General features: G+C 62.8%; 50 protein-coding genes and 1 pseudogene (2 of these 51 only partly in view). 28 read left to right on the plus strand and 23 right to left on the minus strand.

The window, feature by feature from the left end:
• The 6 genes from map to ACOSV0_RS04260 all read left to right on the plus strand — a co-directional run.
• Positions 1-219 carry the final stretch of a type I methionyl aminopeptidase gene (gene map, locus ACOSV0_RS04235; RefSeq protein WP_434108941.1) on the plus strand. 567 nt of this gene lie to the left of the window's left edge, so only the last 219 of its 786 coding nucleotides appear in the window; its start codon lies beyond the left edge, outside the window; it ends in the stop codon at positions 217-219.
• A 186-nt stretch (positions 220-405) separates the two neighbouring features.
• Positions 406-939 (plus strand): GNAT family N-acetyltransferase, encoded by a 534-nt coding sequence (locus ACOSV0_RS04240; protein ID WP_434108942.1) that lies wholly within the window; start codon positions 406-408, stop codon positions 937-939.
• Between the two features lie 220 nt (positions 940-1,159).
• Positions 1,160-2,023 carry a septum site-determining protein MinC gene (minC, locus tag ACOSV0_RS04245; RefSeq protein WP_434108944.1) on the plus strand — a complete coding sequence of 288 codons (864 nt, stop codon included), beginning with the start codon at positions 1,160-1,162 and terminating at the stop codon, positions 2,021-2,023.
• 104 nt (positions 2,024-2,127) lie between these two features.
• The gene (gene minD, locus ACOSV0_RS04250) at positions 2,128-2,943 is read left to right on the plus strand and encodes a septum site-determining protein MinD (RefSeq protein WP_006048490.1); all 816 of its coding nucleotides are present in this window, start codon (positions 2,128-2,130) and stop codon (positions 2,941-2,943) included.
• 14 nt (positions 2,944-2,957) lie between these two features.
• Positions 2,958-3,221, plus strand: coding sequence for a cell division topological specificity factor MinE (gene minE, locus ACOSV0_RS04255; RefSeq protein ID WP_028196771.1), 264 nt, complete (start codon positions 2,958-2,960; stop codon positions 3,219-3,221).
• Between the two features lie 347 nt (positions 3,222-3,568).
• Positions 3,569-3,880 (plus strand): YXWGXW repeat-containing protein, encoded by a 312-nt coding sequence (locus ACOSV0_RS04260; RefSeq protein WP_434108945.1) that lies wholly within the window; start codon positions 3,569-3,571, stop codon positions 3,878-3,880.
• 232 nt (positions 3,881-4,112) lie between these two features.
• On the opposite strand, the gene ACOSV0_RS04265 is transcribed toward ACOSV0_RS04260, so the two are convergent.
• Positions 4,113-5,537, minus strand: a complete 1,425-nt coding sequence (locus ACOSV0_RS04265; RefSeq protein WP_434108947.1) for a chloride channel protein — start codon at positions 5,535-5,537, stop codon at positions 4,113-4,115.
• A gap of 213 nt (positions 5,538-5,750) precedes the next feature.
• Between ACOSV0_RS04265 and waaC the strand changes: the two genes are divergently transcribed.
• Entirely contained in the window at positions 5,751-6,755 is a 1,005-nt protein-coding gene (gene waaC, locus ACOSV0_RS04270) for a lipopolysaccharide heptosyltransferase I (protein WP_434108949.1), read from the plus strand.
• A 732-nt stretch (positions 6,756-7,487) separates the two neighbouring features.
• Positions 7,488-7,622, plus strand: coding sequence for a hypothetical protein (locus tag ACOSV0_RS04275; RefSeq protein ID WP_256390474.1), 135 nt, complete (start codon positions 7,488-7,490; stop codon positions 7,620-7,622).
• A 164-nt stretch (positions 7,623-7,786) separates the two neighbouring features.
• Here the strand turns inward: ACOSV0_RS04275 and ACOSV0_RS04280 are convergent, their stop codons facing one another.
• The 5 genes from ACOSV0_RS04280 to ACOSV0_RS04300 all read right to left on the minus strand — a co-directional run bounded on the left by ACOSV0_RS04280 (position 7,787) and on the right by ACOSV0_RS04300 (position 13,075).
• Entirely contained in the window at positions 7,787-7,966 is a 180-nt protein-coding gene (locus tag ACOSV0_RS04280; RefSeq protein WP_434108951.1) for a hypothetical protein, read from the minus strand.
• A 98-nt stretch (positions 7,967-8,064) separates the two neighbouring features.
• Positions 8,065-9,372, minus strand: a complete 1,308-nt coding sequence (locus ACOSV0_RS04285) for an MFS transporter (protein ID WP_434108953.1) — start codon at positions 9,370-9,372, stop codon at positions 8,065-8,067.
• 361 nt (positions 9,373-9,733) lie between these two features.
• A complete protein-coding gene (locus tag ACOSV0_RS04290; protein WP_434108954.1) occupies positions 9,734-10,156 on the minus strand; it encodes an energy transducer TonB family protein in 423 nt (140 codons plus the stop codon).
• Between the two features lie 554 nt (positions 10,157-10,710).
• Entirely contained in the window at positions 10,711-12,117 is a 1,407-nt protein-coding gene (argH, locus tag ACOSV0_RS04295) for an argininosuccinate lyase (protein ID WP_434108956.1), read from the minus strand.
• A gap of 145 nt (positions 12,118-12,262) precedes the next feature.
• The gene (locus tag ACOSV0_RS04300; protein WP_434108958.1) at positions 12,263-13,075 is read right to left on the minus strand and encodes a helix-turn-helix transcriptional regulator; all 813 of its coding nucleotides are present in this window, start codon (positions 13,073-13,075) and stop codon (positions 12,263-12,265) included.
• A gap of 201 nt (positions 13,076-13,276) precedes the next feature.
• Between ACOSV0_RS04300 and ACOSV0_RS04305 the strand changes: the two genes are divergently transcribed.
• Both ACOSV0_RS04305 and ACOSV0_RS04310 read left to right on the plus strand, forming a co-directional pair.
• Entirely contained in the window at positions 13,277-14,029 is a 753-nt protein-coding gene (locus tag ACOSV0_RS04305; RefSeq protein ID WP_434108959.1) for a class I SAM-dependent methyltransferase, read from the plus strand.
• Between the two features lie 131 nt (positions 14,030-14,160).
• Complete coding sequence (locus ACOSV0_RS04310; protein WP_434108961.1) at positions 14,161-14,490, plus strand: hypothetical protein; 330 nt, start codon at positions 14,161-14,163, stop codon at positions 14,488-14,490.
• A gap of 95 nt (positions 14,491-14,585) precedes the next feature.
• Here ACOSV0_RS04310 and ppc read toward each other — a convergent pair whose 3' ends face one another.
• Positions 14,586-17,810, minus strand: coding sequence for a phosphoenolpyruvate carboxylase (gene ppc, locus ACOSV0_RS04315; protein ID WP_434108962.1), 3,225 nt, complete (start codon positions 17,808-17,810; stop codon positions 14,586-14,588).
• Positions 17,811-18,227: 417 nt separating this feature from the next.
• Between ppc and hemC the strand changes: the two genes are divergently transcribed.
• The 3 genes from hemC to ACOSV0_RS04330 are packed head-to-tail and all read left to right on the plus strand — an operon-like array spanning position 18,228 to position 22,443.
• On the plus strand, positions 18,228-19,232 hold the full coding sequence (gene hemC, locus ACOSV0_RS04320) for a hydroxymethylbilane synthase (RefSeq protein ID WP_434108964.1): 1,005 nt from the start codon (positions 18,228-18,230) through the stop codon (positions 19,230-19,232).
• Entirely contained in the window at positions 19,232-21,250 is a 2,019-nt protein-coding gene (gene hemDX / locus ACOSV0_RS04325) for a fused uroporphyrinogen-III synthase HemD/membrane protein HemX (RefSeq protein ID WP_434108965.1), read from the plus strand. The genes hemC and hemDX overlap by 1 nt, the downstream gene beginning before the upstream one ends.
• 2 nt (positions 21,251-21,252) lie before the next feature.
• The gene (locus tag ACOSV0_RS04330) at positions 21,253-22,443 is read left to right on the plus strand and encodes a heme biosynthesis protein HemY (protein WP_434108967.1); all 1,191 of its coding nucleotides are present in this window, start codon (positions 21,253-21,255) and stop codon (positions 22,441-22,443) included.
• A gap of 276 nt (positions 22,444-22,719) precedes the next feature.
• Here the strand turns inward: ACOSV0_RS04330 and ACOSV0_RS04335 are convergent, their stop codons facing one another.
• From ACOSV0_RS04335 to ACOSV0_RS04345, 3 genes are all read right to left on the minus strand, one after another.
• On the minus strand, positions 22,720-24,039 hold the full coding sequence (locus ACOSV0_RS04335; protein WP_434108969.1) for an MFS transporter: 1,320 nt from the start codon (positions 24,037-24,039) through the stop codon (positions 22,720-22,722).
• Positions 24,040-24,123: 84 nt separating this feature from the next.
• Complete coding sequence (locus ACOSV0_RS04340; RefSeq protein ID WP_434108971.1) at positions 24,124-24,882, minus strand: SDR family oxidoreductase; 759 nt, start codon at positions 24,880-24,882, stop codon at positions 24,124-24,126.
• A 98-nt stretch (positions 24,883-24,980) separates the two neighbouring features.
• Positions 24,981-26,420, minus strand: coding sequence for an aldehyde dehydrogenase family protein (locus ACOSV0_RS04345; RefSeq protein ID WP_434108972.1), 1,440 nt, complete (start codon positions 26,418-26,420; stop codon positions 24,981-24,983).
• Positions 26,421-26,693: 273 nt separating this feature from the next.
• Here ACOSV0_RS04345 and ppa point away from each other — a divergent pair, with 273 nt between their 5' ends.
• Together ppa and ACOSV0_RS04355 are read left to right on the plus strand one after the other, a co-directional pair.
• Complete coding sequence (ppa, locus tag ACOSV0_RS04350; protein WP_434108973.1) at positions 26,694-27,221, plus strand: inorganic diphosphatase; 528 nt, start codon at positions 26,694-26,696, stop codon at positions 27,219-27,221.
• Positions 27,222-27,531: 310 nt separating this feature from the next.
• Positions 27,532-29,637 (plus strand): FUSC family protein, encoded by a 2,106-nt coding sequence (locus ACOSV0_RS04355; RefSeq protein WP_434108974.1) that lies wholly within the window; start codon positions 27,532-27,534, stop codon positions 29,635-29,637.
• A 33-nt stretch (positions 29,638-29,670) separates the two neighbouring features.
• Here ACOSV0_RS04355 and ACOSV0_RS04360 read toward each other — a convergent pair whose 3' ends face one another.
• Complete coding sequence (locus ACOSV0_RS04360) at positions 29,671-30,009, minus strand: GIY-YIG nuclease family protein (RefSeq protein ID WP_434108975.1); 339 nt, start codon at positions 30,007-30,009, stop codon at positions 29,671-29,673.
• A gap of 10 nt (positions 30,010-30,019) precedes the next feature.
• The gene (locus tag ACOSV0_RS04365) at positions 30,020-31,189 is read right to left on the minus strand and encodes a GNAT family N-acetyltransferase (RefSeq protein WP_434108976.1); all 1,170 of its coding nucleotides are present in this window, start codon (positions 31,187-31,189) and stop codon (positions 30,020-30,022) included.
• Positions 31,190-31,322: 133 nt separating this feature from the next.
• Here ACOSV0_RS04365 and ACOSV0_RS04370 point away from each other — a divergent pair, with 133 nt between their 5' ends.
• Positions 31,323-33,035: an NAD+ synthase gene (locus ACOSV0_RS04370; RefSeq protein WP_434108978.1), complete on the plus strand. Its 1,713-nt coding sequence runs from the start codon at positions 31,323-31,325 to the stop codon at positions 33,033-33,035.
• A 138-nt stretch (positions 33,036-33,173) separates the two neighbouring features.
• Positions 33,174-33,512 (plus strand): P-II family nitrogen regulator, encoded by a 339-nt coding sequence (gene glnK / locus ACOSV0_RS04375; protein ID WP_006048444.1) that lies wholly within the window; start codon positions 33,174-33,176, stop codon positions 33,510-33,512.
• Positions 33,513-33,751: 239 nt separating this feature from the next.
• Here glnK and ACOSV0_RS04380 read toward each other — a convergent pair whose 3' ends face one another.
• From ACOSV0_RS04380 to ACOSV0_RS04400, 5 genes are all read right to left on the minus strand, one after another.
• A complete protein-coding gene (locus ACOSV0_RS04380) occupies positions 33,752-34,906 on the minus strand; it encodes a porin (RefSeq protein WP_434108979.1) in 1,155 nt (384 codons plus the stop codon).
• A 592-nt stretch (positions 34,907-35,498) separates the two neighbouring features.
• Complete coding sequence (locus ACOSV0_RS04385; RefSeq protein WP_434108980.1) at positions 35,499-36,278, minus strand: ABC transporter ATP-binding protein; 780 nt, start codon at positions 36,276-36,278, stop codon at positions 35,499-35,501.
• A 49-nt stretch (positions 36,279-36,327) separates the two neighbouring features.
• The gene (locus ACOSV0_RS04390; RefSeq protein WP_434108981.1) at positions 36,328-37,041 is read right to left on the minus strand and encodes an ABC transporter permease; all 714 of its coding nucleotides are present in this window, start codon (positions 37,039-37,041) and stop codon (positions 36,328-36,330) included.
• Positions 37,038-37,727 carry an ABC transporter permease gene (locus ACOSV0_RS04395; RefSeq protein WP_434108982.1) on the minus strand — a complete coding sequence of 230 codons (690 nt, stop codon included), beginning with the start codon at positions 37,725-37,727 and terminating at the stop codon, positions 37,038-37,040. Before ACOSV0_RS04395 ends, ACOSV0_RS04390 begins: the two co-directional genes overlap by 4 nt.
• Before the next feature lie 290 nt (positions 37,728-38,017).
• Positions 38,018-38,794 carry an ABC transporter substrate-binding protein gene (locus tag ACOSV0_RS04400; protein WP_434108983.1) on the minus strand — a complete coding sequence of 259 codons (777 nt, stop codon included), beginning with the start codon at positions 38,792-38,794 and terminating at the stop codon, positions 38,018-38,020.
• Between the two features lie 592 nt (positions 38,795-39,386).
• On the opposite strand from ACOSV0_RS04400, the gene ACOSV0_RS04405 reads away from it, so the two are divergent.
• Entirely contained in the window at positions 39,387-40,097 is a 711-nt protein-coding gene (locus ACOSV0_RS04405; protein ID WP_434108984.1) for a pirin family protein, read from the plus strand.
• A 236-nt stretch (positions 40,098-40,333) separates the two neighbouring features.
• Here the strand turns inward: ACOSV0_RS04405 and ACOSV0_RS04410 are convergent, their stop codons facing one another.
• A complete protein-coding gene (locus ACOSV0_RS04410; RefSeq protein ID WP_434108986.1) occupies positions 40,334-40,861 on the minus strand; it encodes a periplasmic heavy metal sensor in 528 nt (175 codons plus the stop codon).
• A gap of 219 nt (positions 40,862-41,080) precedes the next feature.
• Here ACOSV0_RS04410 and ACOSV0_RS04415 point away from each other — a divergent pair, with 219 nt between their 5' ends.
• Both ACOSV0_RS04415 and ACOSV0_RS04420 read left to right on the plus strand, forming a co-directional pair.
• Entirely contained in the window at positions 41,081-41,806 is a 726-nt protein-coding gene (locus ACOSV0_RS04415) for a response regulator (RefSeq protein WP_054035058.1), read from the plus strand.
• Entirely contained in the window at positions 41,790-43,106 is a 1,317-nt protein-coding gene (locus tag ACOSV0_RS04420; protein ID WP_434108987.1) for an ATP-binding protein, read from the plus strand. Before ACOSV0_RS04415 ends, ACOSV0_RS04420 begins: the two co-directional genes overlap by 17 nt.
• 102 nt (positions 43,107-43,208) lie before the next feature.
• Here ACOSV0_RS04420 and ACOSV0_RS04425 read toward each other — a convergent pair whose 3' ends face one another.
• Together ACOSV0_RS04425 and ACOSV0_RS04430 are read right to left on the minus strand one after the other, a co-directional pair.
• Entirely contained in the window at positions 43,209-43,475 is a 267-nt protein-coding gene (locus ACOSV0_RS04425) for a hypothetical protein (protein ID WP_434108989.1), read from the minus strand.
• Between the two features lie 176 nt (positions 43,476-43,651).
• Positions 43,652-45,343 carry a sensor domain-containing diguanylate cyclase gene (locus ACOSV0_RS04430; RefSeq protein WP_434108990.1) on the minus strand — a complete coding sequence of 564 codons (1,692 nt, stop codon included), beginning with the start codon at positions 45,341-45,343 and terminating at the stop codon, positions 43,652-43,654.
• A gap of 726 nt (positions 45,344-46,069) precedes the next feature.
• Between ACOSV0_RS04430 and ACOSV0_RS04435 the strand changes: the two genes are divergently transcribed.
• Both ACOSV0_RS04435 and ACOSV0_RS04440 read left to right on the plus strand, forming a co-directional pair.
• Positions 46,070-47,821: an ABC transporter permease gene (locus ACOSV0_RS04435; protein ID WP_434108991.1), complete on the plus strand. Its 1,752-nt coding sequence runs from the start codon at positions 46,070-46,072 to the stop codon at positions 47,819-47,821.
• Between the two features lie 18 nt (positions 47,822-47,839).
• Positions 47,840-49,186, plus strand: a complete 1,347-nt coding sequence (locus ACOSV0_RS04440) for an ABC transporter ATP-binding protein (RefSeq protein ID WP_434108992.1) — start codon at positions 47,840-47,842, stop codon at positions 49,184-49,186.
• Between the two features lie 62 nt (positions 49,187-49,248).
• Here ACOSV0_RS04440 and ACOSV0_RS04445 read toward each other — a convergent pair whose 3' ends face one another.
• The 3 genes from ACOSV0_RS04445 to ACOSV0_RS04455 form a co-directional block, all read right to left on the minus strand.
• The gene (locus tag ACOSV0_RS04445) at positions 49,249-49,776 is read right to left on the minus strand and encodes a hypothetical protein (protein ID WP_434108993.1); all 528 of its coding nucleotides are present in this window, start codon (positions 49,774-49,776) and stop codon (positions 49,249-49,251) included.
• 89 nt (positions 49,777-49,865) lie between these two features.
• Positions 49,866-50,453 carry a hypothetical protein gene (locus tag ACOSV0_RS04450; protein ID WP_434108994.1) on the minus strand — a complete coding sequence of 196 codons (588 nt, stop codon included), beginning with the start codon at positions 50,451-50,453 and terminating at the stop codon, positions 49,866-49,868.
• Between the two features lie 372 nt (positions 50,454-50,825).
• Entirely contained in the window at positions 50,826-51,884 is a 1,059-nt protein-coding gene (locus ACOSV0_RS04455) for a sigma-54 interaction domain-containing protein (protein ID WP_434108995.1), read from the minus strand.
• A gap of 374 nt (positions 51,885-52,258) precedes the next feature.
• On the opposite strand from ACOSV0_RS04455, the gene ACOSV0_RS04460 reads away from it, so the two are divergent.
• From ACOSV0_RS04460 to otsA, 6 genes and pseudogenes are all read left to right on the plus strand, one after another.
• Positions 52,259-52,576, plus strand: a complete 318-nt coding sequence (locus tag ACOSV0_RS04460; RefSeq protein WP_434108997.1) for a DUF883 family protein — start codon at positions 52,259-52,261, stop codon at positions 52,574-52,576.
• A gap of 48 nt (positions 52,577-52,624) precedes the next feature.
• Positions 52,625-52,903, plus strand: a complete 279-nt coding sequence (locus ACOSV0_RS04465) for a hypothetical protein (protein WP_434108998.1) — start codon at positions 52,625-52,627, stop codon at positions 52,901-52,903.
• Positions 52,904-53,229: 326 nt separating this feature from the next.
• Positions 53,230-54,630, plus strand: a complete 1,401-nt coding sequence (locus tag ACOSV0_RS04470) for a sigma-54-dependent transcriptional regulator (RefSeq protein WP_434109000.1) — start codon at positions 53,230-53,232, stop codon at positions 54,628-54,630.
• A gap of 1,489 nt (positions 54,631-56,119) precedes the next feature.
• A pseudogene (locus tag ACOSV0_RS04475) lies at positions 56,120-56,326 on the plus strand (hypothetical protein); the annotation flags it as partial.
• Positions 56,327-56,549: 223 nt separating this feature from the next.
• The gene (locus ACOSV0_RS04480) at positions 56,550-56,762 is read left to right on the plus strand and encodes a hypothetical protein (protein ID WP_434109001.1); all 213 of its coding nucleotides are present in this window, start codon (positions 56,550-56,552) and stop codon (positions 56,760-56,762) included.
• 211 nt (positions 56,763-56,973) lie between these two features.
• On the plus strand, positions 56,974-57,384 hold the start of the coding sequence (gene otsA / locus ACOSV0_RS04485) for an alpha,alpha-trehalose-phosphate synthase (UDP-forming) (RefSeq protein ID WP_434109003.1). The gene runs 1,017 nt beyond the window's last position; only the first 411 of its 1,428 coding nucleotides appear in the window; it begins with the start codon at positions 56,974-56,976; the stop codon falls past the right edge of the window.

Here is a 57,384-nt window from a genome sequence, read left to right on the forward strand (position 1 = left end):
GGGCAGGGCGTGCGCCTGAAGCCGGGCATGGTCTTCACGATCGAACCCATGATCAACGCGGGCCGCGCCGGCACCGCGGTGCAGCGCGACGGCTGGACGGTGGTCACCAAAGACCGTTCGCTGTCGGCGCAATGGGAGCATATGATCGCCGTGACCGAAGAGGGCTACGAGCTGCTCACGCCGTGGCCGGACGGTACCGGCAATTACGAAGCGCCTTGAAGGCGGTGGTCCGCGCGTCTCACAAACCGGCTTTTCAAGGCGGTGGCCGCGCGAAATGCTGTGCCGTTGGTGCGCAGCTCCGGTAGCTTGGGCTTGAGCCGCAGGCCGATCCAGTAAATAAGGATTTGACTCGCGCGCCGGTTCGGTTAAAGCTACGCCTTAGGGTTTCAAGGGGTTTTCGTCTGCATGAGTCCGTCATTGACCGTTCGCCGTATCGCCGCTGATCAGGGCGCCGTTTTCCGCGAACTCCGTACTGCGTCGCTGCGGGAGGCGCCCTATGCCTTCGGCGAGACGCTAGAGGACGCGTTGTCTGCGGATGCCGCCAGTTTCGACATCACCGCTGCTGAACACGCTGTTTCGTTTACCGCCACCAGTTTCATTCTCTACACCGAGGGCCATCCCGCAGGATTAGTCGAAGCCTATTTCGACGACGCCGCGGCGCCCCGCGGGTTCGTCTGCGAGTTATGGGTGGCGCCCGCCGTGCGTCATCTGCGAGGCGGCGAGTTGTTGGTCGATACCGCCAGTGGCTGGCTTGCCGGCGAAGGCGCCACGGAAATCTACGCCTGGGTCGCCGACGCCAACCGCAATGCGATGCGCTTTTACGAGGCGCTCGGCTTCGGACCGACCGGCGAACATCGGCGCGTCGCGCGTGCGCCCGAGCAGGCCGAAAGCCTGCTGGTGCGCCACGTGCCGACCACGTCGCAGGTATTTCAGCAGTGATCCCGCGAGCGGCGCGTCAGCATGCCGCTCAAGTCCCATCCGCGTCGCTACAGCGTTCATGGCCGAGTGCATGGCCAGATAAGCGGCCTAAGCGTGGCCCGAATGGCCGAGGCGTGGCCACATCATGGGTATTCAGGCCGCGGTGGCGCGCTCTCTCGGCAAAAAAGCTCGCCGCTCGCCTGGACGCCTGTAAAATACGCAAAATTTTTTGCCGAACGCTATGTCGCCCAAGAAATCGCCCTTTTTCGAACTCCGCAGCGGCTCTGTCGACACGCTTCTGTTTGTGGTCAAGACAACCGACCTCGACGCAATGCGTGCCGAACTGACCCGGCGCTTCGAGGCGACCCCCGAATTTTTCGCTAACGACGTCGTCGCGATCGACGTGCGCCGTCTCGCCGAGAACGAACGCGTGCCGCTCGCCGACATCGCGCAACTGCTCGACAGCGTGCGCATGCGCCCGGTCGGCGTGGTGGCCAATGCGCAGCAGACGTGGGCGGCTGAATCCGCGTTGCCGCTGCTCGAAGCGCGCGACCGTCGTGGCGCTGCCGCGAAGCCGGCCGACGAGGAGAGCGCCAATGCCGCCGCCGCAGTACCGGCGGTCACCGCCGCGACGGCCACGCCTCCGTCCGATCTGTTCGAGGCCGCAGCGCTCACCCCGGCCGGTGCGCCGCCGGAAAACGGCACGCCGGCCACGGCCGCCGCGGTCGAACCGGCACCCGCCGTCGAGCCCGTGCGTCTCGCTACGTCGTCGCAGACCATGGTGGTCGACAAGCCGTTGCGCTCGGGCCAGCGCATCTACGCAAAGGGCGATCTGGTCGTGCTCGGTCTGGTGAGCTACGGCGCGGAAGTGATCGCGGAAGGCAACATCCATATTTACGCGCCGCTGCGCGGCCGGGCGTTGGCCGGCGTGCAGGGCAATCACGACGCGCGCATTTTCTGCACGTGTCTCGAACCGGAACTGATCTCGATCGCAGGCATCTATCGTACGACCGAGAACCCGCTGCCGGCCGACGTGCTCGGCAAGCCGGTACAGATCTGGCTCGAAGAAGAAAAGTTGATGATCGAACCACTGCGGCTCACTTGATCGGCGTGAAGCGCGCGTTGTCCTGAACGGTCACGGCACGCGGCGCTCCACGGCTAATATGACCGCACATAATTGACGAATTTGACGAACACAAGGTAAGGGTAATGGCAAAAATCATTGTGGTGACTTCGGGCAAGGGTGGCGTGGGCAAGACGACCACGAGCGCGAGTTTTGCATCGGCCCTCGCATTGCGTGGCAGCAAAACCGCCGTGATCGACTTCGACGTCGGCCTGCGCAATCTCGACCTCATCATGGGCTGTGAGCGACGTGTGGTGTACGACCTGATCAACGTGATCCAGGGCGAAGCCAACCTCAACCAGGCGCTGATCAAAGACAAGAAGTGCGAGAACCTGTTCATCCTGCCGGCCTCGCAAACGCGTGACAAAGACGCGCTGACCATGGAAGGCGTCGAGAAGGTCATCAACGACCTGATCGCGATGGACTTCGAATTCATCGTCTGCGATTCGCCGGCCGGTATCGAATCGGGCGCGCTGCTCGCCATGCACTTCGCCGATGAAGCACTGATCGTAACGAATCCGGAAGTCTCCTCGGTGCGTGACTCGGACCGTATCCTCGGCATCCTGTCGTCGAAGACCAAGCGCGCGATCGAAGGCAAGGAACCGATCAAGGAACACCTGCTGATCACCCGCTACAACCCGAAGCGCGTGAGCGAAGGCGAAATGCTGTCGCTCACCGACATCCAGGAAATTCTGCGCATCGATCTGATCGGCGTGATCCCGGAATCGGAAGCGGTGCTGCATGCGTCGAACCAGGGTCTGCCGGCCGTGCACCTGGACGGTACGGATGTCGCTGAAGCCTATAAAGATGTCGTGTCGCGTTTCCTCGGCGAGCAGAAGTCGCTTCGCTTTACCGATTACCAGAAGCCAGGGCTGCTGCAGCGCCTCTTCGGCACCAAGTAAGGGGAGCGCACGTAATGTCGATTCTTTCGTTTTTGCTGGGCGAGAAGAAAAAGTCCGCGTCGGTAGCGAAGGAACGCCTGCAGTTGATCATCGCGCACGAGCGCGCCGGCGGCCATGCGCCTGCCGATTACCTGCCTGCGTTGCAACGCGAACTGGTGGCCGTGATTTCAAAGTACGTGAAGATATCCAACGACGATATTCGCGTGAGCCTCGAGCGTCAGGACGACCTCGAAGTACTCGAGGTCAAGATCGAAATACCGCAGGCGGGTTCTGCATAATGCGCTGCGCGCTCTGCTTCGTTTCGTCCCTGTGACGTGACGAGGTGGAGCGCGTAAGCGCTGTCTTTCTGCTGTTTATTTTGCTGTCTTCCTGCTGCTCGATTTGACGCGCGGATGTGAGTTTTACGCGCTGTCTGTCCCATCGTTCTTTCCCTTCTGCCTGAACGCGCGGCTTCCCGTGCAGGGCCGCACACGCCCGCACGTTGCTGTGCCACCCGTCGAAGTGCGCGGCGAAATAATCCGTTGCACTTCAGCGTGTGCCGTTACACGGCCGCAGTCAGCGCTTTTGTCCCCTCGAGCATTAAACGGATAACGCCGGATTCGGTGTCCAACTCCAGAGGGAAATCATGAACAAGACCTTTCGCGTGCTGATCGTCAACGCTGTTCTGATCGCGGCCGGCGCATCCGCTATGGCCTCCGCTTCGGCCGAGGAAGTCGTTGTGATCGCGCCGTCCGCACCGCCGGCCGTGCGTTACGAAGCCGTGCCGGCGCCGCGCGTCGGCTATGTGTGGGATCACGGTCATTGGCGTTGGGACCATGGCCGCTATGTGTGGGTCGCGGGCCATTGGCAGGCAGAGCGTGTCGGTTACCACTGGGTGCCGGGTCACTGGGTCGAACACGGCCCGAACTATCGCTGGGTCGAAGGCCACTGGGCCTAAGCCGACAGGCTTCAGCAGTGTGCGGCACGGCGCGGCTAGCCCGCTCGTGCCGCTCTTACCCGTTTGACGGCACAGACGTCGCGCTCATGCCCAGCGTGGCGCTTGCCCGTGTCTCACAGGAACACATGATGAAAAAGAATCTGCTTCTGATCGCCGTACTGGCGGTCATGCTGGCCGGCTGCGTGGTTGTGCCGGCGCGGCCGGTTTATCTGCGCGCGCCGGGGGTTGTCGTTTACTGACGCGGGGCGTCGTCTTGCATGGGCGCATCGCCGTCGATTCCGTCGATTTCGTCGACCACCGCTGGTTCGGGTGCGTCGACTTCGGGAACCTCAGGCACCGGAGCGGGGGCCGGCTGCGGCAGCGGCGCCATATAGCGCTCCGCCAGCGACTCGTACAACGGCGGTGCGAAGAGGCGCGCCACGCGGCTTGCAATCAAGGCGGTGGCCATTAGCGAAATCACCAGTGCGTGACCGTCGATCATCTCCATCACGATCACGAACGACGTAATCGGCGACTGCGTGACGGCCGCCAGATAGCCCACCATGGCGAGGGCGATCAGCATCGGCAATTGCATCGACTCGAACACCATGTGCAGCAGATTGCCGAAGCCCGCGCCGATCGACAGCGACGGCGCGAAGATGCCGCCCGGAATGCCGGGCAGATACGAGCCGACCATCGAGATCATCTTCAGGAACGGATAGAACACGGACAGGTGCTCGTGTCCGTCGAGCAGTCCGCGCGCTTCGGCATAGCCGCTGCCGAAGGTCGTGCCGCCGGAGATGAGGCCGATCACCGCGATCACGAAACCGCACAGCGCGGCGAACGCGACCGGCCGCTCACCATGCAACTGGCGCAGCGGCGCCGGAATCCAGCGCGCGGTGTTCAGCAGCAGCCAGCCGAATACGCCGCCCGCAATACCGGTGACGATTGCGGTGAGCAGGACGGCCACAGCCAGCAGGTCGGGGAAGTGCGCGCCGATCTGGATGGTGCCGAAATAGGTGTAGTTGCCGTTCAGCCCGAGCGCGATCACACCGGCGATGATGATCGCCGTAATGAGCACGCCGCTCGCGCGGGCCTCGAAGCTGCGCGTGAGTTCCTCGATCGCGAATACGATCCCCGCCAGCGGTGTATTGAACGCCGCGGACAAACCCGCTGCGGCGCCCGCGAGCACCAGTTGCCGTTCGATCTGCGCGTTCGAGCGAGGATACAGCCGCCGCAGATTGAACATCAGCGCCGCGCCGACCTGCACGGTCGGCCCTTCGCGGCCGATCGTGAAGCCGCCGAGAATCGCCAGAAACGACACGGCGATCTTGCCGAACAGAATCCGGAACGACAGCAGCCGTGCGCCGAATTCGCCGGGTTTGGAATGCAGGGTGGCGATGACTTGCGGAATGCCGCTGCCTTCGGCGCCACGGAAGAATTTGCGTGTGAGCCAGACGGCGAGCGCCGCTACCGCGGGCGTGACGATCAAGGGCGCCCACACATGCTGTTGCTGCATGGCGCGGAATTCGCCGTAGCCCCAGTCGATCAGCCTTGCATACAGCACCGCCACCAGGCCGACTGCGATCGCACCGAGCCAGAAGACACCATATTGCCGCCACAGGCGTCTGGCGCGCCGCACGATGCTGGAAGAGAGGGGGAGAAATGCCCGGGACATGGCGATGTGCTGGCGCAAAGGGTGAATTATAAAACGTGCCGCATCGATATAACCGTATGAAAGTATTATGAAATATAGTAAAAAGGCTTTTTGTAAGGTGTGCACTGTAACGCGCTGTATTAATGGCGCGCCTCGCGCACTGCGGCGTTCGGCGAAGATTATTCCAATCGTCGGCTAAAATGGTTTGATGTTCGAACAACTAACAGGTCCCCAATGAAGCGAGTCCTTATCGTCAAGGTCACTTCACTCGGTGATATCGTGCAGGCATTGCCAGTCGTCGCCGATATCAAACGCGCATTTCCCGGCGTTGAAGTGGACTGGGCCGCAGACGAGGCATTCGCCGAAGTGGTGCATTGGAGCGAGAGCGTGGACCGGGTGCTTAGCGCGCCGCTACGCCGCTTCAAGAAAGCGCGCCGCTGGGGCGATTTCAGGGCAATCGCGGCGTCGATCGCCGAATTGCGTGCCTACCGCTACGATTTCATCATCGACATTCACGGCGTGTACAAGAGCGCGATCATTGCCTTTCTGGCACGCTCGTCGAAGCGGATTGGCTACCAGTCCCAGGATCTGGGCGAGCGGGGCGCCGCATTTGCCTACACCGGGCGCTTCGGCCCGCGTCCGCAGTGCAATGCATGGCACGGCATGCGCATCAGCGCGGGCGAGGCGCTGGGATACGAGGTTGAAGGCCCGGCCATCTACAATCTGCGCCTGCCTGACCCGGTCACCGCGCCGTTCGCGGCTGACAGCGCGCCGGTCGCGGCGCTATTTCACGCCACCTCCAAAGACGACAAGAAGTGGCCGCTGCCCCATTGGGTGGCGGTCGGTCGCGAGCTGGCGCAGCGCGGTTTTCAGGTGGTTTTGCCATGGGGCTCGGAAGGCGAGCGTGCCGAGGCCGAGCAAATCGCGTCGCAGGTGCCGGGTTCGACCGTCCTGCCGAAGCTGAGCGTGACCGAAATTGCACAGATGATCGACGCGTGCTCACTGGTGGTGGGCACCGACACGGGTTTCGTTCATCTGGCGCATGCATTGCAGAAGCGCACGGTCATGATTTTTGTGGCGACCTCCCCGTCGCATTGCGGCATCGAAGCACCGTTCCGCTCGATTTCGATCGGCGACGGCCATTCAGTGCCGCCGATCGCCGAGGCACTCGAGGCGATCGATTACGTGCATGGCGAGCCGCACGCCGTCGCCATGCAGCACGGATCGGCCGCAGCCTGAGCGCAGCTTCCTCGCGCTTTCGCGCAATCGTTTGGCTAAAAGAAAAGAGGCGCGACGCACAGTCACCCAATCAAACGGGCGCTGCTGCGGAACGCCTCGAAAAACGCCCGCGTCGGGGAACTGCGGGCGAAGAGGAATCGCTGCAATGAACAAACCGGCTCATGAACCGTTCGATGCACGGAACGGCCCCATCGAGTGAGCGGCTCGGTTCTAAAGAGATCGCCTATGGGCGGTCGAGTTCAATCGTGCATTGATCGAGGTATGCCGCGCGAGTGCCGGCAAATTCGTGTGCCGCTCACCCTCGTCCCGCCGCCGCTCGTTATGGCCGCTTTCTGGGTTCGGATAAGCGTCGCGCATTACACGCCTGTTAAATCTGTCGCTTTTCGTTGAGTGCCTAATTGGGTACACGCGCTTTCTTTTGCGTGGCCACGGACTTATTCATGACGCATGCAAGTGCCGGCCCCATGCCCATCAACCATGTCTTGATCCGCGCGTCCGCCATGGACAGGGCTTGCACGGAATCCACATGTCTAGAGCAGTATAGGCGGTGTTTTCGTCGGACGTGAATCCGTCGTCGCCATGTCATGGGGGGAGGGGCCTGCGAAGCGCCGACGTGTAACACCTCAGAGATGTTCCCTTACAAATGGCAACGTTCGCGCGAGGCAGGGTCGTGTTCAATCGAGTCATTCGGGGTTTCGGCTCGAATGAATCTGACTCGAAGAGGAGAACAATATGAAACGCTTGATCCTGACCCTGATCGCAGGCACGTTGCTCGCAACGGCGCTCGGAGGCTGCATCGTCGCACCGGCGCCTGGCTATTACTACGGCGGCGGTTACTACCATCACGGCGGCTACTACTACCGGTAACGGCTTGCGGCGGCCGCTGCCTGGCCCAGGCATCGCGCCGGGCCTTCTGACGGCTGCCGTGTGCCTGCAACAGGCATAGGCAGCCGCTCAACCGTTTCAGATGACGTCATACCGCTTTCCGCCGCTGTGCCCAACCCGGGCGTCGCAGCGTCTCGTTCGACCGCTCAGGCGAGCAGCATTTCGAACGCGACCACTGCGGCGATGGCAGCCGCGTTTGCGGCCAGCGCTTCCACGACGATGCCTTTCCACGTCGCGGGACGAAAGCGCAAAGCCAGCAGCAGCGAACACAGCAATGCCAGTGCGATGATCATCACGATGTCCGCGTTGTGAAGATGAATGCTCATCGGAGCCTCCCTGCTTGCCATAGGGTTATTTGAGTCGAGTATAGGCAAGTCAAAAAGACGCGCAAGGCAGGGGATTTACCAGCGCGCCTGTCGCTCCGTCACATCAAACGTGCGTCGCGCGTTTCACGCATGCACAGCACGCCGATCATGCTGACGGCCGCCGCGATCGACACATAAGCGCCCACCCACGGCAACCCGCCATGCGCGGCCAGCACCTGCGCGATATACGGTGCGACCGACGCACCGAGAATCCCGCCGAGGTTGTACGACACGCCTGCACCGGTATAGCGCACGTTGGTCGGGAACAGTTCCGGCAGCAGCGCGCCCATCGGGGCGAAGGTCACGCCCATCAGGAACAGTTCGATCACGAGGAACAGCAGCACGAGCGGCGTCTGTCCGCTGCCGAGCAATGGCGCCATCGTGAAACCCGACAGGATCGCCGCGATGATGCCGACGATCAGCACCGGCTTGCGGCCATAACGGTCGCTGGCCCAGGCCGACAGCGGCGTGGCGAGCGCCATGAACACAACCGCGATGCACAGCATGCCGAGGAAAGTGGGCCGGGGAATATGCAGGACCGACACGCCATATGACAGCGAAAACGTCGTGGCGTTGTAGAACAGCGTGTAGCAGACCACCATCGCCAGCGCGCCGAGGAGGGTCGGCAGCCCGTGCTGCGAGAGCAGCGTGGCGATCGGCACCTTCACGCGTTCCTCGCGTTCGATGGCCGCCTTGAACGCCGGCGTCTCGGCGATTTTCAGGCGCACGTACAGGCCGAGCGCGACCAGCACCGCGCTGACGAGGAACGGCACGCGCCAGCCCCAGCTGCGAAATTGCTCGTCGCTCAACGACAAGGCCAACGCGAAGAACAGACCGTTGGACGCCAGAAAGCCGATCGACGGCCCCAGTTGCGGGAACATCCCGAACCAGCCGCGCTTGCCGGCCGGCGCATTCTCGGTGGCGAGCAGCGCGGCGCCGCCCCATTCGCCGCCGAGGCCGATCCCCTGGCCGAAGCGCAGCACGCACAGCAGGATCGGCGCGAGGCTGCCGATCGAGTCGTAGCCCGGTACGAAGCCGATCAGCGTGGTCGACACCCCCATCACCAGCAGCGACGCCACCAGCGTCGACTTACGGCCGATCCGGTCGCCGAAATGACCGAAGATGAATGAGCCGATCGGCCGCGCGACGAACGCGATGCCGAACGTGACGAAAGCCGACAAAGCCTGGGCGGTTGCCGAGCCGTGCGGGAAAAACACCGGCCCGATGACGAGCGCCGCGGCGGTCGCATAGACGTAGAAATCGTAGAACTCGATCGCGGTGCCGATGAAGCTCGCGAAGATGATCCGCGCGTTGCTGTTCTGCCCGGACGCATTGGGCTGGGCCGCGGAAATCGGCGAAGTGGACATGCAGGGTCTCCCTATGTCGTGATGCCGTTGGACGCCGTACTTTTTATATACGGGCGGCGCGTGGTCAAGCGGCATCTTTGTTTAAGTTCGTACGCTTCGGCGCGTCTCGCCGGCGTTTGGCGCCATGCGTGGCGCGGGCGACGACGCGACAGCATACAACGGCAGTCGGTCCTGTGCGGATGGCGCGGCGGCGCTGCAATCGGTCTCGCGCCGCGCCAACGGGTGAGTGGGCGGCGTGAGCCGTGCCGGAAAGCTCCGGCTTAGGGGATCGGAAAATTATAACGAGCGCGGCGGCGGCGTAGCAAGGCGGGGCAGGACCCGCCTCGCGTCTTGCCTGATGGACGCTGTTTCGGCGTCGCGTTCAGTCGATGGTCTGCGCTTGCGGCGAGGCGAACTCGCGCAGCTGGAATTTACCGTTGTCGTTGAACAGCCAGTCTTCGAACAGTTCGAGCTGGCCGCGGCCATTCAACAATTTGCCGGGCGGTTGCGGCAGCGGCGAGGCGCGCCGCAAGGAGGCGAGCGCGGTGCTTTCGGCTTCGTCGTCGCCATTGGTGCGGTACACCGACGACGTCAGCACCTGGCCATTGCGATCCACCGTGAACGACACCACGACCAGCGAGCGCAGCATCGCTTGCGGCGTGCCGTGCAACACGTAGGACGGGCTGCGTTCGATGATGCGCTGAGCGACCGCGCTGCGGTACTGATCGAGCGTGGCGCTGTTGAGGGCCGCAGCCGGCGCGATGATGAGCGGGCGATCTGGCGGCGTGAACGTGCAGCCTGCCATGGCGGCGAGCGCCAGAACCGAAGCCGCCGTCAACGCGGCGGCCGTGCCAGGCGCATGCAATAGAGATGCGCTAACGCGAGAAGCGAAGCGTCCAGTCAAGTGGCGAAGGTGACGTGCGCGGGTGGACATCGTCGAGGAAAGCACGGTGACAGGATCTAACTTGATGGTAGTCAAAAAACGCCAGGATGCAATTGTCGTTCACCCGCTCCTTGCGACCTGAACGCTTCTCGAATGCTTGTAATGGGCCGAAATATGGTCAGATTGGTTCGCGGCCAAAACGAGCCTACACTTCGATGGCCTCTTTCGAGAGGCATCGGTGGAAGTCTTTCATTTAGCCCGCTTCGTGCGGGCTTTCTTTTTTGCGCGTTGCTTCACGCAATCAATCCATCCGCGTTTGGAAACAAAAAAGGCGAACCCGTCGATGAGTTCGCCTTTGTGTCCGCGTGCCGCCTGGTGACCGCAGTCTGGTGCGTGCCGCGATGCCGGCGGTAATGCACGCCGCGGTTCCCTGACGCACGCGTTGCCGAACGCACTAACGCGCGCCGGACCTTACCTTACTTCAACGCTTCCCGTGCAGCCTTGACCGCCGCGAGCACCTGCTCGGGCGCGGTGCCGCCCGGATGGTTGCGGCTTGCCACCGAACCTTCGAGCGTCAGATACGAAAACACGTCCTCGCCGATCAGATGCGCGACGTTCGGCAGTTCCTTACGCATTTCGTCCAGCGTCAGGTCGGCCAGATCGCAGCCGCGATCGGCACACACGCGAACCGCCAGCGCCACCGCTTCGTGCGCGTCGCGGAACGGCAGGCCGCGCTTGACCAGGTAGTCGGCGAGATCGGTTGCCGTGGAGAAACCTTGCAACGCGGCGTCGCGCATGGCTTGCGGCTTCACCGAAATACCGGCGACCATTTCAGCGAAGATGCGCAGCGTGTCCGCGACCGTATCGACGGTGTCGAACAGCGGTTCCTTGTCTTCCTGGTTGTCCTTGTTGTACGCGAGCGGCTGGCCTTTCATCAAGGTCAAAAGGGCGATCAGATGGCCGTTCACGCGGCCCGTCTTGCCACGCGCGAGTTCAGGCACGTCCGGATTCTTCTTCTGCGGCATGATCGACGAGCCGGTGCAGAAGCGGTCGGCCAGATCGATGAAGCCGACGCGCGGGCTCATCCACAACACGAGCTCTTCCGAGAAGCGCGACACGTGCGTCATGATCAATGCCGACGCTGCCGTGAATTCGATCGCGAAGTCACGATCGGATACTGCGTCCAGCGAGTTCGCGCAGATGCCGTCGAAGCCGAGCGTCTTCGCCACCGCATGACGGTCGATCGGATAGCTGGTGCCGGCGAGAGCAGCGGCGCCCAGCGGCAGTCGATTCACGCGTTTGCGGCAATCCACCATGCGCTCGGCGTCGCGCGAAAACATTTCGACGTAGGCAAGCAGGTGATGGCCGAAGGTGACCGGCTGCGCGACTTGCAGGTGCGTGAAACCCGGCATGATGGTCGACGCGTTCTTTTCCGCCATGTCGAGCAGGGCCGTGCGCAGTTCCGTCAGCAAGCCGCCGATACGGTCGATTTCGCCGCGCAGCCACAGGCGGATATCCGTCGCCACCTGGTCGTTACGCGAGCGGCCCGTGTGCAGACGCTTGCCGGCGTCGCCGATCAGTGCGGTCAGGCGCGCCTCGATGTTCAGGTGGACGTCTTCCAGATCGAGTTGCCACTCGAACTCGCCTCGCTCGATTTCACCCTTGATCTGCGCCATGCCGCGTTGGATCGCGGCGAGGTCGTCGGCGGCGATGATCTTCTGCGCGGCCAGCATCGCGGCGTGCGCGAGCGACCCTTCGATATCGACGAGCGCCAGACGCTTGTCGAAGAAAACCGACGACGTGTAGCGTTTGACGAGCTCCGACATCGGCTCCGAGAAGCGAGCCGACCAGGCTTCGCCTTTTTTGTGCAGTTGGGACGTCATGGTGTTGGGCAGTTGAGCGAGGTGAGGAGGCTGACGGCGTTTGCGTACGTGCTGGCGCCGCCGAAGCGAAGAAAGACAGGGATTTTAACACCGGCGGGCGGCGTGCTCGACACAGCGCACGCGGACCGTCCAGGCAAAGCGGCAGCTATTCCCGCACCAGCACCACCAGCTTCAGATCTTCGCGATGCGCGGGTTTGAAGGTGATCTGGTCATAGACGATGCGGCCGTCGCGCGGATGGTTGAATTCGCGCCGGCCGCCTTCACGGCCGCCCACGTCCTGCGAGGCCCAGAAGCGGGCGAACGCGTCGCTGGCGGCGGTGAGCGAGTCGATCAGCCCGCGCGTGGGGGCGTCGTTCAGATGGCGGATCGAGTCGGCGCGGAATTCGGCGGCGAGCCGTCGCGCGCGCGTTTCCCAGTCGACGATCAGCTCGCGCGCGGCCGGTTCGGTGAAGGTGTAGCGCAGCAGATTGCGGTCGTGCGTGCCGTCCAGCCAGCCGACGAACAGATCGGCGGCGCGGGCGTTCCAGGCGAGAGCGTTCCATTGCCGGTCGAGCACGTAAGCCGGCGCATTCACGAGTTGCACCGTTTCGAGCAGCGTGGCGGGCGCGTCGGCGGCGGCCGGATCGGGTTCGGCCGGGTCGCGCTGCGCAGCCAGCTCGAACAGATAGGCCCGCTCGGCGCGCGACAATTGCAGCGCGACGGCGATCCGCGCCAGCGCCTCGGCGGAGGCGGAGACCGGGCGGCCCTGTTCGATCCATGTGTACCAGGTCGGGCTGACGCCGCACAGCTGCGCGACTTCCTCGCGCCGCAAGCCGGGCGTGCGGCGGCGCGGGCCGGGCGGCAGGCCGAGCGCTTGCGGCGAGAGCCGCTCGCGGTGAGCCCGGATGAAATCGCCGAGCGCGCGGGCAGGCGTGGCATCGAGCGGCGGCGGGTTGTCGGCGGAGGACGGCGTGGTCATTCTTGTCGGGCAGCGCTTTTGGGGGCGGGTGGTGTCGGGTAGTGCCGGGTAGTGCCGGGTAGTGCTATTGATACCAGAATAATTGCTTAACTTGTACTGGTACACGGCGGGCTCTATTGTAGCGGCTGGAACGGCGTTGCGCCGTCCAGACCAATCCGGCTCAAGCCCGGCCCAACCCCACATAGATAACCGGAGCCTCCCATGAAGCATCACGATCAGGTCGCCGACGCCTTCGGCTCGACCGCCGCCGCGTATTTGACGAGTCAGACGCATGCCACCGGCGCCGATCTGCAGACGCTGGCCGAATCGATCGCCGCGACGCCGGGTGCCAAGGTGCTCGACATGGGCTGCGGCGCGGGCCACGCGAGTTTCGCGGTGGCGCCGCATGCAAAAGAAGTGGTCGCGTACGACATCGCGCCGCAAATGCTCGCAACCGTCGACGGCGCGGCGAAGGATCGTGGCCTCACCAACATCCGCACGCAACAGGGCGCTGCCGAAACATTGCCGTTCGCCGATCATTCGTTCGACTGGATCATCAGCCGGATGAGCGCGCATCACTGGCACGACGTGCCGCTCGCATTGGCCGAAGTGCGGCGCGTGTTGAAGCCGGGCGGCAAGGTGCTGTTCATCGACATCGCCGGCGCCGGGCATCCGCTGCTCGACACGCATCTTCAGGCGGTGGAATTGCTGCGCGACGGTTCGCATATCCGCGACTACCGCGCGGACGAATGGATTGCCTTGTTCGAAGCGGCCGGTTTCAAGGCATCGATTCGCGAGCGTTGGCGCATTGAGATCGAGTTCAGTTCGTGGGTGGCGCGCATGCGCACGCCGGAGCCACGCGTGGTGGCGATTCGCTCGCTGTGGAGCAACTCGCCCGATGAGGTGCGTCAATATTTCGACGTGCAGGAAGACGGCTCGTTCAAACTCGACGCGCTGATGATCGCCGCGCAGTAGGCTGTCATGGAAGGGGGGAGTGGCCGTCGCCGCGGCCTGGCGACGCGCGCGGCTTAAAACCGCACCGGATCTAATAACGAGATGTGCGCCGTGATAATCTCTGGATTGCTAAATAATCCAGAGATATCCAGATGTCGCGTTGGTTACTTTTTGCGGCAACCGCCGTGCTGTCTGTCAGCGCGGTGGCTCAATCGAATCGGAACTACTATCGCGAACAGGGCACCACCTTGCCGCGTGCATTGTCGTCCAGTCCGGTCACATCGCAGTCGTCCAGCTTGACGAACGGCATCACCGCACCCGGTTCCAATGCGAACATGTCGTCTCAGGCACGCCGCGACCTCGACACACGCCTGCAGTCCGAACTGGCCGAACGTGAAAATCGCACGCAGGCGTGGCGCGAGCCTCCGCTCAAATTCAACATTCCAGCCTCAGAAATGCCAAAGCCGAACACGGCGAAATAATCCGTGTTCGGCTTTGGCAGAGCGGCGGCCGAGTCAGCTACTGAATCGGCGGCTGAATCAGCCGCCATCATCAGCCGCCATCACGCCGTCCTCGATCAGCCCGTATTACGTAGCCCCGCCGCAATCCCGTTGATGCTCAAATGAATCCCGCGCCGCACGCGTGCGTTGGTATCGCCCGCGCGGTGGCGCTTGAGCAATTCAACCTGCAAGTGATTCAAAGGATCGAGATACGGGAAGCGGTTCTTGATCGAACGCGCGAGCAGCGGATTCTCCGCGAGCCGTTCGCTCTTGCCGGTAATCTCCGACAACACCTTCGATGTCCGCTCCCATTCCGCGACGATCCGCTCGAACACATGCTTGCGCAGCTTCTTGTCCGACACGAGCTGTGCGTAACGCGAGGCCACCGCGAGGTCGGTCTTCGCCAGCACCATGTCCATGTTGGAGAGCAGGTTCGAGAAGAACGGCCACGTCTTGTGCATCTTCTTGAGCAGCGCAAGACGGCGGGTGCGCTCGGCATCGCTCGGCGCGCTGTCCAGATGCGCCGCCACCGCGCTGCCGAAACCGTACCAGCCGGTCAGCAGCAAACGGCATTGGCCCCATGAGAAGCCCCACGGAATCGCGCGCAGGTCTTCGATCTTGCGTTGCTTCGGGTCCTGCAATTTGCGTGAAGCCGGACGGCTGCCGATGTTCAGCTCGGCGATCTCCGAGATCGGCGTCGACTCGAAGAAATACTCCTTGAAGCCCGGCGTTTCGTAGACCAGCGCGCGATACGACGCCATCGCGGCATCGGACAACTGCTGCATCGTCTCTTCGAAGGCGGGCAATTGCGCGGGCGCAATGCCGTGCGGCAGCAACGAAGCTTCGAGCGTCGCGGCCACCACCGTTTCCAGATTGCGCCGGCCGATCTCCGGGTTGCCGAACTTGCTGGCGATTACCTCGCCTTGCTCGGTCAAACGGATCTGACCGTCGACGGTGCCCGGCGGCTGCGACAGAATTGCCTGATACGTCGGACCGCCGCCACGGCCAACCGTGCCGCCGCGTCCATGGAACAGGCGCAGCGTCACGCCGCGTTGATTGAACAGCGACACCAGCGCGAGTTCGGCGCGATACAGCTCCCAGTTCGATGTCAGGAAGCCGCCGTCCTTGTTGCTGTCCGAATAACCGAGCATCACTTCCTGCTCGTTGCCCTGATGTTCGATCAATGCGTCGACGCCCGGCAGCGAGATCAGATCGCGCATGATGTGCGGCGCGTTGCGCAAGTCGGGAATCGTCTCGAACAGCGGGATCACCATCAAACCCGCTTGCGCCGGATCGTTCGCATCGCCCAGACGGCCGTGCAGCAGGCCGGTTTCCTTCTGCAGCAGCATCACTTCGACCAGATCGCTGACGGTCTCCGTGTGCGAAATGATGTAGTTGCGCACCGCGCGCGCACCGAATTTTTCGCGTGTGATGCGGGCTTCTTCGAGCACGCCAAGTTCGCTCTTCACGAGATCGGAGTACTCGGCATACGGCAGACGCAGCGGGCGCGGTTGTGCCAGTTCGGCGAGCAGCACCTTGAGCTTGTCTTCTTCGGAGAGCGACGCATAGTCGCTTTCGACGCCCGCGCGTTTCAGCAACTCGGCGATCACCGCTTCGTGGATGTCGGAGCTTTGGCGCAAGTCGATGCTTGCCAGATGGAAGCCGAACACTTCGGCGGCGCGTGCAAGCGGCGACAGGCGCGGTGTAGCGAGCGGCGCGCCATGATGCTCGGCGAGCGAATCGATCAGCACGTGCAGGTCGCGCACGAATTCGGCGGAGTCGCCGTACGGTTTGGCGCGCACCGGCGCCGCGCCGCGGCCCGCACTGCGCACCGGCACGCTGCCTTCGCCGAGACGCACGCGCGCACTTGCGGCGAGCCGCGTGTACATGCCGATCAAGGCACGGCGATACGGTTCGTCGGTACGGTGCGGCGACTGGTCGGGCGAGGCGGCCGCAAGTTCTTTCAACGCGTCGCTGGCGCCGGCCAGCAGGTTCGACACCGACAACTCGGCGCCCAGCTTGTGCACCTGCTCCATGTAGTGTTCGAAGATCACCGCGGCCTGGCGGGTGATCGCGTGCTCGAGCGTTTCGGCCGTGACGTTCGGATTGCCGTCGCGATCGCCGCCGATCCAGCTGCCCATCTGGAAGAACGGCGGCAGGCGCGCATCGAGGCCGTGCTCGGCGAGCGCTTCTTCGATGTCGGCATAGAGCGCCGGAATTTCTTCGAGGAAGGTCGCGCGGTAGTACGACAACGCGTTTTCGATTTCATCGGCAACCGTCAGCCGCGAGTCGCGCAGCATCCGCGTTTGCCAGAGCGACGTGACGCTGGCGCGCAGCATCGCTTCGTTATGCGCGCGTTCGCGGTTGGTCAGCTGCTGATCGCGTTCGGCCAGGAGGCGCGCGACGTCGTGCTGCGCGTCGAGAATGCTCTTGCGCTGCACCTCGGTAGGATGCGCGGTCAGCACCGGCACGATCAACGCTTCGTTGAAGAACTGCTGCAGCACCGGCGTTGCGGCGGCGCCCGCCTCGACAAGCCGTTCGAGCGCATGCGCCATGGTGCCCGGTTGCGAGGTCGAGCCGGCCAGTGCGTGAATCCGGTGACGGCGATTGCGGTGGCGGTCTTCAGCGATATTCGCAAGATGCGAGAAGTAGCTGAACGCGCGCACCACACTGACCGTTTGCTCGGGAGTCAGCGAACGCAGTTTCTTGTCGAGCGTTTGCGCGGCGGCGCTATCGTCCTCGCGGCGAAAACGCACGGCGGTCTGGCGGATCGTTTCCACGACGTCGAACACCGCGTCGCCTTCCTGTTCACGCAGCACGTCGCCGAGCAGGCGTCCCAGATAGCGGATGTCCTGAAACAGCGGATGGTCCTTGTCCTCACGCGTGCGGCCGCTGCTTTTCGGCGCCGGCACGATCGTGTTCTGCGAAACGGCCTGCAGCTTGGGCGCTTTCGCAGTTTGCGGCGCGGCTTCGCTCGCGACGACCTTGATCTTCGGGGACTTGGCTTTGGCCTGTTTCGGTGTTTGGGCGGCGTTCGCGGCTTGTGTCGTCTTATCTGTCCTGACGGTCTTCACCGCTTTGTCCGCCTTGGCAGGCGACGAGGCTTTGGCGGACCGGGTGGCTTTGGCGATATTCGCGGCCCGGGTTGCCGTGGCAGCTTTGCCGGCGCGTTTGGCCGGAGTGGGCTGGGCAGCCGTTGCGGCGGAGGCAGAAGCGGCGGGTGCCGCGGCGGCGTCGGCCGCTCGAGCGTTGGGCGATGCAGTGTTGCGGCGGGCAGGGCGCGCCGATCCGGAAGACGTCACGATGGGTTTCCTCAGGGAAGCCAGGGTCTGTTGAGTGATGAACTGCTACTGCGGAACTGCACTATGAGTTGCAACGTGAACTGCACGAAATCAGCACAAAGCCAGCACAGAGCGGTATGTGCCGATGGCAATACGCCGGAGAGGCGGCCGCGCGCATTTTGCGCAAAACGCACGAGGCGCATGACATGCGTTGAATGCACGCCAGGCACGTTGCGCCGCATTGCATCATCCCGCATGCCGCGCCCCGGTGCGCGAACGACCGTGCTTGAACAGGCTGGGATGGGGCAGGCGCGCGCTGCGCGAGGCCCGTCTCCTCCATCGATACCGCGCCGGCACGGCGCTCCGCTGTGCCTTGAGACACAAGGGCGCGTGCTAACATTGATTGTTATTACATCCCGTCATTCGATCAGCAAGCTAATGAACACCGAGACGTTTTCTGCGCCACCCCACACGCTTGTGATTGCGTCGCGAGAAAGCCGCCTTGCCATGTGGCAGGCGGAGCATGTGCAATGTGCGCTGCACAAATTATATCCATCTTGTGACGTAAAAATCCTCGGAATGACGACACGTGGCGATCAAATTCTCGATCGCACTTTGTCGAAGGTGGGGGGCAAGGGCCTTTTCGTCAAGGAACTGGAAGCCGCGCTCGCCGACGGCCGCGCCGACCTGGCTGTGCACTCGCTCAAAGACGTGCCGATGGAATTGCCCGCGGGCTTTGCGCTCTCCACCATCATGGAACGCGAAGATCCGCGCGACGCGCTGGTGTCCAACGATTACGACTCGCTTGCCGCGTTGCCGGCCGGCGCCGTGGTCGGCACGTCCAGCCTGCGCCGCGAGGCCATGCTGCGCATGCGTTATCCGCATCTGGTGGTGCGGCCGTTGCGTGGAAATCTGGACACGCGTTTGTCGAAACTCGATCGCGGCGATTATGCGGCGATCATTCTGGCGGCTGCCGGTCTGAAGCGCCTCGGTCTCGGCGAACGCATCCGCGCGCTGCTCGATCCCGAAGACAGCTTGCCCGCAGCGGGTCAGGGCGCGCTCGGCATCGAGATTCGCGCCGATCGCGCGGACCTCGCGGCATGGCTTGCGCCGCTGCATCACGAACATACGGCAGCAGCCGTCGAAGCGGAGCGGATGGTCTCGCGCGCCCTTGGCGGCAGTTGCGAAGTGCCGCTTGCGGCCTATGCGCACTGGTATGACGGCGCGCTGCATCTGCGTGGCATCGTCGCTACACCGGACGGCCAGCGTGTGTTGAGCGCGCAGGCATCGGCGCCGGCGCCTACCGTCGAACGTGCTATCGCGCTGGGTCAGGAAGTCGCGAGCGCGCTCGAACAGCAGGGCGCGATGGAAATCGTCCGCGCGCTGAGCACGGCCAGCGGTCCCGCAGCAGGGGCCGCGGACAGCACGGCGACCGGCGAGTGATGGCGGCCGATACTCCGGGCAACGCATCCTCATCCGTCGGCAAGGCGGCGTTCACGGTCGTGATTACGCGACCGGCCGGTCAGTCGAACGAATTGATCGCGCAACTCGCCGCAGCAGGCATTGCCGTGCTCGACTTTCCGCTGATCGACATTGCGCCTGTCACCGACGAAGCGCCGTTGCGCGCAGCGCTGGCTTCTCTGGAGCGCTATGCACTGGTGGTGTTCGTCTCGCCCAATGCGGTCGATCACGCGTTTGCGCGCAGCGATGCAATCTGGCCGCACGCGTTGCCGATCGGCGTAGTCGGGCCGGGCAGCGTGCAGGCGCTGCTGCGTCACGGCGTCTCGGCGCCGGCCTACAACGTCATCAGCCCGCCGTCCGCTGCCGAGGACGAGACGGCGCGTTTCGATTCCGAAGGCCTGTTCGCGGCGATCGATACCGCGCTCGGCGCGAGCGCGCTCGAAGGCAAACGCGTGCTGATCGTGCGTGGCGACGGCGGCCGCGAGTGGCTCGCCGACCGCTTGCGCGAAGCGGGCGCCGAAGTCGAAACGGTTGCGGCCTATCGTCGGCTCGTGCCGGAACCGTCGATCGGCGGCTGGGCCCGCGTGCATGCATTGCTCGCGGGCGAGCCGCACGCCTGGCTGCTCACCAGTTCAGAAGGGGGGCGCAATCTGCATGAGCTCGCGCAAGAGCATCTGACCGCCGGCGAAATCACGCAACTGAAGCACGCCAATCTGGTCACGCCGCATCCCCGTATCGCGCAGACCGCGCGGGCATTGGGTTTTGATAGCATTACGGTGTCCGGCGCGGGCGATGAGCGTATTGCCCGCGCCTTGCTTGCCGCCGTCCCGACCGTTGTTCAACCGGTACCGTCCAACCCGGCTCATTCACCGGCTAAATCACGCATGACTGAAACGAACGCATCCACGAACGCTGCACCCCAGCCGGCCGCAACCAGCGCGTTGCCGCCGAATCCACCCTTCACGCCCTACGAAGCGCAAAAGCGCCGCAGCGCGAGCGGACCGCTGCTGTGGTTTGTCGTCGTGATCATCGCCTGTGCGGCGGGTGTGGGCGGTTATGCGCTCAATCGCAAGGTGGAGCGCACCGAGCAGCAGCTCGTGCAACGCCAGCAGGCGAACGACGCGCAGACCAACGAGTTGCGCGTCAAGACCGATCAGGCGCTGGCCACGGTGCATCAGTCCGACTCGCAGGTCGCGCAACTCGAAGGCAAGCTTGCTGACGCGCAAACCGCGCAGCAGACGCTGCAGCAGCAATACGCCGATCTCGCCCGCAATCGCGACGACTGGACCATGGCTGAAGTCGGGCAGATGCTGTCGGCCGCGAGCCAGCAATTGCAGCTCACCGGCAATACGCAACTCGCGCTGTTCGCGCTGCAAAGCGCGGACACGCGTCTCGCTGCATCGGATAGTCCGCAGGCCGTGACCGTGCGCAAGGCGATCGCGCAAGACATCGACAAGCTGAAGGCGTCGCCGTCCACGGATCTGACCGGCATGGCGATCAAGCTCGACAACGCAATCGACCAGGTCGACAGCCTGCCGCTCTCCGGCGAAGCGCCGATTGCCCACGCCACGCCGAAGGCCGCCACCTGGGCCGACACGGACAAAGTGGCCGCGGCCACCGGCGAGCCGCGCTGGAAAGTGTGGTGGCGTGAAGTCACGACCGGCATCGGCCAGCAGTTGACGAGTCTCGTACAGGTGCGCCGTATCGACAACGCCGACGCCATGCTCGTCACGCCCGATCAAGGCTACTTCGTGCGCGAGAATCTGAAGCTGCGTTTGCTGTCGGCGCGGCTCGCGCTGCTCTCGCGCAACCAGACCACGCTGAAGTCCGACCTGCAGGCGGCGCAGGCCGCGCTCACGCGCTATTTCGACAACGCGTCGAAGAAAACGCAGACCGTGGCCGATCTGGTCAAGCAGGTGGATGCGGGCTCGGCTGCGGTTGAACTGCCGAATCTGAACACCAGTCTGCAGGCCGTCAATCAATACCGGAGCCGAGGTTAATCATGGCAATCCGGGGACTTCTATGGCTCGCGCTGCTGTTCGCCATCGCGGTGGTGCTGGCGGTGGTCGGACGCTTCGACATGGGGCAGGTGCTGCTGATCTATCCGCCGTACCGCGTCGACATCTCGCTGAATCTGTTCGTGGTCGGGCTGGTGGTGCTGTTCATCCTGCTGTATGCGTTGCTGCGTATCGTGCGCAATATCTGGCGCATGCCGCAGCGCGTGGCGGCGTATCGCGCGCGCTCGCGTGTCGCGAAGGCGCACGCGGCATTGCGTGACGCGATCGGCAATCTGTACGCCGGGCGTTTCTCGCGTGCTGAAAAAGCCGCGAAAGACTCGCTCACGAATGGCGACAACAAGGGCGCGGCCGGTTTGATCGCGGCTACCGCGGCGCACCGCATGCATGAATATGCGCGGCGCGACGAGTGGCTCGCCCAGATCGACGAAGCCGACTGGCAGGACGCCCGCCTGATGGCCACCGCCGACATGCGCGCCGACGGCCGCGACGCGGACGGCGCGCTCGCCGCGCTCACCGAAATGCAATCGCAGGGCGCACGGCGGATTCACGCGCAGCAGATCACGTTGCGCGCGCAACAGCAATTGAAGAACTGGGGCGAAGTGCTCAAGCTCGTCAAGACGCTGGAGAAACGCGAAGCGATCCATCCGGCAGTAGCCGTGCGTTTGCGTCAGCTCGCGGCGGAAAACCTGCTGCGCGACCGGCGTCATAACGCTGATGCGCTGCTGGAGTTGTGGAATTCGCTGTCGGCTACCGAGCGTCATTCGCCGCGTCTCGCCGACCTCGCGGCTGAATTGCTGGTGTCGCTGAATCGTCCGCAGGAAGCCCGCAAGATCGTCGAAGAGGCGCTGGCGCAGAACTGGGACGCGCGTCTGCTGCGCCGTTATCCGGACACGGCCGGGGGCGACGCGTTGCCGCTGATCCAGAAGGCCGAAGGATGGCAGAAGGATCGTCCGGAAGACGCTGATTTGATGTTCGCCCTGGGCCGCTTGTGCCTGCATCAGCAGTTGTGGGGCAAGGCGCAGTCGTTCCTCGAGCGCGCGCTGAAACTGGCCGACAACGAGACGCTGAAGATTCGCTCGCATCGCGCGCTGGCGCGTCTGCATGAGCAGATCGGCGATTCTGCCAAGGCGAGCGAGCATTATCGCGAGAGTGCGTTGGCGATGAATATCGTTTGATGCTTTGAACGCTGCGGCGTTTACCTGATTGGGCGCGGCAGCCGATAAAAAAAGCCCCCGGCTTCGATAGATGCCGGGGGCTTTTTCGTTGGCGGCGCGATGCGTGATGTGCATTACGTGAAACGTGAGCCGTGGCTCGCACACCGTGCCTCATGACTCACACCTCATGACTTACACCTCATGATTCACATCTCATGACTCACACCTCATGGCTCACGCCTCGTGACGCGCGGCATTTGACGGCACTTCCTGCCTCACGTCACGAAGCGAGCCGCCTCATTTGTTGACCATCTTCGCCGGCACGCTGATCGCCAGCAGACCGCCGAGGATCATGAACGCCGCCAGCATATACATGCCGGAGTCGTTCGCGGCAGTCGCCTGCTTCAGCCAGCCGACCGCGTACGGGCTGAGAAAGCCCGCGAGATTGCCGATCGAATTGATCATCGCAATGCCGGCCGCCGCGCCCGTGCCGGCGAGGATCGCCGTCGGCAGACTCCAGAACAGCGGCAGGGTGGTCAGGATGCCCATGGTCGCGAGCGTGAGCGAAGCCATGGCCAGCACCGTGTTGTGTGCCCACACCACGGAGAGCACGAGGCCGATCGCCCCCGCGAAGGCCGGCAATGCGATATGCCAGCGCCGCTCGCGTTTGCGGTCCGCGCTGCGCGACACGAACACCATCGCCACCACTGCCGCGGCAAACGGAATCGCCGACAGGATGCCGATCATGAATGCATCCGTCACACCGGTCGCCTTGATAATGGTCGGAAGCCAGAAGCTCACGCCATAGAGGCCCATCACGAACGAGAAGTACGTGAGGCTCAGCATCAGCACGCGGCCGCTCGAGAGCACCTGGCGAATCGGCATATCGTGCTTGGTGGCTTCTTCAGCCGACACCTGGCGCTCGAGCAGTTCCTTCTCTTCCGTGGTGAGCCACTTCGCCTTCGAGACGCGGTCGTCGAGCATCAGGAACACCATGACGCCGACGATCACCGACGGAATCCCTTCGAGCAGAAACAGCCACTGCCAGCCATGCCAGCCGTTCATGCCGTTGAAGCTCTTCAGGATGTAGCCCGATACCGGACCGCCGATCACGCCGGACAACGCGATTGCCGTCATGAACCAGGTGGTCATACGGCCACGGCGATGCGCCGGATACCAGTACGTGAGATACAGGATGATGCCAGGGAAGAAGCCCGCTTCGGCGAGACCGAGCAGGAAGCGCATCACGTAGAACATGGCCGGCGTGGTGACGAACATGGTCAGCATCGAGATCACGCCCCACGACACCATGATCCGCGCGATCCACACGCGTGCGCCCACTTTGTGCAGGATCACGTTGCTCGGAATTTCGAAGATGAAATAGCCGACGAAGAAAATCCCCGCGCCGAAACCATAGACCGCGTCGCTTAAGCCCAGGTCGGTGGTCATTTGCAGCTTGGCGAAGCCGACGTTGACGCGGTCGAGATACGCGACCACATAACAGAGCATCAGGAGCGGCGCGAGCCGCCAGGTCACCTTGCGGTAGGTCGCCTCCTCGAACGTGGAAGGTGGCGCCCCCGCGCCGGGATGGTGGAGCGGATTTGCGGGACTAGCCATGGTGTCTCCTCTTTTCTTGTGGAAATGAAGTACCGCCGTCGATCGCGATTCTAGCCGTGCTGGATGGTTTGGCTTGCATGGCGTTTACACGCAGCGCCCGCCGTCCACTTCGAGACACACGCCGGTGATGAACTCGGCCTCGTCCGAGGCGAGATAGAGCGCCGCGTTGGCGATATCCTGCGGCGTCGAGAAACGCCCGAGCGGAATGCCGGCCAGAAAGCGCTTGCGGTTCTCCGGCGTATCTTCGACACCCATGAATTCCGTCAGCAGCGCCGTCTCGCCGATCACGGGGTTCACGCAGTTCACCCGAATGCGGTCCGGGCCCAGTTCGACGGCGAGCGATTTGCTGGCGATGATCACCGCGCCCTTGCTGCCGTTGTACCAGACGAGTCCTGGGCGCGGCCGCACGCCGGCCGTCGAGGCGATATTGATGAAAACACCGCCGCCTTGCTGGCGGAAATACGGCACGAATTCCTGCACGCTCCAGTAGATGCTTTTGACGTTCACCGCGTAGACGCGGTCGAATTCGGCTTCCGTCACGTCGAGCACCGGTTTGTTGCGATGCGTCGTACCGGCGTTGTTGACGACGATCTGCACGCTGCCGAAGTCTTCGAGCGCGGCCTCACGCAGTTTTTGCCAATCCTCCCGTTGTGCGACGTTGCCGGCCACGGCGATCGCCTTGCCGCCGGCGAGGGCGATTTCGCTCGCCACGCGTTCGGCCGCGGCGCCGTTCAGGTCGTTGACCACCACGTTCGCGCCTTCGCGCGCGTAGGTCTTCGCGATGCCTTCGCCGAAGCCCGAGCCGCCACCCGTGACGATGGCCGTTTTTCCTGTCAACCGCATGATGTCTCCGTTGTTTGTTGTGGATGGTGATGCGTTTGCTGCTATCTGTTGCCGCTTGCTTCCGTTTGCTGCGAATGCGAGTGCCTGACCAACCTTGCCTAACCGTGGCGAATCGCGACGGTCTTCAATACCGTGAAGCCATACAGCGCTTCGAAACCCTTTTCGCGTCCGTGGCCCGAATGCTTCACGCCGCCGAACGGCAATTCGACGCCGCCGCCCGCGCCATAGTTGTTGATGAACACCTGGCCGGAGCGCAGACGCCGCGCAAGGCGCATCTGACGGGCGCCGTCGCGTGTCCAGATACCTGCGACCAGGCCGTACTGCGTGCCGTTGGCGAGCGCGAGCGCTTCGTCTTCGTCGGCAAACGACATGGCGGCGAGGACCGGGCCGAACACTTCGTCGCGCGCCAGACGATGGCTCGCCGGCACGTCGCGCAGCAGCGTGGGCGCCTGATAGAAGCCGCTTTCCGGCGCTTCGGGAATCACTTCGCCGTGCGCTGCCATCGGAATGCCGTCGTGTTGCGCGTCGGAGAGGAAGTCCCACACGCGCTGCTGCTGCTTCGCGTTGATCAGCGGACCGCAGTCGAGATCGGCATGCGACGGTCCGACCCGCAGCGCGTGGAACGCGCCGCTCAGCCGGTCGAGCAGCGGCTCGTAAATGGCCCGCTCGATCAGCACGCGGCTGCCCGCCGAGCAGGTTTGCCCGGCGTTCTGCACGATCGCCGACACCAGCACGGGCAGGGCTGCGTCGAGATCCGCGTCGGCGAACACGATTTGCGGCGATTTGCCGCCCAGTTCCAGCGTGACCGGCACGTGGTTCTCGGCGGCCATCTGCGTGACGAGCTTGCCGGTTTCCGGCGAGCCGGTGAACGAGATGTGATCGATGCCGGGATGACGCGCGAGCGCCGCGCCCGCTTCATGCCCAAACCCGGTGACGATATTCAGCGCGCCCGCCGGCAAACCCGCCTCGGCCGCCAGTTCGGCGACGCGCAATACCGAGAGGCAGGCGTCTTCCGCCGGCTTGACGACGCACGCGTTGCCGGTGGCGAGCGCCGCGCCGACGCTGCGGCCGAAGATCTGCATCGGGTAGTTCCACGGCACGATATGGCCGGTTACGCCATGCGGTTCACGGATCGTCAGCACCGTGTAGCCGGCCTGATAGGGCAACGTTTCGCCGTGCAGCTTGTCCGCCGCGCCGGCGTAAAACTCGAAGTAGCGGGCCAGCGCCGCCGAATCGGCGCGCGCCTGTTTGAGCGGCTTGCCGGTGTCGCGGGCTTCGAGTTGGGCGAGTTCTTCCTGGTGGGCGGCGACCAGCATCGACAGCCGGTACAGCACGCGGCCGCGTTCGGCCGCGCTCGCTTCGCCCCATGCGCCTTCGAAGGCGCGGCGCGCGGCGTGAACGGCCTGGTCGATATCCGCCGCGGTGCCGCGAGCCAGCCGGGTGAAGGGCTGGCCGTCCGAGGGATCGAGCACGGCGATCGTCTCGCCGCCTGATGCAGCGGACCATTCGCCGCCGATGAAATGCCGGGCTTCTTCCATGCATGCTCCTTGAGGTGTCGCGCAGCCGTGACTCAGGCCGGGGTTCAGGCGGGAATCCAGACGCGCGGTGTTCACAAACGAGAGGCACAATCGAGAGACGCCAGACGATTATCGCGCCGATCCAACCCGAGGTGCCATCGGCCGATTGGCTATAATGGCGTATTCCGCACTGTCCGGCCGTAGCGCCTCGGGCTGGCGAGTTTCACGATTCACGCCGCTCGAGATCACGCGCCGCACGCCGTGTTCCGAATTCCATCTGATCAGAGAGCGCTCATGAGCTTCAATCACGTCCCCGCAGGCAAAGACCTTCCGCAAGATTTCAACGTCATCATCGAAATCCCGGCGCAAAGCGATCCGGTGAAGTACGAAGCTGACAAGGAAACGGGCCTGCTCCACGTCGACCGTTTCATCAGCACGGGCATGCGCTATCCGGCGAACTACGGCTACATTCCGCAAACGCTGTCGGGCGACGGCGATCCGGTCGACGTGCTGGTGATCACGCCGTTCCCGCTGCTGGCCGGCTCGGTGGTCCGCGCACGCGCGCTCGGCATGCTGCAAATGACCGACGAATCGGGCGTGGACGCCAAGCTGGTCGCCGTTCCGTACGACAAGGTCTGCCCGATGACCGCCGATCTCAAGTCGATCGACGACGTTCCGGCATACTTGAAAGACCAGATCAAGCACTTCTTCGAGCAATACAAGGCGCTGGAAAAGGGCAAGTGGGTGAAGGTCGAAGGCTGGGCGGGCATCGAAGCCGCGCACAAGGAAATCACCGAAGGCGTGGCGAACTACAAGAAGTAAGCTGCGTTACACCTGTGGTCGATAAAAACCGCGTGAACCTGCAAGGGCCACGCGGTTTTTTCATGGGTGGCGTTTTCGGAAATTTCACTTCGCGTTCAATGTGCATTTGCCGCCCAATCTGTCCACTAGAACGTCGGAGCGCCCGTCCGCGCCGGCACATAGCCACAACGCATCGACTGGATGAACCGAAGGCATTTTTATATCTCAGTGTTTACCCTTATCATTCGGCGGCCCTAGCCGGTTTCCTGCTGGCGGCGTATTAATGCGCTGACGCAGCGCCAATCTGCGGTCCTGGGAGTCCACCGTCCGGATGCTGAATCGCAAGTCCAACCCTTCGTCGTCACGCTGGTCGAGCCGCCTGTACGCGGGTCTGTATGCGCTCGTCACCACGATCTACCGCAAACGGCCGGTATGGATGGTGTCGTTTTCGACGAGCGAGGCCAGTCTGTCGGAAGGACTGAGAGCCGCCTGCGCATCCACTGCCATGCTGGTGCTCGGCAACCTGCTGCACGAGCCGGCCTTCGCATGGGCCGCGATTGGCGCCTTCTGGACCTGTCTCGCCGATGCGGCCGGTTCGAATCGCGCGCGCTTCGCCTCGATGATGGGCTTCGCGCTTCTCTCGACCGTCTGCGGTGGCGTGACCGCCTTCGCCTCAGGCGAGGGGACCGTGTTCGCAGCGCTCGCCATTCTGATATTCACAACGCTCGGCGGGTTCGGCAGGATATGGGGTGCCGCGACATCGCAGGTGACGATTCTCGCCGCGACTGCCTGCGTCGTGATGGTCGACCGGCCGATGCACGACGTTCGGGAAGGCGTGGCGTTTCTCGGCATCTACCTGGCCGGATGTCTGTTTGCCGTTGTGCTGAGCCTGACGGTCTGGCGCATTCATCCGTTCGGCACGAGCCGGGCTTCGTTGCGAGCGGTGTATCTGCGTCTGGCTGACATCGCATTCGACAGCGCGCGCCTGCTCGAACAGCGCGCAGCCCCGGGACAGTGGGCCACCCATGCCGCGAAGTTTCGCGCCGATGCGCGGGCAACGCTCGAGCGCTCGCGCAAGGCGCTGGCGAACGTGCCGGACTCGAGAACGGCCGGCCGCGAAACCTACGACAATCTCCTCGCCCTGCTAACCGAAAGTGAAGCCCTTTTTGCGTATCTGATTGCAGTCACCGGTGCTTGTGAAAAACCCCCGGAAGACGCACGTCATGTCAGACGCGCGGCTCGTCTGCTGACCGGGATAGGCGACGTTCTACGCAGAATCGGCGTGGCCGCTAACGAAGGGCAATGGAATCGTCTCGCCGACCTGCAACGCCGTTTGCGCCGCCTCGCTAGGCGGCTCGAATCCGCATTGATGGAACCCGTGATGCTGAAGTCCGACTTCGAACTGGTCGATTTCGCGCCGACGTACGCTGAGCCGCTGAACTGGCGGGACAGCGCCACAAGATTGCTGACGCGCACGTGGTCGACTCTCAAGGCGAACCTCTCAAGTCAGTCGGTCGGTTTGCGCCACGCTGCGCGCGTGGGCGTCACGACGACAGCGGGCTTTCTGGTCATACGGGCGCTCGGGCTGCCCTTCGGCTATTGGGCCACCATGGCGACGCTGCTGATCCTGCAACCGTCCATTGCCGCGACCTGGCCGAGGAGTATCGAGCGTGCTGCCGGGAGCATCGTCGGCGGCGTGCTGGCGGCCGGCATCGGCTATGCGATCCATTCGCCCATCGGCATTTCATTGGCGGTCTTTCCGCTGGTGGTGGCCACGATGGCGCTGCGTCCCGTCAGCTACAGCCTGTTCGTTCTGTTCCTGACGCCGACCTTTGTGCTCGTGGCCGACTTTGCGACGCCCGGCGCGAACGAATTCGCTTATGCGCTGACGCGGCTCGGCAACAATGTGCTCGGCTGCGTACTGGCACTGCTGGCAACGTTCTATCTGTGGCCGACGCGCGAGAAAGTCGACTATCGCGGTTATTTGAGCGAGGCGGTGCGGGCCAATCTCGGGTATTTGCGGGCGGCGCTGGAGTCGCCGGACCGAAACGGGAAGGACATGGAGCGCTTGCGTCGAGCCGCCGGGTTGGGCAGCAATAACGCCGAGGAAGCGATCGGCCGCATTCGGCTCGAAAAGCTCGAGGACTCGATGGTCGACACGGTGACGCTGACCATACTGAGCGTGTTGCGAAAAATGGCGGGAACGGCGACTCAACTGCGCTTGAGTACGAACCGGCGCGGCATGCACGATGAGCTCGGTGCGTGGATTGCCGCCACGAGCGCGGACATCGAGGCAGCCTTGAATCGAACCTTGCGGCCGATACGGCGCGATCTGCCTGCGCGGGAGCGGTTAACGTCGTTAGAAGCGGATGCGGTGGGGGAAATCGCGCTGATGCATCGGCTGCTGACTGAACGGATGCGCGAGGCGAGGGGATAGGTGGCGACGCGCCGACGGTATGCGACGTCTCTATCAGGACGCGCCGCTGGCCTGTTCCATGTCCCCCGCGGCAAGGGATTCTGATTCAGGCTCGGGTTCGGGCGGCGGCAGCACCGATTCGAGCGTGCGCAATCCCGCTGCCAGCGCCCGCTTTTCGGCAGGCAACAACCGCTTGACCCAATACTCCGCACGCGACGCACTGGACCTGTCCGCCAACTCGAACGACGCCAGCACCTGCACCGGCTTGCGCGAACGCGTATAACGCGCGCCCTCGCCGCTGACGTGTTTGTCGAAGCGCGCCTGCACGTCGACGGCAATGCCGGTATAGACGCTGCCGTCCGAGCATTCGAGCAGATACAGAAACCACGCCATGAGTACGCTTTTAGCCTTTGAACGGATTGTGTTCGCGCAGCTCGTCCACATACGCGTGGATGCTGTTCTTTTCGTTGTCGAGGAAATGGCCGACCGCATCGGCGAAGGCCGGATGCGCGAGCCAGTGCGCCGAGCGCGTCACGGTCGGCAAGAAACCACGCGCCATTTTATGCTCGCCCTGGGCGCCGCCTTCGAACGCGCCGAGCTTTTCTTCGATGCAGAATTCGAGCGGCTGGTAGTACGCGGTTTCGAAGTGCAGGCAGGGCACGTGTTCCAGCGCGCCCCAGTAACGGCCATAGAGCGTGCCGCCGGTTTTCCCGTCGCGCTGATAGACCACGAGCGAGCTGGCGATCGGCTTGCCTTCGTATTCGGCGATCACCAGCAGCAGATTTTCCGGCATCGACGCGCCAATCATCCGGAAGAAATCGAGGTTCAGATACGGACTCGAAAAGTGCTCGCGATAGGTTTGCCGATAACACTTGCTGAAGAATCGCCAGTCGGCGTCCTGGATATCTTCGCCGCGAATCCGGCGCATCGTCACACCGGCTTCCTGAACCTTGCGACGCTCCGCGCGGATGTTCTTACGCTTCTTCTGTTCGAGCGTGGAGAGGAAATCGTCGAAGTCACGATAGCCGTCGTTCAGCCAGTGGAACTGCACGCCTTCGCGCTGCATCATGCCCATGTCGGTCAGCGCAGCGCTTTCCGTTTCGGTCGGGAACAGCACGTGCAGCGAGGACACGTCGGCCTGCTCCGCGAACGCCATCAGCGTTGCCGCCAGATGCCGGAGCGCATGCGTATCCGCCGACAACAGCCGGTTGCCTTGCACCGGGGTGAACGGCACCGCGCACAGCAGCTTCGGGTAATACGGCAGACCGTTGCGCTTGTACGCGTCGGCCCAGGCCCAATCGAAGACATATTCGCCGTACGAGTGCCCTTTCAGATACACGGGCGCGGCTGCCACGAGCTTGTCCGTGCGCGGGTCGGTGAGCGTGACGAATTGCGGCGCCCAGCCGGTATCGGCGACCGCGCATCGGGTCGCGTGCAGCGCGCTCAGGAACTCGTGCCGCAGAAACGGCGTGGGTTGCGCCTGCTGGGCGAGGAGGGCATTCCATTCGGCGGCGTCCACCTCGGAGGGCGACGCCAGAATGCCCGTGCGATAATCAAAGCGTTCCTGGTTCAATCTGTGTGACTGTTCCCAATGAGCGACGCGCAGCATTTGGCGGTGCGTCGTTCGTTTATCCGATTTGTCCGTTGCCGTCGAGCTGACCAGCCGCGGTACTCGCAAGCCGTCTGGCTTGCCTGTCGATCCTGCCATGAAGACCCGAATCGCTCTTGCTCAAATCAATGTCACCGTCGGCGACTTCGCCGGCAATGTCGCGAAGATTGTCGCTGCCGCGCGCGCCGCGCACAACGATGGTGCGAAGCTGCTGATCGCGCCTGAACTCGCGCTCTCAGGTTATCCGCCCGAAGATCTGCTGCTGCGTCCCGCGTTCTACACCGCGAGTGCGGCGGCGCTCGCCGATCTGGCTACGCAACTGAAGCCCTTCGCCGGTTTGCATGTGATCGTCGGCCATCCGCTGCGCGATGTGACACACGCGGTCGCACACAGCGCGGCGCACGGCCATGGTAATGCAAACGCGCCGATCGAGCGCGGCGTCCCGCCGGTCGACACCTTCAACGCGGCCTCGCTGATCGTGGATGGGAAAGTGGTCGGCACCTATCGCAAGCAGGATTTGCCCAATACCGAGGTGTTCGACGAGAAGCGTTACTTCGCTTCCGATCCGCAGCCGTTCGTGTTCGAACTGGACGGTGTGAAGTACGGCGTGGTGATTTGCGAGGACGCGTGGCACGCGTCGGCCGCGCAAATGGCGAAGGCGGCGGGCGCGCAAGTGCTGCTGATTCCGAACGGCTCGCCCTATCACCTGAACAAGGAAGCGGTGCGCTTCGACATTCTGCGCGCACGGATTCGCGAGACCGGCTTGCCCATGGTCTACGTGAACATGGTTGGCGCACAGGACGAACTGGTGTTCGACGGCGGCTCGTTCGTGCTCGATGAACAGGGCGAACTGGTCGCGAAGATGGCGCAGTTCGAGGAGGGCAACGCAATTGTCGAGTTCGACGGCGGCAAGCCGGCGCCCACGGCGATCGCGCCGGAGCTTTCGCTCGAAGCGCAGGTGTACGCCGCGCTCGTGATGGGCGTGCGCGACTACATCAACAAGAACGGTTTCCCGGGTGCGCTGATCGGCCTGTCGGGCGGCGTGGATTCGGCGCTGGTGCTGGCCGTCGCGTGCGACGCGCTGGGCGCCGACCGTGTGCGCGCGGTGATGATGCCGTCGCGCTACACCGCGGACATTTCAACCACCGACGCCGCCGAGATGGCGCGCCGCGTCGGCGTGCGTTACGACGAAATCGCAATCGCGCCGATGTTCGACGCGTTCCGCAGCTCGCTCGCCGAGGAATTCGCCGGCCGCGCCGAAGACGCCACCGAAGAAAACATTCAGGCGCGCATTCGCGGCACCTTGCTGATGGCGCTGTCGAACAAGTTCGGCTCGATCGTGCTGACCACCGGCAACAAGAGCGAGATGGCGGTGGGCTACTGCACGTTATACGGCGACATGGCCGGCGGCTTTGCGGTGATTAAGGACATTGCCAAGACGCTGGTCTATAAGCTTTGTCACTACCGCAATCAAGCCACCACCTTCAGCAAGCAGGATGTGATCCCCGAGCGGATTCTGACGCGCGCGCCCTCGGCCGAACTGCGCGAGAACCAGACCGATCAGGACAGCTTGCCGCCGTACGAAGTGCTCGACGCGATCATGCGCATGTACATGGAAGAGGACCGTTCGCTCGCCGAAATTATCGCGGCGGGCTACGCGGTCGACGACGTGAAACGCGTCACGCGCCTCATCAAGATCAACGAATACAAACGCCGTCAGGCGCCGATCGGCATTCGCGTCACGCATCGCGCGTTCGGCCGCGACTGGCGCTATCCGATTACGTCGCGCTACACCGAGCCGGTGGAGTGAGTCTCAGGCGAACGGCTGCGGACTTACCCGATAGCAGACCAGAAGCGCGCGCCGGATCGCCGCAACGCATCCGGCGCGGCGTAGAATAAAAATCATCCATTTCCCTTTCAACCTTCCAATCACGAGATGAGGTCCGCCATGAAGCGCATCACTGCAGTCATCAAACCGTTCAAACTCGACGAAGTGCGCGAGGCGCTCGCTGAAGTCGGCCTCACGGGGTTGACCGTTACTGAAGTCAAGGGTTTCGGCCGGCAAAAAGGCCACACTGAGCTCTATCGTGGTGCAGAGTATGTGGTCGACTTTCTGCCGAAAGTGAAGATCGAAGTGGTGGTCGCGGACAACCAGTGTGATCAGGTGATCGACGCGATCATCGGCGCGGCGCGCACCGGCAAGATCGGCGACGGCAAGATTTTCGTCGCGGACGTGGAGCGTGTGATCCGGATTCGCACGGGCGAGGAAAACGAAGCGGCAGTTTGAGCGGTTCGACTCGCACTGTTGAAACGCAGAGTTAAAGCACCGGTATCGACACCCGCGCAACGCGCGCACCGAACAGGTGCGCCGGGGCCGTGGCAAAACTGCGCGCACGAATAAAAAACGGTGCGATACCCTTTCGGACATCGCACCGATACGCGCCTCTCGCAGCAGCGTGAAAAAGATTCTCTTGAAGAACTCGTTACACCACCCCGAAGGAAATTCCCTCGGGGCACACCGTTCGATTAGAACGAGTGTTGAATACCTGCATACACACCAGTCTGGCTATGACCCGGCAGCGGGTTGTCCGTTGCGGTGGACGTGCCGGCATTGTCAGCGTTCAGGCCGAAGTTAGCATTCTTGCTGTTGCGTGCCGTAGCGATCTGGAGATCCAGCAGCGTGCGCTTGGACAGGTTGTACGAGCCGCCGATCGTGTAGATCGTCGCATTGCCTGCGCCATTGTTGCCGTTGACGTGATAGACGGCTGCAATCAGCGCTGCAGCCGGCGTTGCTTGCCACGTCACACCGCCCCATTCGTGATCGAGCGTGGTCGGCTGGCCCGGCAGAACGCCCGTAGCACCTGCCGAACGGATCGCCTGGTACGCGCCCTGAATCTTGAACTGGCCGAGGAACACGTTCACCAGTGCCGAGTATTCGCGCGATGCCGCGAAGACGCCGGTGGAGATGTTAGCCGCGTTGGCCGAAGTGGCGGCAGCCGGACCGTACAGGACGCCGTTGCCCGGGTTGCGAATTTCGTCATACAGACCGCGAACCTGGAACAGCGAGTTCGTGTAAGTGATCTGTGCGCCAGCTTCGCGACCTTGAGCGGTCGTGCCGTTGCCGTTCCAGTTCGTTGCATTCGACAGGGCGTATTGACCGTAGAAGTCAAAGCCTGCGATCTTCGGCGACTGGTACGAAATGTTGTTGCTCGATTGCGGCCAGTTGCGGCCACGCACCAGCGACGCCGACGACCAGTTCGACTGACCGAACGGATCGAAGTCCCACACGCCATTCGAAATGAAGAGTTCGCGACCCAACAGCAGCGTACCGAATGCGTCGTTCGACATACCGACCGTCGCCCAGCGATTGAAGAGACCGCCGCCGCCAGGGCCCGAGCCGTTCATCGTGTTGAAGGAGCCTTCCAACTGGAACAGGACCTTGTTACCGCCACCGATGTCCTCAACGCCCTTCATGCCCCACAGGCTGGTACCCCAGTCGCCGCTTTCTGCTCTGAAACGGTTCGTGCTGCCAGTCGACTGGCCGTTTGCACCGACGCCTTGCGGAACGCCCGACATGTATTCCAGGCCTGCGTCAAGGCGGCCGTACAGCGTCACGCTGCTTTGGGCGTGAGCAACTACACCGGCTGTCATCAGCGCAGCGGCGAGCAAAGCTTTCTTCATCTTCTCCTCCATACCCTGTCAAAAAGTGAAACCCAGTACTGCGAATGGTGTTCGGACACAAGCGCGCCGAACAGGAATCGGTACCAGGGAGATTAGCGGGTGGATTGGGTCTCCTGCCGTGACGGATAGCCTCAACGGGCTATTCTTTGCGTCATGCCGATCCCTCGCCGACCGGTTCTCCTCTGTTGCTTTGAAGTGAAACTACTTTTAATGAACTTTGTTTTGCTACTTTGGTTACTAATTTATCAAAAATACCCCTGACTGGGAGAAGAAATTAGTACCGACCTGGGCCGGTGTCTCCAAATTGCAATACGAATGTGCACGGGGAAGCGTTACAACGTCCCTAAAAAGCCGGGAAACCCTTATGCCGCAAGGGAATCACGGATTGGGACGAGCAACGTTAAGGATTGCCACTATTGACGCTTCAAATGCAGCAGAGTAAGGCGGGAAGAGGGCGGTTTGAGGCTGGTTCAAGCCCATTTTCGAGGCCAGAACGGCCGGAATGTACAGGTGAGCGAAGTAAAAAAGGCGCTCGTAAGCGCCTTGTAATACTACTTTGACTACAACCCAAATACCAGGCTGTACGACAGTCTTATTTGAGACTGCCGGAAAGGAATTGCCTGAGCCGTTCGCTCTTCGTGTTCCTGAAGACTTCGTCCGGATGGCCTTCTTCTTCGACGCGGCCTTGATGCAGGAACATCACGTGATTCGACACGTTGCGTGCGAACGCCATTTCATGAGTGACGACGATCATCGTGCGGCCTTCTTCGGCGAGCGTCTGCATGACCTTGAGCACTTCGCCGACCAGTTCGGGATCGAGCGCGGAAGTCGGCTCGTCGAACAGCATGACATCCGGATGCATGGCCAGCGCGCGTGCGATTGCCACGCGTTGCTGCTGGCCGCCTGACAGATGTGACGGGTACTGTTTTTCCAGGCGCGGCGCGAGACCCACTTTCTCGAGATATTCACGCGCCCGCTCTTCGGCCTCCTTGCGCTTCAGACCCAGCACGTTGACCGGTGCCTCGATGATGTTCTCGAGCACGTTCATGTGCGACCACAGGTTGAAGTGCTGGAACACCATCGACAGCCTGGTGCGCACGCGCTGCAACTGCTTCGGATCGGACACGCGCAAAGCGCCGTTCTTGGCGAGCTGCGTGCGGACTTCTTCACCGTCGACAAAAATGCGCCCGGAGTTCGGCTGCTCGAGGAAGTTGATGCAGCGGAGCATCGTGCTCTTGCCCGAACCGGACGAGCCGATCACGCTGATCACGTCGCCGGCATTGGCCTTCAGCGACACGCCCTTGAGGACTTCGTTGTCGCCGTACTGTTTGTGAAGCTCGTCGACGAAGAGCTTTTGCTTCCTGGTGTTCATCGGGGTCCTTGGCGGGCTTACATGCTTGGGGGCGTAGCGCCCATCTTGTTTACTTGCCTTGCGGCCGCAGGTAAGCGAGCCAGCGGCGCTCGGCGCGGCGGAACAGCCACACGAGCGCAAAAGAAATGCACAGATAGAGCAGGGCGGCGAGGCCGAACGCATTGAACGACTGATACGTGGCCGAGTTCACGTCGCGCGCGATCTTGAGAATGTCCGGCACGGTCGCGGTGAACGCGACGGTGGTGGCGTGCAGCATCAGGATCACTTCGTTGCTGTAGTACGGCAACGCGCGGCGCAGCGCCGACGGCAGAATCACGCGACGGTACAGCGTGAACGACGACATGCCATACGCGCGCGCCGCTTCGATCTCGCCATACGGCGTGGCCTTGATCGCACCCGCGAAAATTTCGGTGGTGTACGCGCAGGTGTTCAGCGTGAACGCGAGCAGCGTGCAGTGCATGCCGTCGCGGAAGAACGCGTTGGTCAGCTCGTGATTGCGAATGATCTCGAGACTGTACAAGCCGGTGTAGCAGAGCAGCAGTTGCACGTAGAGCGGCGTGCCGCGAAAGATATACGTATACAGCCACACCAGACCTGCGAGCCACTTCTTCTTCGACACGCGCGCGACCGCGAGGGGGATCGACAGGCAGAAGCCGAGTCCGATCGACACCACCAGCAGCCACAGCGTGATCACGACGCCGGTGAGACGGTAGCCGTCGCTGTAAAGATAGTTGCGCCAGTATTCCTGAATGATCTCGATCATAGATCCGCCTTTCGTACGCCGGTCGAGTAACGCTTTTCGAGGTACATCAGCACGAAGTTGGACACTGTGGTGATGACGAGATAGATCGCCCCTGCGAGCAGGGTGAAGAAGAAGAACCGCAACGTGCCCTTGCCCGCGTCCTGCGAGGCCTTGACCACATCCGCGAGGCCGATGATCGACACCAGCGCCGTGGCTTTCACCATCACCTGCCAGTTATTGCCGATGCCGGGCAGCGCGAAGCGCATCATCTGCGGGAACATGATCCGCGAGAACACTTGCCAGCCTGTCATGCCGTAAGCCGCGCCCGCTTCGAGCTGGCCGCGCGGCACCGCGAGAAACGCGCCGCGGAAAGTCTCGGTGAAGTACGCGCCGTAGATGAAGCCCAGCACCGCGACGCCGGCCACGAACGGGTCGATGTCGATCTGGTCCCAGCCGAGCAGGTCGGTCAGGTTATTCAGCCAGATCTGGATGCTGTAGAACAGCAGCAGCATCAGCACGAGGTCGGGCACGCCGCGCACGAGCGTCGTGTAGACGGTGCCGACGCTATAGGAGACGCGATTCTTCGACAGTTTCGCCGCCGCGCCGAGCAGGCCCAGCACAAAAGCGAACGCCAGCGACAACACCGCCAGTTTGACGGTTTGCCAGGTGCCGTTAAGAAGCAGCGGGCCGTAGCCTTGAAGGAACATATGGGGTCCTTGACAATGCGCTTGTGACGCACCGCGAAAGACGCGGCCAACTGTGCACCGCGGGAAACGCGGGGCACAGCGCACCGCTGTGCAAATCATGACTGCATGGCCGTTGCCGGTCTTGCAGCGCGCTTTTCGACTCTCGTTCTGAATCGGGGTTGAAACTGTTTCTGAAGCTGCCGTTCAAGCTGCTTTTGAATCTCTTGCGACTGTATTACGAAGCCTCGGGAAAGCCCATGCGGGCGAGCCCCGAGTGAGTGACCCGTTCAGCGGCCAGCTCAGTGACCAGCTCAGTGACCAGGATAAATATCGACGTCGAAGTACTGCTTTTCGAGCTTCCTGAACGTACCGTCCTGGTGCACCTGCGCCAACGCCTGGTTGAACATCGCTTTCAGCTCGACGTCCTCCTTGCGCAGGCCGATGGCCGTACCGTCACCGATTGTCCTGGGGTCTTTCACTTCCGGGCCGGCCCAGGCGAAGCCTTTACCGCGCGGCGTCTTCAGAAACCCGGCATCGGCTTGCAATTCGTCCTGCAACGCGGCGTCGAGACGCCCCGACGCGATGTCGGCGTACACCTGATCCTGATTCTGATAGGACACCACGGTCACGCCTTTGGGCTGCCAATACGCCTTGGCGTAGGCCTCCTGAGTCGAGCCCTGCTCGACGCCGACATGCTTGCCCTTCAGCGATTCAGCCGTGGGCAGCAGCGGGGAGCCGGCTTTCGCGATCATGCGGGCCGGCGCGTCGAACAGCTTGTCGGAGAAATCGATCTGCTCGCGGCGCTTGTCCGTGACGGTCAGCGACGACACGATCGCGTCGAACTTCTTGCCCTTCAGCGCCGGGATGATCCCGTCCAGATCCTGCTCGACCCACACGCACTTGACGTTCATCTTCGCGCACAGCGCTTTCGTCAAATCGACGTCGAAGCCGACGACCTGACCGCTGGCCGCGGTCGATTCGAACGGCGGGTAGCTGGCGTCCACCCCGATGCGCACGGTTTTCCATTCTTTCGCCATCGCGCCGGTGGCCATGACGGCAAGCGCCACGCACAGTGCGGCCTTCTTCATGTTTCTCCTGGATCAAACTGATCGTCGTGGTGTGCCGATCTCGACGACCGCCGGCTCATGGCCGGCCGTCGCTATTCTAGGCGGTCAAAATTGTCGCGCCGCGTGTGGGTTTCGCTTCGGCACGCTTCGCTCCGCTTGAGTCTCGCCGACGTCTTTTCGGCGTGATCGAGGACAATCGGCGAGGCGCTGAAACCCGTGGCTGTTCCATCGCGGCCCAGGCTGCCGGGGCCGCCGGCGCACCTTGGGCGCCCACGCGTCTCGAAAAGGGCGGTATTTTACCCGAACAGGGGCGTGGCGCCAGCGCGGGATGCCGCTGCCCACCCGATGGCAGGGTGTATGCGTTGTGGCTGCGCGACGGTGCCGGGTCGCGGTCCGGGTGCGCCTGGCGCGCGTTCATTCTGGTTAATGATCGACAAACAGGCGGCCGGTGTTGCGAAAACGGCCGCCAGCAGCCGGTCAGGCCGTGCCGTGCGCCCGACCGGCGCACGATTGCACGGATTTATGAAACGATCCGGTGCGGCGTTGCCGATTGTTTAGCATGCTTCGCGCCCATACATTCTGGGCATCGCTATTTATTCTCCGGGAGATTTCCATGATCGAGATTCGCCGTTCCGACGAACGCGGCCACGCCAATCACGGCTGGCTCGACTCGTATCACAGCTTTTCGTTTGCTGACTACCGCGACCCGCAACACGTGCATTTCGGACCGCTGAGGGTGATCAACGAAGACCGCATCGCCGGCGGCGAAGGCTTCGGCACGCACGGCCATCGCGATATGGAAATCGTCACTTATGTGCTCGAAGGCGCGCTCGCGCACCGCGACAGCATGGGCAACGGCTCGACCATCCGCCCCGGCGACGTGCAGCGCATGAGCGCCGGCACCGGCGTGCAGCACAGCGAGTTCAATGCGTCGCAGGACGAGATGGCGCATCTGCTGCAGATCTGGGTGATCCCGCAACGCGCGGGCGACCAGCCGGGCTACGAGGAAAAACGCTTCGACGATACCGACAAGCGCGGGCGTCTGCGCGTGATCGCCTCGCCTGACGGCCGGGACGGCTCTGTCACGATTCATGCGGATGCTTCGATCTACGCCGCGCTGATCGACGGTGCGGAACAGGCGGCGTTCGCGTTGCCGAAAGGCCGGCTGGCGTACGTGCACGTGGCGCGCGGAGCGGTGACTGTGAACGGCGAAGCGCTTCAGGCCGGCGATGCCGCCAAGCTCAGCGAGACAGATAAGGTGACGTTTGAAAAGGGTGAAAACGCCGAAGTGCTGCTGTTCGATCTCGGTCCGCTCAATGGATAAGCGTGGATTGGTGCCAATCGTCGGCCGGGCATTCATCGGCTGATGGTTGGTGGGCGTCGGGTGCTATTAGGTAGTTGGTAGGCGCCAAGTTCCAGATGTGCCTGGTTACCGGCGCGGCGAGCCCCTCGGCCTGAGGCGCAATCAGCACACAAACAAAAACGCCACGGAAAGCTTTCCGTGGCGTTTTTGCATCCGGACGACGGCCGTGCAGGCTGCCCTCCGTCTACGTCAACCGCTTACTGATTCGCAGCCGGCGCCGACGCCGCGCCCTTGCGATGTTCCCAGCGATCGCGCATCTTCTCGTGACGCGCTTCCATCTTCGCAAAACGCTGCTTCAGCGCGGTGCTGACGGTGGTCTTCTGCTGGTCGTTCAAGCCGTTATAGAAATTGAGCCACGCGTCCGTGGTTTGCTGACGCAGTTGCGCGTCTTTCTGTTCGACTTGCTGATGCGCCGAAGCCATGGCGTTCAGATCCAGGATCGGCTGTTGCTGCGCGGCCTTCATCTGGTTCCTGATCTGTTCATGGTTGGCGCGCATGGCTTCGTGGTTCTGCTTCATCGTGTCGAGCGCGGCTTGCCATTGCTTCTCCTGATCCGCGTTCAGCTTCAACTGGTCATGCAGTTGCGTGAGTTCCTTCATGAAGTGGCCATGCCAGCCGCCGGGGCCGCCGTGACCGGCGGGTTGAGCGGCATAGGCAGCGCCGGCGCCGATGGCGAGGGCAGTGGCGGCAACGGCGAGAACGCGCGACATTTTTTTGGTGGACATGTAAGACTCCCTGTAATGGAATAGCCGACGATGCGACCGGTAATGTGAGCGGCCTGCATTCGGTAAGTCACAGCGTAGAGAAGTGCGCCCGGCGCTGTGTTACGTGGCCTGGTGCGGCTGTTACGGGCCATTACGTACGGCTTTCACCGTAACACCCGGTAACCCTTGCGGGCCGTCTGAAATCGAAAACCCATCCTGCTGCGCGTTAAACTTCATGCCATGGCTACTCAAATACTTGTTGTTGACGACGACGTCGAATTGCGTGATCTGCTGCGCGACTATCTGGCCCGTCAGGGCATCGAAGTTTCGGTGCTGCACGACGCGGGCACGCTCGAGCGCAGGCTCGAACGCGAGCGTCCGGATCTGATCGTGCTGGATCTGATGATGCCGGGCGTAGACGGGCTGACCGCGCTGCGCAAACTGCGCGCGTCGGGCGACGACATTCCGGTGATCATGCTGACCGCACGTGCTGACGACGTGGACCGCATCGTTGGGCTGGAGCTCGGCGCAGACGACTATCTCGGCAAGCCGTTCAACCCGCGCGAGCTGTTGGCGCGCGTGCAGGCGGTGCTGCGGCGGCGCCGCACGCTGCCCTCGGCGGCGGCGCCGGAGCAGCGCGAACCGTTCAACTTCGGCCGCTTCACGCTGGATTTCCAGTCGCGCACGCTGCATCTCGAAGACAAGCCGCTCACGCTGTCGGGCAGCGAATTCGCGCTCCTGAAGATTTTCGTCAATCACCCCATGCGCACGCTCACCCGTGAGCGCCTGCTCGAACTGCTGCATGGCCCGGAATACGACGGCACCGACCGCGGTATCGATGTACAGGTGTGGCGTTTGCGTCGCATTCTCGAAACCGACCCGTCCACGCCGCGCTTCATTCAAACGGTGCGCGGACGCGGCTACGTGTTCGTGCCGGATGGCGAACAGCATGCGCCGGCCCATTGATTCGCTGTTCGGGCGCCTCGCGCTGCTAGTCATTGCGGTGCTGCTGCTGTCGCATTTCGCGTGGTACGCGCTGATGCGGCTCGAGCGCAGCCAACTGCAAACGCGCTACGCAGTCGAGGAAGCCACCTTCCTCGTCGACGCGGTGCGCCAGCACGTCGCCCGCACACCGGATCAGCCCTTGCCGTCGCGCGTCAGGCTGGTCGATCCGTCGAGCCCCGACGTGCCGCCGGATAGCAACGCTCTGCCGGCGCCGCTCGAACGGTTCATCGAGGACGTGCGCGATCGCATGCCCACCGGTACGCTGGTGCGGATCGGCCAGCCTGGCCGCCCGCCCACGCTGTGGGTGCGCGGCACCACGGATCGCAGCTGGATCGTGGTGCCGGTGCAGCCACTACGCACGCCCCGTTCTCTCGACCGTACGGTGCTGTGGCTCGCGATTATCTTTTCGTTCGCGGTAATGGCGGCGCTCTTTGCCGCGTGGGCGCTGCAGCAGCCGTTGCGCTCGCTCGCCCAGGCGGTGGCGCGCTTCGGCCGCGGCTTGCCGGTGCCGCCGGTGCCCGAGCGCGGTCCACGCGAATTGCGGCAACTGACACACGGCTTCAACCAGATGGTTCAGGAAGTGGCGCGTACGGAAAACGATCGGGCGGTGATGCTGGCCGGTGTCGCGCATGACCTGAAAACGCCGCTGGCGCGCTTGCGGCTGCGCGCCGAAATGATGGAAGAAGTGAAGATGCGCGACGGCGTGGTGCGCGACGTCGATTCGATGACGCATATCGTCGAACAGTTTCTGGTGTTCGCGCACGACGGCGCCGATCGCAGTGAAGCGGTCGAAGTGGACGCGCAATGCGATCGCGTGGTCCGCAGTTATCGTGCGGTTGCGTCCGGCGCGCCCACCGTGCGGACCGAGCTCAACGCGGGGTCGGGTTTCCTGCTGCCGGCGGCGACGCTCGACCGGATCCTGTCGAACCTGTTGGACAACGCACATGCCTACGGGGCGCCGCCGATCGTCGTCGCCACGGCGCGCACGGCGCAGGGTTTCACGCTGTCGGTCAGCGACAACGGCAGCGGTATCGCCGCGCAGGACCTGATCAATGCCAGCCGGCCGTTCGTCCGGCTCGACCCGGCTCGGGGCGGCAACGGCCATAGCGGCTTGGGGCTCGCGATCGTCGAGCGTCTGGTGCGGCGCGCGGGCGGGGAGTGGGAGATCGGCAACCACGGCGGCCGTGGCCTGCGGGTCCTGATGAGCTTTCCGTTCGAAGTGGTGCCGCGTGTCCAGGCGATCTCGGAAAGCGTCTGGTAGGTTGCGCGGGGCAAGGGCGGCAGGCGCCCGCCCCGCTGTGTATATGCCGCTATGCGGCGTCCGGGCGCGAGGTTCGGAATCCGGCGCCCGGCAATCGCTGCGCTAGTCCGAAAACAGCGTGTTCAATGCATTCGCCGCGTCGCCATCCACCGTATTCCACGTCACCGTTTCGGCTTCGAAGATGTAGTGCGTGGTGTACTTGCCAAGGCGCGTGAGTATCTCTTCCTGAATCAGTTCCGGCGCGACATCCAGTTTCAGATACCACGCGGTCGACGACAGGCGCGTCTGGAACGCACCGTATTCGGCCAGCAGATGGTCGAATGCGTCAGCATCGTGATCGCGACAGACGATGACCAAATTTCCCTTCATGCGAATCTCCCGTTAGAGCGGTAGCGGCAACCTCAATGTCAGGGTTGATGATACCTGCTTCGTTGCGGGACGCCCGAGACCGGAACCTGCTTTGCGTCTGTTATCCAACTTGCCGGGTGCTGACGGCATTGAGGCGCGAATACGTTTCCGGGCGCTGACCGGCGCGCGGCCGGACGTCACCAGGCGGTGGCCACCGTTCGCGCGGGCGGCGCGGTGTCGTCGGGCGGAAGCGCTTCGGTGCGGTCGCGGCCGCCTGTCTTCGCTGCGTAAAGCGCCGTGTCGGCGCGGCTCATGATGCGTTCGGGCAGATCGTCGGACGAGAGCTCGGTGATGCCGATGCTCACGCTCAAGCCCACCGAGGCCGGCAACTTCGGCGAAGGAACGGCCTTCAGACGCAGGCGCAAGCGCTCGACGACTTCGCGGCCGCCGGCCAGGTCCGTGGCCGGCAGCAACAAGCCGAACTCTTCGCCGCCCAGCCGGCCGATCGCATCGGAATCGCGCAACTCGGCCCGGCAGGTGTCGACGAAATGCTCGAGCGCGCGGTCGCCGGCGGCGTGGCCGAAGCGGTCGTTGATCTGCTTGAAGTGGTCGAGGTCGGCGATTGCCATGCACAGCGGCTCGTTGGCCGCATGCGCATGGTCGATCTCGTGGCGCAGCAGGTCGAGGAAGTAGCGCCGCGACAGTGCGCCGGTCAGCGCGTCGTGGCGCGCCTCGGCCGAGAGCAGGGTGTTGGCCGATTGCAATTGCTCGGCGAGATCGCGCGTGGCGCGATGGTGGCGCCGTTCGCGCACGTACGACACGGTAATCACCCACGCGAGCGCGACGGTGCCGGCCAGCGTCAGAAACACCAGCAGATGATCCCGCTTGTGATTGCGCAGCAGCTCGGGCCAGGCCGCGAGCGGATCGACCAGATGCGCCGACAGCCCCGAATTCAAGCCGCTGCGTGCCTGATATAGCGATGGCGCCGGCTGCCCGCTCATACCGAACAGCTGCCCGGCGACGCTTGCCGGTACCCAGGGTGCCTGTTCGCGCACCTGCGGGTTGACCTGAATCCGTATGTCGGGAAGGATTTCACGGCGATAGATGGTCATGCGGTCGGTTGCGCTCATCTGCGTGACGCGCGAGTTCGGCAGCGCGTGGCCTTCGAGTTCGCTGTTGTGCGCCATGATGATGACGCCGTTTTCATCGGCGACGAAGGTGCCTGCATGCGCAACCCAGTGGCGCAGCCGCGCAATCCCCACCTTGGCCACCACCACGCCGACCAGCAGGCCGTCGGCATACACAGGCGCCGCGATGAAAATGCCCGGCTCGCCGCTCAGGCGGCCGACGCCATACGCTTCCGAAAAAGCGCCGAGCAGGGCATTCGTCAGGTAACCGCGCATGCGCATGTCGGAGCCCACAAAGGAGCGTTCCGCGCCGAGCGGGTGAGTGAGGGAGTTGCTCGACGCGACGCAGATGCCGTTGGCGTTGACGAGCCAGACCTGGTCGAGCCCGGAGAAGCCTTGCGCGTCGTGCAGGAAAGTGCTCACGGCCGTCATCTGCGGGTCTTTTAACAACGCGGCGCGTAAGGCGGGTTCCGTCGCCCCGTTGTTCGCGGCATAATTCTGGGATTGCACCAGGGCGTGCTGGATCACGTCCATTTCGGCCATGGTTGCGGGGATGGCCCGAGACATCGCGAGGTCACTGGCGATCACCTCCGCCATGTTGTCGACGATCGACGTGGACATTTGCCGCTGCGTGCGCAAGGCCGCATCCAGCTCTTGTTGTACCATCCGGTCCGCGACGGCGCCAGCCACGAACCAGCAAACGAGCACGATCAGCGCGAAGCTGATCGGTCCGGTTGCCTGGCGCAAGGTTGTCCTGTTCATCGACCCTCTGATCCGTGTGGCTGTGACATGCAACTAGCTCATTCCTGGCAGCGTGCTGGCGGCGCTGTCTCGCCTCAGTGGAAGCGGTCCGCGATACGCCCCCGGTGTGGGCCGCGCGGTAGTCCGGCTTAACCGCAAAGAGGTGTGTCGTCTCTTGATTTTAACCGTCATGCGGCTTGATGCCACCGTTATTGCGGGAATGCGAAGTATGCCTGCCACATCCATCCGATTCTTAACGGCAGCGTGTCAGCTTTCTGAATGGCAGCGCGGGTTTTCCGGATGTTTGAAACGCGCTCCGGGCCGCCATCGCGATGGCGGCGAAAGTGGCTGGCGCATGGGCGTCGATGGCTTGCTGTACTCCCCGGCGGGGGCTGGCGAAGGCTGTTGCCCGGGCGTTCAGCCCAATTTGCCGCTATTTTCCGGGAAAGGTTGTGCCTGAAACATAGGATGGTGTAGTGTCGTGCCGTCCAAAACAAGGAAAGCCCGCCAGCCTTCGGGCGGCGCCTGCGGCGACAGGGGTCCGGCTTGATGGTTGCGGTCCCGGGTGGTTTGCCCACGGACACCTCCGTTACCGGTCCACGTGTCTCCACAACGCTAACGATTTACTGCGCACATGCGTTTTGCCATGCCTGATTTCCGCTTTCCGGACCGATCTTCAGACTGCCGCGCCGAAGCCGCGGCCCCCTTCGTGCGTTTGAATGCCTGTATGAATAGGGAGAGCGTCTGATGGATTTCAGCTTCAACCTGAAGCGCACCGCCAATGCATCGGCATGGCGGGTGTTGCCCAATCGCTGGGATTTTGTCGCCTTTCCGCTGATCATCTGCGTCATCGCGATGGCGGCGATCGGCTTTCACGAGACCCTGGCGCCGATGTCGACGCTCAAGACCCAGGCGATCTCGCTCGACCCGTCGAATCTGCCTGAGTACGCCATGCGCACCACGCTGCGCATGCTGGCGGCAATGGTCGCGTCACTGATCTTCACGCTGGTCTACGGCACGCTCGCCGCCAAGAGCCGCCGCGCCGGCATGGTGCTGGTGCCGATTCTCGACATCCTGCAGTCGGTGCCGGTGCTGGGCTACATTTCGTTTACGGTCACGTTCTTCCTCGCACTGTTCCCGGGCCGTGTGCTCGGCGCCGAGCTGGCAGCGATCTTCGCGATCTTTACGAGCCAGGCCTGGAACATGACGTTCAGCTTCTATCAGTCGCTGCGCACGGTGCCGCGCGATCTGGATGAAGTTTCGCGCGGCTTTCATCTGACGTCATGGCAGCGTTTCTGGAAGCTCGAAGTGCCCTTTTCGATGCCGGGCCTCATCTGGAACATGATGATGTCCATGTCGGGCGGCTGGTTCTTCGTGGTCGCGTCGGAAGCCATCACGGTCGGCAACAATACGATCACGCTGCCGGGTATCGGCGCGTATCTGGCGCAGGCCATCTCCGACAAGAATCTGCACGCGATCGGCTGGGTGATCCTCGCCATGACGGTCGTGATTCTTGCGTACGACCAGTTTATGTTCCGCCCGCTGGTCGCCTGGGCCGACAAGTTCCGCATGGAAACCACCAGCTCGGGCAATGCGCCCGAATCGTGGCTGCTCGACCTGATCCGCCGCACCCGGCTGATTCACCGCTTGCTGGTGCCGCTCGGCTGGATGTTCGCGAGAGCCGCGCGCGTGCGTTTCCAGTTGCCGGCGTTTTCTGCTCCGCGTTTCCAGATTCCGCAGCGCGAAAAGAGCTCGCGCGTCGGTGACTTTATCTGGGCTTTGCTGGTGCTGATCACCACGGTTTACGTGGTGTACCGCGTGTTCACGTACGTCCGCACCGGCGTCTCGATCGACGAGGTCGGCCATGTGTTCGTACTGGGGCTCATCACGCTGCTGCGGGTGGTGCTGCTGATCGCCATCGCCTCGGTGATCTGGGTGCCGATCGGTGTGCTGATCGGCCTGCGGCCGACGCTGGCTGAGAAGATGCAGCCGATTGCGCAGTTCCTCGCCGCGTTCCCGGCGAACCTGCTGTTCCCGGTGTTCGTGATCGTCATCGTGCGCTTTCATCTGAACCCGGATATCTGGTTGTCGCCGCTGATCGTGCTCGGCACGCAGTGGTATATCCTGTTCAACGTGATTGCCGGCGCGAGCTCGTATCCGAACGACTACCGGGAAGCGGCCAAGAATTTCCACATTCGCGGCTGGCAATGGTGGCGTCAGGCGATGCTGCCGGGCATTTTCCCTTATTACGTGACCGGCGCGATCACCGCTTCGGGCGGCGCGTGGAACGCGAGTATCGTCGCGGAATTCGTCCAGTGGGGCGACACCAAGGTTGCCGCGCATGGTCTCGGCGCCTATATCGCGCAGACCACCGCAGCGGGCGACTATCCGAAGATCATTGTGGGCATCGCCGTGATGTCCCTGTTCGTGACCCTGTTCAACCGCCTGCTGTGGCGTCCGATGTACGCCTATGCCGAAGCGAAGCTCCGGCTTGATTGAGAATAAAGGCTAAACGCGATGCAAAATCCTAAAGCTGCTATGACCGCCGCGCCGATCCAGACCCCGCCGATGCCGCCGCGCCTCGGTGAGGAGATTCTGCGCGTCAAGGACGTGTGCCGCGGGTTCAACAAGTCGCAGGGCGAGTTGCTCGTCCTCGACGACGCGAATCTGTCGTTGCGCGAAGGCGAAATTGTCGGTTTGCTGGGCCGTTCGGGTTCGGGCAAGTCGACACTGCTGCGTATCATCGCCGGTTTGATCGAACCGACCGACGGCGAAGTCACGTATATGGGCAAGCCGCTCGACGGCCCGGCCAAGGGCGTGGCCATGGTGTTCCAGACCTTCGCGCTGTTCCCGTGGCTGACCGTGCTGCAAAACGTGGAAGCGGGACTTGAAGCACAAGGCGTCGGTGCGAGTGATCGCCGTACGCGCGCACTGGCGGCGATCGACCTGATCGGTCTCGACGGTTTTGAAAACGCGTATCCGCGCGAGTTGTCGGGCGGCATGCGTCAGCGCGTCGGCTTTGCGCGCGCGCTGGTGGTCGATCCCACGCTGCTGCTGATGGATGAGCCGTTCTCCGCGCTCGACGTGCTGACCGCAGAAACGCTGCGTACCGATTTGCTCGATCTGTGGACGCAAGGCCGCATGCCGATCAAGGCGGTGCTGATCGTCACGCACAACATCGAAGAAGCGGTGTTCATGTGCGACCGGATTCTGGTGCTGTCGTCCAATCCGGGGCGCGTGATCGCCGAGATCAAGGTGCCGTTCAAGCATCCGCGCAACCGTCTGGACCCGGCGTTCCGCCGCCTCGTCGACGAGATCTACGCGAAGATGACCGCGCGTCAGACCGATGAAAAGACCAGGAAGGGACTGGAACTGCACAGCTGGCTGCCGCATGTGTCGACCAACCTGATGGCCGGTCTGATCGAAACGCTGGCCGCCGCGCCGTACCACGGCCGTGCCGACATGCCGGAAATCGCCCGCTCACTGCACCTGGAGGTGGACGATCTGTTCCCGGTCGCCGAAGTGCTGCAGCACCTGGGCTTCGCCGACATCCGCGAAGGGGATATTTTCCTGACGCCACCGGCGCGCGTGTTCTCCGAATTCGGCACCCAGGAGCGCAAGATGATGTTCGCCGAGCATCTGCTGCGCCACGTGCCGCTCGCCGCGCGGATCAAGAAGGTGTTGAACGAACGGCCGGGGCATCGCGCGCCGCGCGTGCGCTTCGAGCAGGAGCTGGAGGATTTTCTGTCGGACAGCGCCGCGGAAGAGACGCTCGACGCAGTGATCAACTGGGGCCGTTATGGTGAGATCTTCTCGTACAACGACCAGACGGAGATTTTCAGTCTGGAAGACGTGGAGTCTTAAACCCGCAGTTGGCCAGGACGGCTTCAGGCAAAAAAGCGGCAGGGGAGACCCCGCCGCTTTTTTTATTGCAGATTGCCCCAGCGCTCGACCGCCGGTTCCGCCGATGCCCACTTCCAGCCCTTGTCCTGCTGGCACGCACTCGCCGTGTACCAGGCCTCGTGCGCGTTCGGACCGTCGCCGTCCTGTACGGAGAACACGAAATCCTTGCACAACGCGAGCGCCGAGCTGAATGCGCGCGTCACGCGCACCTGGCCGTGACCGTTCTCGATCGGCAGCGTGTGCTTGACCGCCCAGGGCCGTGTCTCGCCGACCGGCATTGCCCCCGCCAACGCGGCGATCAGGTTCTGCTGATCGGAGTGCATGTTGCGCATGTAGCGGCCGACGACTTCGTCGGTGGCGGCCTGCACAGCAATACCGACGCCAATGCCGACTGCCGGATTGGAGGTCACGAGACCTGATGCGACGCCGGCTGCGGCGCCGCTCGCCGCGCCGACCGACGAGCAACCGCTCGTCAGCAGACTGGCGCAGACGCAGACCGCACCGGCCAGCACGAGCCGCAGCCGGCTGCCGGAAAGCGCTGCCGCAGACACGCGCGGGACCAGGGCGACACATGTGCCGCCGGCGAGGCGCAGCCCGGGCAGCGCACTTTCATCCTGTGGGCGTGGAGGTGGCAGCGCCCTCATTGCAACGCGCCCCAGCGTTCGGTAGCGGGTTCGGCCGACGCCCATTTCCAGTTGTCGCCGTCACGGCAGATCGACGCGACGTAGAACGCGCTGCTTGCCGGCACATTTTTGGTGGCGGTCTGATCGACCGAGAAGACGATTTCCTTGCAGTCGAGCGCGCCGGCGCTGATCGTGCGGCTGACGGTAACGCGACCGTGTTCGTCGTCTTCGATCGGCACCGAGTGCGTCACGCTCCACGGTGCGATCGCGCCGACGTCGAGCGGCCCGGCGATTCTGGCGATGCTGTCCTGGGTCTTCGTGTGCACCACGCGCTCCGAGTACTGCACGCCGGCGCGGGCCGCGGCTAGCGCGCCGAGACCGATGCCGGTGGCGACCGCCGCATTGCTGGTGACCTTGGCCGCGAGCGCGGCGCCTGCGATACCGGCGCCGGCGGTGGCGCCTTCCGAATAGAGCGAGCTACAACCGCTCAACGCCGACGTGATCGCAGCCGCCAGCGCGACGAGTGCCATTGCTCGGGGACGTCCACCTTTAGCCGCGTTGGCTGTTTGTTTTGCCCATTTGGCCCGTACCATACTTTTTTGCATTTCCCTGTCTCTGCTCCTGCGACGGCCTTTCGTTCACGCGAAGCAAGTGTGTGAATGAGCGGCACGGCTTTCTCATTGCCGCACTATGCGCTGCCGCATTTTGCAGGATGCCATTTGTAATTGGCAGTGGGAAAGTGCAAGCAATTGCAAAAGATGGTGCGAGCCAAATCGGTTTCTGCTTCGTAGAAGTCGATTTGATTGGTGGTGCGAAGGGATTAATTATGAGATGACGGATGCGCAGAAAGGAGCGTTTCAGCAGAGGGGGAATGCAAAGCGGACATACAAGGGGGAAACGGGGTGAAAAACGCAGGCGGCGAGCACGAAAGAAACACAGGCTCACGCGAACGAACTCGCATGAGTGCCTGGCATGGCTTATTGCTCGTTTTCTTCTTCCGTACCTTCGTCGTCGCCGTACACGCTCAAGCGGTTGTATAGCGTTTTAAGACTCACGCCGAGTGCTTTGGCCGCGCGCCGCTTGTCGCCGCCGCAATACTTGAGCGTGCCGAGAATGATCTGCTTTTGTGCATCGGCGAGCGGGGTGCCGATCCACACGCTCATCGTGTCGCCTTGGGTCACAGGTTTTTTCACGCGCGACGCGAGATGCGGATGCGGCAACTCGACAGTCTTCTCCGCGAGAATGAACGCGCGATACACCGCGTTCTTCAACTCGCGCACGTTGCCCGGCCACGACCAGGTTCGCAGTGTTTCGATCGACCGTTTGCTGAAGCTCTTGCTCGTACCTTCCTGCTGATTCAGCAAGGCGAGGAAGTGTTGCGCGAGCAGTTCTCGATCGTTCTCGCGCTCGCGCAACGGCGGCGCGCGCAACGGAAAAACCGCGAGCCGGTACATCAGGTCTTCGCGCAGACCGTTTTCCTTCACGGCGACCGCGGGGTCGCGATTGGTCGCCGCGATCACGCGTACGTCGCCACTAATCAGTTCGTTGCCGCCGACCCGAAAGAACGTGCCGGTCTCGAGCGCGCGCAAGAGTTTGACCTGACGCACCGGCGCCATTTCGGTGATTTCGTCGAGAAACAGCGTGCCGCCGTTCGCATGTTCGAAGTAGCCGACGCGGCCCTGGACCGCACCGGTGAAGCTGCCTTTTTCGTGACCGAACAATTCGGCTTCGATGAGTTCGTCGGGAATCGCGCCGCAGTTCACGGCGACAAACGGCGCGTCCTTGCGGCTGCTCTGATCGTGAATCGTGCGGGCAATCAGTTCCTTGCCAGTGCCGGATTCGCCGATGATCAACGCGGTCGCGTCAGTACTGGCGACGCGTTCGATCTGTTCGTAAAGATCGAGCATCACCGGCGATGAGCCATACAGCAGCCCGTACGATTTCAGTCCCGCGATGCCGTCCGTGACGCGCTGCTTCGCCTGTGCCGAAGCATTGCCGCCAGCGACGGTGGGCGAGTCCAGATCGATTGACGCCATAAACGGGGAGTCCTGTGCAAATGGGGTTCGGTGTTGCGACGCGCAGGCCTTGGGGCAAGACGGACCCGTGCGGCCACTATCTCACAGAAATTCGATTTAACCACTTTGGCGCGGCTTCGGGCAATCCACGTGACGGTCGGCGAAATAGTCCGGCGCAGGGTCGGTCGAAAGTGCCTTGACCTGGGTCCGTCTCGAACGAGAGCGGCAAATTTACCGGGCACGACGTTTGCGCTATCCCTCCGACACGCGAGTGCTTTTCGAGCGACTCTGTTCAATGCACGCCGGCGGCGGATGCGGTTCCTTGATTGATCGCGATGCACCGGAAATAACACGCGCGACGCGCAAAACGCCGAATTCAGACATAGGAGCGAGTGATGACTGAGACCACGCAACAGCTTGCACTCGGCAGTCAGAAGATCGTCGAAGATCTGAGGGTGCTGCTGACGGACTCGGAAGAGATGCTGCGGCTTGCCGCCAATGTGCCGGGTGAGGGCGTCGACGCCCTGCGCGACCGGCTTGGGGCACATGTCGAAACGCTGCAATCGGCGCTTGGCGATGCGCAGCAGAACGTGCAACGGCGCTACCGGGTCGCGACCGTCAACACCGAACGCTACGTGCGGCACAACCCATGGCGCTCGCTCGGTATTGCCGCGGGCGCCGGCTTCCTGCTCGGCGTTCTGAGCGCGCGCTAACGCGCAATGCTCGACGCCCATTCGTTCGACGAAAACAAGGAGTTCGCGATGGGACGACCCAAAATTGGCCTCTTCGGCGCGCTGATGGCACTCGGCGGTTTTCTGGCTTTGCGCTATGTGCAGCGAAACCGTGCCGCGCAGGTTCCGGCGGCGCGTGAACTGAGCCGCTGGGAAGGCGAGGGCGGCACGGTAGCGGCATCGCCTGCGCCGGCCGGCAGCGTGGCCATGGCGAGTGCCGGCCCGTCTACGCCCGACACCGCGCACGGCGCAAATGGTTCGGCGCATGCCAACGGAAAAGAGGGTGCGTGGCCGTTTCCGCGTAGTTGAGGACTGCGGTTGCGGACCCCTGTGCCACTTGTGTGCGCCGCATCGCCGACCTGCCTCCTGGGGCAAGCGGTGTCTGGCCCACATGACAGATTTGTCTCGACAAAGCCGTATAATAGGTAAATAGACAACAATGTCGCACTTTGATACGTAGTTTACTCGTCGATTGTTGCGATATTGAGTTAAGTTGAAGGCTCGGCGCTGTCGCGAAATGTTAGCGTGTGCTCACATCTGGGCGCATGCGCGGCGCAGCGGCAAGCCACCGGCGGGTTGTCCAGCATACGGTTTTAAATGTTCCCCCATTCACGCTTTCGGGCTCTCGAGACGCGATGCCACACGTACTGATTGTCGATGACGATGCCGGTACCCGCGAGGCGCTTGCCGCCATCATCGGGGAAGACGGTTTGACTACCGCCACGGCGGGCGATTTGCGCGAAGCGCGCATTCAACTGGTCCGGCAGATGCCGGACGTTGTCTTTACCGACCTGAAGCTGCCCGACGGCAGTGGAGTCGATCTGTTTGAAGATCTCGATCCGCGTTCCGGCGTGGAGGTGATCGTGATTACCGGCCACGCCACGGTGGAGTCGGCGGTCAACGCGCTGAAGATGGGCGCCACCGACTACCTGGTGAAGCCGATCAACATGCAGCGCGTGAAGGCGATCCTGTCGCGCCTGCCGCGCGCCGGCGACCTGAAGGCGGAAATCGGCACCTTGCGTGGCGAGTTGCGTCGCATGGGCCGCTTTGGTTTGATGCTCGGCAATTCACCGGCCATGCAGGAGGTCTACGACCAGATCGGCCGCGTCGCGCCGACGGCGGCCTCGGTCATGCTGGTAGGCGAGTCGGGCACCGGCAAGGAAGTCGCCGCCCAGACGCTGCACCAACTCAGTTTGCGCCGCAAGCATGCATTTCTCGCGGTGAACTGCGGCGCGATCTCGCCGAATCTGATCGAATCGGAAATGTTCGGCCATGAGCGCGGCTCGTTCACTGGCGCGGACCGTCAGCACAAAGGCTATTTCGAACGTGCGAACGGCGGCACGCTGTTCCTCGACGAAATCACGGAAATGCCGATCGAGTTGCAGGTGAAACTGTTGCGCGTGCTGGAAACCGGCATGTTCATGCGGGTCGGCACGACCAGGGAAATCGAAACGGACGTGCGCCTGATCGCGGCGACCAACCGCGATCCTGAGCAGGCGGTGATGGAGGGCAAGTTGCGGCTCGACTTGTACCATCGCCTGAACGTGTTTCCGATCAGTCTGCCGCCGCTGCGCGACCGGGGTAAGGACGTCGATCTGCTGGCGCAGGCGTTCCTCGACGATCTCAATGAGCGTCACAGTACGAAGAAGCATTTCCCGCCGGCAGTGAAGGACATGCTGATGTCGTATCCGTGGCCGGGCAACGTGCGTGAACTGAAGAACTACGTGCAGCGCGCGCACATCATGTCGGGGACGGATTCGGATAGTACGGCTACCGTGCCGTTGCAGATCACACTGTCGAAGCCTGCGGCTGGTACGGCGATTACGATTCCGTTTGGGACTTCGCTTGCCGAAGCGGACCGGCAGTTGATTCTGGCTACGCTCGAGCAATGTGGTGGCGTGAAGACGCGGGCTGCTGAAATTCTGGGGATTAGTTTGAAGACGCTTTATAACCGGCTTGTCGAGTATGGGAATGATGCGCGGGATGACGGCGATGCAGGGGATGAGTCGCGCGCTTTGGGGGGCGCGGATGTTTGATTGATGGGGGTTTTTTTGCCTTCGGCGGTGGGGGGATTGCCTGCGGTGGCGGTTTTTTGTCTGGGGGTTTTTTGCCTTCGGCGGTAAGGGTGATTGTCTGCTGCGCTGGGCTTTGTTTGATTTGATTTGATTTGATTGCTTGCGGGGCGCTTTGTTTGTCTGTTGGTCTGCGGGGTTGGGATTTTCTTGATCTGGTTGCCTGCTCGGCGCGGCTTTCTGTGTGCTTTTGGCGGTGGACTTTCCTCGTCTGTTTGCCTATGGCGTTGGCCTTTCCTTGTTTTGTTATTGGTTTATTAGCGTCGCCCCTGTGCGGGGCAGGCACCTACTTTTCTTTGCCTGCTGCAAAGAAAAGTAGGCAAAAGAAAGCAGCTCACCCCGCTAATTCTTAAGCGGGTCCCCCGCACAGCCACGGTAGTGGTGCATCTGGAATCTGTGTTCTCGCGCATTGCGCGTGAGTGACAAAGGGCTCATCAGCTCCCACTCCGCACTGCGTGCGTCGCGGATGGGTCTGCCTGGGAAACCCGGGGCTTCGTTTGGGTGCTTCGCTGGGCTGCGGTGGAAGTTATCAGCTTCGCCTCGACGGCTGGTTTCGGTTTGTGTGGCATACATGCTCCTTTGAGCTACATGTTATGTCTTGAACACAAAATTTCTGACAGACCCCCGCTGCCTTTTTTGCTCAGTAGTACCTTGCAACGTCGCACCATACTCCATACTCGTGGCCATTCGCGAAGCTTCCCGCCGTGCATGATGGTCTTGGCACTTCAAAGGGCTACTTGCCGTTGTGGCGTCCAGCGATCTTCATATGTAGCGAGCGACGTTTTGCATCGGTGGCGATTCTGAAACACTGAGTCCGTTAGCATTTCGCCGAGGCTAAGCCGAAGGCCCCCACCGCGCTCAAACGATGCCGCTTCCCGCGCCTAAACAAAGCCCCCGGTTTCCCATGCAGACCCATCCGCGACGCACGCAGTGCGAAGTGGGAGCGGATGAGCCCTTTGTCACTAGCGCTGAATGCGCGAGAACACAGATTCCAGATGCACCACTACCGTGGCTGTGCGGGGGACCCGCTTCAGAATTAGCGGTGTGAGCTGCTTTCTTTTGCCTACTTTTCTTTGCAGCAGGCAAAGAAAAGTAGGTGCCTGCCCCGCACAGGGGCGACGCTAATAAACCAATAAGAAAACAAGGAAAGGCCAACGCCGCAGGCAACCAGGCAAGGACAGGCCAACGCCGTAGGCAACCAGGCAAGGAAAGGCCAACGCCGTAGGCAAACAGACAAGGAAAGGCCAACGTCGCAAGCAACCAGGCAACCAGATCAAAAAAAATCCCAACCCCGCAGACCAACAAACAAACCAAGCGCCACGCAGGCAATCAAATCAATCAAAGCCCAACGCCGCAGGCAATCACCCTTACCGCCGAAGGCAAAAAACCCTCCGCCACTGGCGGCCCAATCCTTGCGACATCCCATTGAAATGCAAAACCGAAGATAACCACCATGCCGGAATACACCGCCACCGCGCGCTCCTTCCCGAAGCACGCTCACCGCCCCGAACCGATCGAGCCGCCCTCGCCGGACCCCGGCGAACCTGACACGATTCCGGGCCCCAGTCCGACTCCGGATCCGATCGAACCGGCTGCTCCGCCGATCGGCGATCCGCCTCCGCAGCCCACCCAAACGCCACAAGCCAGTCGACGCCGGCCGTCGCAAAGACCGACGCCAGCCGTCGCAAAGACCGACGCCAGCCGTCGCAAAGACCATCAATGCAACTCTGACACGCTCTGTGCGTTAGACCACAGTTCAGCGCAGCGAATTTATGTACTTGTTACAAAGCTGGCGCATCTTTTACCGGCAATTTACCGTCATGGCCCCTACACTGAATTGACGCTGCCCTAATGGCAGCGGGCTTCCCTTGGAGGCATCGATCATGAGACATCCAGCGCTGCGACGTTCCGCGCGCCACACGAAGCGCGACTCCCGGCCGGCCAGCAGCAGCGGCGACCCGGTGGAGTCGCCGGACCCGGCAGCGCAGAACCGCGTCGCGCCCAATGCGCCGCCAGACGGCGAGCACAACCAGGGCGGCGTGCGCCAGGAAGGGCTCGAGTACCAGCGCGATCTCGGCTCGGAGCAGGACGCCTGAAGCGGTCTGCCAGCGAATAAGCAGGTTCCGGTTTCGTCGTACAAAGCAGAAAAAATTTCCTCGCGGTACTTCGGGATCGCGCGTTTCTGCTCGTTCGTCACATTTGCATACATTTTTATTTCTAGCATCTCAAAAAAACGGCACGCGACTTGCATGCACCTGTTTGGCACATATGCGTATGCAACGAAACAACTGACTAGGTGGAGCACCAATGAGCAGACTGATCGTGGTATCGAATCGTGTGGCGCCGACGCAGGAAGGCCGCCCCGCAGCAGGAGGCCTGGCGATCGGCGTGCTGGACGCGTTGAAGGAAACCGGCGGAGTCTGGTTCGGCTGGAGCGGTGAAACGGTGAGCGAGCCGTCCGCGCCGGTGATCGAAAAGCAGGGCAATGTGACGTACGCGACGGTGGGCCTCACCAAGCGCGACTACGATCAGTACTATCGCGGTTTTTCGAACGCGACACTGTGGCCGACGTTCCACTATCGCAACGACCTGTCGCGCTACGACCGGCAGGAATACGCGGGCTATCAGCGCGTCAACGCGACGCTCGCCCGGCAGCTCAAGGAGCTGCTCAAACCCGACGACATCATCTGGGTGCACGACTATCACCTGCTGCCGTTC

This window comes from Paraburkholderia caffeinilytica, from assembly GCF_051027425.1.
GTDB classification, from domain to species: Bacteria; Pseudomonadota; Gammaproteobacteria; order Burkholderiales; family Burkholderiaceae; genus Paraburkholderia; species Paraburkholderia caffeinilytica_A.

Bases quoted from the DNA above. Each gene is read 5' to 3' on its own strand.
- ACOSV0_RS04240 (WP_434108942.1), top strand. From the start codon at position 406: ATGAGTCCGTCATTGACCGTTCGCCGTATCGCCGCTGATCAGGGCGCC.
- minC (WP_434108944.1), top strand. From the start codon at position 1,160: ATGTCGCCCAAGAAATCGCCCTTTTTCGAACTCCGCAGCGGCTCTGTC.
- minD (WP_006048490.1), top strand. From the start codon at position 2,128: ATGGCAAAAATCATTGTGGTGACTTCGGGCAAGGGTGGCGTGGGCAAG.
- minE (WP_028196771.1), top strand. From the start codon at position 2,958: ATGTCGATTCTTTCGTTTTTGCTGGGCGAGAAGAAAAAGTCCGCGTCG.
- ACOSV0_RS04260 (WP_434108945.1), top strand. From the start codon at position 3,569: ATGAACAAGACCTTTCGCGTGCTGATCGTCAACGCTGTTCTGATCGCG.
- ACOSV0_RS04265 (WP_434108947.1), bottom strand. From the start codon at position 5,537: ATGTCCCGGGCATTTCTCCCCCTCTCTTCCAGCATCGTGCGGCGCGCC.
- waaC (WP_434108949.1), top strand. From the start codon at position 5,751: ATGAAGCGAGTCCTTATCGTCAAGGTCACTTCACTCGGTGATATCGTG.
- ACOSV0_RS04275 (WP_256390474.1), top strand. From the start codon at position 7,488: ATGAAACGCTTGATCCTGACCCTGATCGCAGGCACGTTGCTCGCAACG.
- ACOSV0_RS04280 (WP_434108951.1), bottom strand. From the start codon at position 7,966: ATGAGCATTCATCTTCACAACGCGGACATCGTGATGATCATCGCACTG.
- ACOSV0_RS04285 (WP_434108953.1), bottom strand. From the start codon at position 9,372: ATGTCCACTTCGCCGATTTCCGCGGCCCAGCCCAATGCGTCCGGGCAG.
- ACOSV0_RS04290 (WP_434108954.1), bottom strand. From the start codon at position 10,156: ATGGCAGGCTGCACGTTCACGCCGCCAGATCGCCCGCTCATCATCGCG.
- argH (WP_434108956.1), bottom strand. From the start codon at position 12,117: ATGACGTCCCAACTGCACAAAAAAGGCGAAGCCTGGTCGGCTCGCTTC.
- ACOSV0_RS04300 (WP_434108958.1), bottom strand. From the start codon at position 13,075: ATGACCACGCCGTCCTCCGCCGACAACCCGCCGCCGCTCGATGCCACG.
- ACOSV0_RS04305 (WP_434108959.1), top strand. From the start codon at position 13,277: ATGAAGCATCACGATCAGGTCGCCGACGCCTTCGGCTCGACCGCCGCC.
- ACOSV0_RS04310 (WP_434108961.1), top strand. From the start codon at position 14,161: ATGTCGCGTTGGTTACTTTTTGCGGCAACCGCCGTGCTGTCTGTCAGC.
- hemC (WP_434108964.1), top strand. From the start codon at position 18,228: ATGAACACCGAGACGTTTTCTGCGCCACCCCACACGCTTGTGATTGCG.
- hemDX (WP_434108965.1), top strand. From the start codon at position 19,232: ATGGCGGCCGATACTCCGGGCAACGCATCCTCATCCGTCGGCAAGGCG.
- ACOSV0_RS04330 (WP_434108967.1), top strand. From the start codon at position 21,253: ATGGCAATCCGGGGACTTCTATGGCTCGCGCTGCTGTTCGCCATCGCG.
- ACOSV0_RS04335 (WP_434108969.1), bottom strand. From the start codon at position 24,039: ATGGCTAGTCCCGCAAATCCGCTCCACCATCCCGGCGCGGGGGCGCCA.
- ACOSV0_RS04340 (WP_434108971.1), bottom strand. From the start codon at position 24,882: ATGCGGTTGACAGGAAAAACGGCCATCGTCACGGGTGGCGGCTCGGGC.
- ACOSV0_RS04345 (WP_434108972.1), bottom strand. From the start codon at position 26,420: ATGGAAGAAGCCCGGCATTTCATCGGCGGCGAATGGTCCGCTGCATCA.
- ppa (WP_434108973.1), top strand. From the start codon at position 26,694: ATGAGCTTCAATCACGTCCCCGCAGGCAAAGACCTTCCGCAAGATTTC.
- ACOSV0_RS04355 (WP_434108974.1), top strand. From the start codon at position 27,532: ATGCTGAATCGCAAGTCCAACCCTTCGTCGTCACGCTGGTCGAGCCGC.
- ACOSV0_RS04360 (WP_434108975.1), bottom strand. From the start codon at position 30,009: ATGGCGTGGTTTCTGTATCTGCTCGAATGCTCGGACGGCAGCGTCTAT.
- ACOSV0_RS04370 (WP_434108978.1), top strand. From the start codon at position 31,323: ATGAAGACCCGAATCGCTCTTGCTCAAATCAATGTCACCGTCGGCGAC.
- glnK (WP_006048444.1), top strand. From the start codon at position 33,174: ATGAAGCGCATCACTGCAGTCATCAAACCGTTCAAACTCGACGAAGTG.
- ACOSV0_RS04380 (WP_434108979.1), bottom strand. From the start codon at position 34,906: ATGAAGAAAGCTTTGCTCGCCGCTGCGCTGATGACAGCCGGTGTAGTT.
- ACOSV0_RS04385 (WP_434108980.1), bottom strand. From the start codon at position 36,278: ATGAACACCAGGAAGCAAAAGCTCTTCGTCGACGAGCTTCACAAACAG.
- ACOSV0_RS04390 (WP_434108981.1), bottom strand. From the start codon at position 37,041: ATGATCGAGATCATTCAGGAATACTGGCGCAACTATCTTTACAGCGAC.
- ACOSV0_RS04395 (WP_434108982.1), bottom strand. From the start codon at position 37,727: ATGTTCCTTCAAGGCTACGGCCCGCTGCTTCTTAACGGCACCTGGCAA.
- ACOSV0_RS04400 (WP_434108983.1), bottom strand. From the start codon at position 38,794: ATGAAGAAGGCCGCACTGTGCGTGGCGCTTGCCGTCATGGCCACCGGC.
- ACOSV0_RS04405 (WP_434108984.1), top strand. From the start codon at position 39,387: ATGATCGAGATTCGCCGTTCCGACGAACGCGGCCACGCCAATCACGGC.
- ACOSV0_RS04410 (WP_434108986.1), bottom strand. From the start codon at position 40,861: ATGTCCACCAAAAAAATGTCGCGCGTTCTCGCCGTTGCCGCCACTGCC.
- ACOSV0_RS04415 (WP_054035058.1), top strand. From the start codon at position 41,081: ATGGCTACTCAAATACTTGTTGTTGACGACGACGTCGAATTGCGTGAT.
- ACOSV0_RS04420 (WP_434108987.1), top strand. From the start codon at position 41,790: ATGCGCCGGCCCATTGATTCGCTGTTCGGGCGCCTCGCGCTGCTAGTC.
- ACOSV0_RS04425 (WP_434108989.1), bottom strand. From the start codon at position 43,475: ATGAAGGGAAATTTGGTCATCGTCTGTCGCGATCACGATGCTGACGCA.
- ACOSV0_RS04430 (WP_434108990.1), bottom strand. From the start codon at position 45,343: ATGAACAGGACAACCTTGCGCCAGGCAACCGGACCGATCAGCTTCGCG.
- ACOSV0_RS04435 (WP_434108991.1), top strand. From the start codon at position 46,070: ATGGATTTCAGCTTCAACCTGAAGCGCACCGCCAATGCATCGGCATGG.
- ACOSV0_RS04440 (WP_434108992.1), top strand. From the start codon at position 47,840: ATGCAAAATCCTAAAGCTGCTATGACCGCCGCGCCGATCCAGACCCCG.
- ACOSV0_RS04450 (WP_434108994.1), bottom strand. From the start codon at position 50,453: ATGCAAAAAAGTATGGTACGGGCCAAATGGGCAAAACAAACAGCCAAC.
- ACOSV0_RS04455 (WP_434108995.1), bottom strand. From the start codon at position 51,884: ATGGCGTCAATCGATCTGGACTCGCCCACCGTCGCTGGCGGCAATGCT.
- ACOSV0_RS04460 (WP_434108997.1), top strand. From the start codon at position 52,259: ATGACTGAGACCACGCAACAGCTTGCACTCGGCAGTCAGAAGATCGTC.
- ACOSV0_RS04465 (WP_434108998.1), top strand. From the start codon at position 52,625: ATGGGACGACCCAAAATTGGCCTCTTCGGCGCGCTGATGGCACTCGGC.
- ACOSV0_RS04470 (WP_434109000.1), top strand. From the start codon at position 53,230: ATGCCACACGTACTGATTGTCGATGACGATGCCGGTACCCGCGAGGCG.
- ACOSV0_RS04480 (WP_434109001.1), top strand. From the start codon at position 56,550: ATGAGACATCCAGCGCTGCGACGTTCCGCGCGCCACACGAAGCGCGAC.